General features: G+C 70.4%; 47 protein-coding genes (2 of these 47 running past the window's edge). 15 read left to right on the top strand and 32 right to left on the bottom strand.

The window, feature by feature from the left end; translation table 11 throughout:
• Nucleotides 1-82: the beginning of a tRNA uridine-5-carboxymethylaminomethyl(34) synthesis enzyme MnmG gene (gene mnmG, locus MMB17_RS06685; protein ID WP_241101516.1), read on the bottom strand. The gene continues 1,793 nt to the left of window position 1, outside the view; 82 of the gene's 1,875 nt are visible here — the first part of the coding sequence; it begins with the start codon at nt 80-82; the stop codon falls past the left edge of the window.
• A gap of 291 nt (nt 83-373) precedes the next feature.
• On the opposite strand from mnmG, the gene MMB17_RS06680 reads away from it, so the two are divergent.
• The 4 genes from MMB17_RS06680 to MMB17_RS06665 all read left to right on the top strand — a co-directional run bounded on the left by MMB17_RS06680 (nt 374) and on the right by MMB17_RS06665 (nt 5,538).
• Nucleotides 374-523: a hypothetical protein gene (locus MMB17_RS06680; protein ID WP_238309430.1), complete on the top strand. Its 150-nt coding sequence runs from the start codon at nt 374-376 to the stop codon at nt 521-523.
• A gap of 562 nt (nt 524-1,085) precedes the next feature.
• Nucleotides 1,086-1,724, top strand: a complete 639-nt coding sequence (locus tag MMB17_RS06675; protein WP_420847344.1) for an extensin-like domain-containing protein — start codon at nt 1,086-1,088, stop codon at nt 1,722-1,724.
• A 195-nt stretch (nt 1,725-1,919) separates the two neighbouring features.
• Complete coding sequence (locus tag MMB17_RS06670) at nt 1,920-2,984, top strand: L,D-transpeptidase family protein (protein ID WP_241101515.1); 1,065 nt, start codon at nt 1,920-1,922, stop codon at nt 2,982-2,984.
• A gap of 418 nt (nt 2,985-3,402) precedes the next feature.
• Nucleotides 3,403-5,538 (top strand): TonB-dependent receptor, encoded by a 2,136-nt coding sequence (locus MMB17_RS06665; RefSeq protein ID WP_241101514.1) that lies wholly within the window; start codon nt 3,403-3,405, stop codon nt 5,536-5,538.
• A gap of 29 nt (nt 5,539-5,567) precedes the next feature.
• Here the strand turns inward: MMB17_RS06665 and rocF are convergent, their stop codons facing one another.
• Together rocF and MMB17_RS06655 are read right to left on the bottom strand one after the other, a co-directional pair.
• Complete coding sequence (gene rocF / locus MMB17_RS06660) at nt 5,568-6,512, bottom strand: arginase (protein WP_241101513.1); 945 nt, start codon at nt 6,510-6,512, stop codon at nt 5,568-5,570.
• Between the two features lie 234 nt (nt 6,513-6,746).
• On the bottom strand, nt 6,747-7,802 hold the full coding sequence (locus MMB17_RS06655) for a glycosyltransferase family 61 protein (RefSeq protein ID WP_241101512.1): 1,056 nt from the start codon (nt 7,800-7,802) through the stop codon (nt 6,747-6,749).
• Nucleotides 7,803-8,274: 472 nt separating this feature from the next.
• Here MMB17_RS06655 and MMB17_RS06650 point away from each other — a divergent pair, with 472 nt between their 5' ends.
• The gene (locus tag MMB17_RS06650; protein ID WP_238309436.1) at nt 8,275-8,499 is read left to right on the top strand and encodes a hypothetical protein; all 225 of its coding nucleotides are present in this window, start codon (nt 8,275-8,277) and stop codon (nt 8,497-8,499) included.
• A gap of 39 nt (nt 8,500-8,538) precedes the next feature.
• On the opposite strand, the gene MMB17_RS06645 is transcribed toward MMB17_RS06650, so the two are convergent.
• A complete protein-coding gene (locus MMB17_RS06645; RefSeq protein ID WP_238309437.1) occupies nt 8,539-8,925 on the bottom strand; it encodes a YraN family protein in 387 nt (128 codons plus the stop codon).
• Complete coding sequence (rsmI, locus tag MMB17_RS06640) at nt 8,912-9,835, bottom strand: 16S rRNA (cytidine(1402)-2'-O)-methyltransferase (RefSeq protein ID WP_241101511.1); 924 nt, start codon at nt 9,833-9,835, stop codon at nt 8,912-8,914. The genes MMB17_RS06645 and rsmI overlap by 14 nt, the downstream gene beginning before the upstream one ends.
• Nucleotides 9,836-9,960: 125 nt before the next feature.
• Here rsmI and MMB17_RS06635 point away from each other — a divergent pair, with 125 nt between their 5' ends.
• A complete protein-coding gene (locus MMB17_RS06635; protein ID WP_241101510.1) occupies nt 9,961-11,172 on the top strand; it encodes a penicillin-binding protein activator in 1,212 nt (403 codons plus the stop codon).
• A 19-nt stretch (nt 11,173-11,191) separates the two neighbouring features.
• On the opposite strand, the gene MMB17_RS06630 is transcribed toward MMB17_RS06635, so the two are convergent.
• Nucleotides 11,192-13,330: a TonB-dependent receptor gene (locus MMB17_RS06630; protein ID WP_420847343.1), complete on the bottom strand. Its 2,139-nt coding sequence runs from the start codon at nt 13,328-13,330 to the stop codon at nt 11,192-11,194.
• 592 nt (nt 13,331-13,922) lie between these two features.
• Between MMB17_RS06630 and MMB17_RS06625 the strand changes: the two genes are divergently transcribed.
• Nucleotides 13,923-16,877 (top strand): Hint domain-containing protein, encoded by a 2,955-nt coding sequence (locus MMB17_RS06625; protein WP_241101509.1) that lies wholly within the window; start codon nt 13,923-13,925, stop codon nt 16,875-16,877.
• A gap of 338 nt (nt 16,878-17,215) precedes the next feature.
• A complete protein-coding gene (locus MMB17_RS06620; protein ID WP_238309441.1) occupies nt 17,216-17,929 on the top strand; it encodes a Crp/Fnr family transcriptional regulator in 714 nt (237 codons plus the stop codon).
• A 21-nt stretch (nt 17,930-17,950) separates the two neighbouring features.
• Here the strand turns inward: MMB17_RS06620 and MMB17_RS25370 are convergent, their stop codons facing one another.
• Nucleotides 17,951-18,142, bottom strand: coding sequence for a DUF6894 family protein (locus MMB17_RS25370; protein WP_420847370.1), 192 nt, complete (start codon nt 18,140-18,142; stop codon nt 17,951-17,953).
• The gene (locus MMB17_RS06615; RefSeq protein ID WP_241102138.1) at nt 18,142-18,840 is read right to left on the bottom strand and encodes a Crp/Fnr family transcriptional regulator; all 699 of its coding nucleotides are present in this window, start codon (nt 18,838-18,840) and stop codon (nt 18,142-18,144) included. The genes MMB17_RS25370 and MMB17_RS06615 overlap by 1 nt, the downstream gene beginning before the upstream one ends.
• Nucleotides 18,841-19,508: 668 nt before the next feature.
• On the opposite strand from MMB17_RS06615, the gene MMB17_RS06610 reads away from it, so the two are divergent.
• Complete coding sequence (locus tag MMB17_RS06610) at nt 19,509-20,279, top strand: Crp/Fnr family transcriptional regulator (RefSeq protein ID WP_241101508.1); 771 nt, start codon at nt 19,509-19,511, stop codon at nt 20,277-20,279.
• Nucleotides 20,280-20,331: 52 nt separating this feature from the next.
• On the opposite strand, the gene MMB17_RS06605 is transcribed toward MMB17_RS06610, so the two are convergent.
• The 10 genes from MMB17_RS06605 to MMB17_RS06560 form a co-directional block, all read right to left on the bottom strand.
• Nucleotides 20,332-20,655, bottom strand: a complete 324-nt coding sequence (locus MMB17_RS06605; RefSeq protein WP_238309443.1) for a hypothetical protein — start codon at nt 20,653-20,655, stop codon at nt 20,332-20,334.
• A gap of 17 nt (nt 20,656-20,672) precedes the next feature.
• Complete coding sequence (gene ptsN, locus MMB17_RS06600) at nt 20,673-21,140, bottom strand: PTS IIA-like nitrogen regulatory protein PtsN (protein ID WP_238309444.1); 468 nt, start codon at nt 21,138-21,140, stop codon at nt 20,673-20,675.
• A gap of 166 nt (nt 21,141-21,306) precedes the next feature.
• Nucleotides 21,307-21,906, bottom strand: a complete 600-nt coding sequence (hpf, locus tag MMB17_RS06595) for a ribosome hibernation-promoting factor, HPF/YfiA family (protein ID WP_238309445.1) — start codon at nt 21,904-21,906, stop codon at nt 21,307-21,309.
• Between the two features lie 109 nt (nt 21,907-22,015).
• On the bottom strand, nt 22,016-23,557 hold the full coding sequence (gene rpoN / locus MMB17_RS06590) for an RNA polymerase factor sigma-54 (RefSeq protein ID WP_241101507.1): 1,542 nt from the start codon (nt 23,555-23,557) through the stop codon (nt 22,016-22,018).
• Nucleotides 23,558-23,896: 339 nt separating this feature from the next.
• The gene (gene lptB, locus MMB17_RS06585; RefSeq protein ID WP_238309447.1) at nt 23,897-24,727 is read right to left on the bottom strand and encodes an LPS export ABC transporter ATP-binding protein; all 831 of its coding nucleotides are present in this window, start codon (nt 24,725-24,727) and stop codon (nt 23,897-23,899) included.
• A gap of 71 nt (nt 24,728-24,798) precedes the next feature.
• Nucleotides 24,799-25,593, bottom strand: a complete 795-nt coding sequence (locus tag MMB17_RS06580; RefSeq protein WP_241101506.1) for an LptA/OstA family protein — start codon at nt 25,591-25,593, stop codon at nt 24,799-24,801.
• The gene (locus MMB17_RS06575; protein WP_241102137.1) at nt 25,590-26,309 is read right to left on the bottom strand and encodes a lipopolysaccharide-assembly, LptC-related protein; all 720 of its coding nucleotides are present in this window, start codon (nt 26,307-26,309) and stop codon (nt 25,590-25,592) included. The genes MMB17_RS06580 and MMB17_RS06575 overlap by 4 nt, the downstream gene beginning before the upstream one ends.
• A 221-nt stretch (nt 26,310-26,530) precedes the next feature.
• Nucleotides 26,531-27,157 carry a ribonuclease D gene (locus MMB17_RS06570; protein WP_238309449.1) on the bottom strand — a complete coding sequence of 209 codons (627 nt, stop codon included), beginning with the start codon at nt 27,155-27,157 and terminating at the stop codon, nt 26,531-26,533.
• Nucleotides 27,158-27,275: 118 nt separating this feature from the next.
• Nucleotides 27,276-28,679: a hypothetical protein gene (locus MMB17_RS06565; RefSeq protein WP_241101505.1), complete on the bottom strand. Its 1,404-nt coding sequence runs from the start codon at nt 28,677-28,679 to the stop codon at nt 27,276-27,278.
• Nucleotides 28,680-28,699: 20 nt separating this feature from the next.
• Nucleotides 28,700-29,515, bottom strand: coding sequence for a hypothetical protein (locus MMB17_RS06560; RefSeq protein ID WP_241101504.1), 816 nt, complete (start codon nt 29,513-29,515; stop codon nt 28,700-28,702).
• A gap of 323 nt (nt 29,516-29,838) precedes the next feature.
• Here MMB17_RS06560 and MMB17_RS06555 point away from each other — a divergent pair, with 323 nt between their 5' ends.
• Nucleotides 29,839-30,762, top strand: a complete 924-nt coding sequence (locus MMB17_RS06555) for a lipid kinase (protein WP_241101503.1) — start codon at nt 29,839-29,841, stop codon at nt 30,760-30,762.
• A 20-nt stretch (nt 30,763-30,782) separates the two neighbouring features.
• Entirely contained in the window at nt 30,783-31,526 is a 744-nt protein-coding gene (locus MMB17_RS06550) for a TerC family protein (protein ID WP_241101502.1), read from the top strand.
• A gap of 41 nt (nt 31,527-31,567) precedes the next feature.
• On the opposite strand, the gene MMB17_RS06545 is transcribed toward MMB17_RS06550, so the two are convergent.
• The 5 genes from MMB17_RS06545 to ptsP form a co-directional block, all read right to left on the bottom strand.
• Nucleotides 31,568-33,796 (bottom strand): TonB-dependent siderophore receptor, encoded by a 2,229-nt coding sequence (locus MMB17_RS06545; RefSeq protein WP_241101501.1) that lies wholly within the window; start codon nt 33,794-33,796, stop codon nt 31,568-31,570.
• A 293-nt stretch (nt 33,797-34,089) separates the two neighbouring features.
• Nucleotides 34,090-35,589 carry a carbohydrate porin gene (locus MMB17_RS06540; RefSeq protein ID WP_241101500.1) on the bottom strand — a complete coding sequence of 500 codons (1,500 nt, stop codon included), beginning with the start codon at nt 35,587-35,589 and terminating at the stop codon, nt 34,090-34,092.
• Nucleotides 35,590-35,738: 149 nt separating this feature from the next.
• Nucleotides 35,739-37,457, bottom strand: coding sequence for a fructose-specific PTS transporter subunit EIIC (locus tag MMB17_RS06535; RefSeq protein ID WP_241101499.1), 1,719 nt, complete (start codon nt 37,455-37,457; stop codon nt 35,739-35,741).
• A gap of 87 nt (nt 37,458-37,544) precedes the next feature.
• Complete coding sequence (pfkB, locus tag MMB17_RS06530; protein WP_241101498.1) at nt 37,545-38,495, bottom strand: 1-phosphofructokinase; 951 nt, start codon at nt 38,493-38,495, stop codon at nt 37,545-37,547.
• Entirely contained in the window at nt 38,492-41,047 is a 2,556-nt protein-coding gene (ptsP, locus tag MMB17_RS06525; protein ID WP_241101497.1) for a phosphoenolpyruvate--protein phosphotransferase, read from the bottom strand. The genes pfkB and ptsP overlap by 4 nt, the downstream gene beginning before the upstream one ends.
• 165 nt (nt 41,048-41,212) lie before the next feature.
• On the opposite strand from ptsP, the gene MMB17_RS06520 reads away from it, so the two are divergent.
• Nucleotides 41,213-42,211 (top strand): LacI family DNA-binding transcriptional regulator, encoded by a 999-nt coding sequence (locus MMB17_RS06520; RefSeq protein ID WP_241101496.1) that lies wholly within the window; start codon nt 41,213-41,215, stop codon nt 42,209-42,211.
• 22 nt (nt 42,212-42,233) lie between these two features.
• Here MMB17_RS06520 and MMB17_RS06515 read toward each other — a convergent pair whose 3' ends face one another.
• The 5 genes from MMB17_RS06515 to ileS all read right to left on the bottom strand — a co-directional run bounded on the left by MMB17_RS06515 (nt 42,234) and on the right by ileS (nt 49,487).
• Entirely contained in the window at nt 42,234-43,517 is a 1,284-nt protein-coding gene (locus tag MMB17_RS06515) for a M16 family metallopeptidase (RefSeq protein WP_238309460.1), read from the bottom strand.
• Nucleotides 43,518-43,597: 80 nt separating this feature from the next.
• Complete coding sequence (locus tag MMB17_RS06510; RefSeq protein WP_238309461.1) at nt 43,598-44,992, bottom strand: M16 family metallopeptidase; 1,395 nt, start codon at nt 44,990-44,992, stop codon at nt 43,598-43,600.
• A 133-nt stretch (nt 44,993-45,125) separates the two neighbouring features.
• The gene (locus tag MMB17_RS06505; protein ID WP_241101495.1) at nt 45,126-45,791 is read right to left on the bottom strand and encodes a hypothetical protein; all 666 of its coding nucleotides are present in this window, start codon (nt 45,789-45,791) and stop codon (nt 45,126-45,128) included.
• Nucleotides 45,792-45,958: 167 nt separating this feature from the next.
• The gene (gene lspA, locus MMB17_RS06500) at nt 45,959-46,462 is read right to left on the bottom strand and encodes a signal peptidase II (RefSeq protein WP_238309463.1); all 504 of its coding nucleotides are present in this window, start codon (nt 46,460-46,462) and stop codon (nt 45,959-45,961) included.
• Nucleotides 46,463-46,505: 43 nt separating this feature from the next.
• Nucleotides 46,506-49,487 carry an isoleucine--tRNA ligase gene (gene ileS, locus MMB17_RS06495; protein ID WP_241101494.1) on the bottom strand — a complete coding sequence of 994 codons (2,982 nt, stop codon included), beginning with the start codon at nt 49,485-49,487 and terminating at the stop codon, nt 46,506-46,508.
• 442 nt (nt 49,488-49,929) lie between these two features.
• Here ileS and MMB17_RS06490 point away from each other — a divergent pair, with 442 nt between their 5' ends.
• Nucleotides 49,930-50,208 (top strand): hypothetical protein, encoded by a 279-nt coding sequence (locus MMB17_RS06490; RefSeq protein WP_238309465.1) that lies wholly within the window; start codon nt 49,930-49,932, stop codon nt 50,206-50,208.
• A gap of 26 nt (nt 50,209-50,234) precedes the next feature.
• Here MMB17_RS06490 and MMB17_RS06485 read toward each other — a convergent pair whose 3' ends face one another.
• Entirely contained in the window at nt 50,235-51,155 is a 921-nt protein-coding gene (locus MMB17_RS06485) for a DMT family transporter (protein ID WP_241101493.1), read from the bottom strand.
• Between the two features lie 219 nt (nt 51,156-51,374).
• Here MMB17_RS06485 and MMB17_RS06480 point away from each other — a divergent pair, with 219 nt between their 5' ends.
• The gene (locus MMB17_RS06480; RefSeq protein ID WP_241101492.1) at nt 51,375-51,647 is read left to right on the top strand and encodes a hypothetical protein; all 273 of its coding nucleotides are present in this window, start codon (nt 51,375-51,377) and stop codon (nt 51,645-51,647) included.
• Between the two features lie 67 nt (nt 51,648-51,714).
• On the opposite strand, the gene MMB17_RS06475 is transcribed toward MMB17_RS06480, so the two are convergent.
• The 3 genes from MMB17_RS06475 to MMB17_RS06465 all read right to left on the bottom strand — a co-directional run bounded on the left by MMB17_RS06475 (nt 51,715) and on the right by MMB17_RS06465 (nt 56,993).
• A complete protein-coding gene (locus tag MMB17_RS06475) occupies nt 51,715-54,420 on the bottom strand; it encodes an ATP-binding protein (protein ID WP_241101491.1) in 2,706 nt (901 codons plus the stop codon).
• 221 nt (nt 54,421-54,641) lie between these two features.
• Entirely contained in the window at nt 54,642-55,676 is a 1,035-nt protein-coding gene (locus MMB17_RS06470; RefSeq protein WP_241101490.1) for a response regulator, read from the bottom strand.
• Nucleotides 55,677-55,691: 15 nt separating this feature from the next.
• Complete coding sequence (locus MMB17_RS06465; RefSeq protein WP_241101489.1) at nt 55,692-56,993, bottom strand: Tad domain-containing protein; 1,302 nt, start codon at nt 56,991-56,993, stop codon at nt 55,692-55,694.
• Between the two features lie 399 nt (nt 56,994-57,392).
• Between MMB17_RS06465 and MMB17_RS06460 the strand changes: the two genes are divergently transcribed.
• A protein-coding gene (locus MMB17_RS06460) for an iron ABC transporter substrate-binding protein (RefSeq protein WP_241101488.1) crosses the window boundary here: on the top strand, nt 57,393-57,522 show its start. 881 nt of this gene lie beyond the right edge of the window; only the first 130 of its 1,011 coding nucleotides appear in the window; the start codon lies at nt 57,393-57,395; the stop codon falls past the right edge of the window.

Below are 57,522 nucleotides of genomic sequence, written 5' to 3'. Positions count from 1 at the left end.
GGGCGGAGGCCGCCGCGGCTTCGACGCCTGCGTGACCGCCGCCGACGACCACGACGTCGAAGCCGGAAATTTCTTCGTGCATGCCGGTGCATATCCAGGCGGACCGCCGAGGGTCAACGGACCTCGCCGCCATCACCGCCTTTCGAAGGCTCTAGGGATTAACGACTACGCCGAAATCGTGGCACCGGGATTGCTTAGGTAATCGCGAAGGAGCAGAATTGGTCTGCGTCGTCCGGCAGCCCTCGAATCACCGGCGCAACGGCGAATCGAAGTCATCCGGCGATACCACGCGGTCACCTGCCCTCGCATCGCGACAACGGCGTCGGGATGCTTCGGCCGGCAACGGCGATGTCTCGACGGGGAGACGGGTTCGATGGGCGCAATGGCAATCGGCTTGGGCGCGGCTCTGTGCGGCGGTGGCGCGCTGGCACATTTCTATGATCGCACGCAGCGGAAGGAAGGCGTGCTGGCGCTGGGGGGCTTCTGCTTCCTGCTGGCCGGCCTGTTCCTGACCCGGTACTGATCGGAGAGGACGTCACGGCACCCCGCCTCCTGCGAGGCGGCCCGTTTTCGCGCCACTCGCCGTGATCTGCGGCATTGTCGGTACTCATCCCCTCGGTACTGAGCAGGCTTTCGCGTGCGCGACCGCGACGTGATCCGGCCACACGGAAATCGGGGCGCGTGTCCTGGCCGCCCTTGCAGGTCTCTCCCCGTCTCCGACTAATCGCAACCGTCGATAGGCGGGTCTTGCGATGCTACGCGTTCCGGTGCGGGTTACCCGTGGGTCGAGCCCGTCTCGGGGGGATCCGGGCGGAGACGATCTCACCACGCCCGCGCGGCCTGCGACGGCCCGGCTCCGCAGCGCGGTCTCGGCGCGGGGAGGGCGCGGACGCCTCGGGCTCGCCGGCCTCGCGTTCCTGGGCTCGGTCCTCGCGGCGCCGGCGCAGGACAAGGCGCCGTCCTCCGAAGGGCAGGGGCCACCGCAGCCGCCCCCCCGGCCAGCCGAACTCGCCACGCCGAAGGCCACCGGCCCGGCGGAGACCCCACCGTTGCCGCCCGAGCGGCCAGCGGAGCTGACACCCCCGGTGCAACCCGCGGCACCACTCCCCACGGACGCGCCGGCACCACCGGCCCGGCCGCCCGAGCTCTCGGGGGAGGCCGCCCTCGCCCTGAAGGTCGCCGCGCCGGACGACACCGCCTGCCGGCGCCGGCTCGACCGGCTCGGCGTGCGCTACGAGGCGCTGCCGGCGATCACCGAGGGGCAATGCAGCGTGCCCCAGCCCCTGCGGGTGACGCGCCTCGGGGACGCGGTCGCCCTGGAGCCGGCGGCGATCCTGTCCTGCCGCGCGGCCGAGGCCCTGGCCCGCTGGGCGAGCGAGGTCACGGTCGCCGCCGAGACGCAGCTCTCCGAGCCCCCGACGACGCTCTCCCTCGGGGGCTCCTATCTCTGCCGCGGCCAGAACCACGACACCGACGCCAAGCTCAGCGAGCACGCCTTCGCCAACGCGGTCGACGTGATGGGCTTCGGCTTCGCCAAGCGCGCGCCGATCAAGGTCACCGGGCTGCCGGAGGGGACGCCGGAAGCCGCCTTCGTGACGAGCGTACGCGGCAAGGCCTGCGCCTTCTTCCGTACCGTGCTCGGCCCGGGCTCGGACGCCGCCCACGCCAACCACCTCCATCTCGACGAACGCGAGCGCAATGCCGGCCACCGGCTCTGCGAGTGAGGTTTTGAGAGGGCCCACCGGCTTGCGGGGGATCGCTCCGGTCGTGCCGGGTGTCCCTCGCCCCCAAGCCGTCCCCGAAAACACGAGCAAAGGCGAAATCCGGCGCGTTCCGGTGACGCAGCGCCGCCGCCTCCGGAACGGGGAGGCGTGGCCGCAGCTTGTCGATCCGGAGCGCGTGAGCGGAAGGGGCGGGCGATGGGGCGGATCCGGTTCGCGGCTTGGGCGGTCGTGGTGCTCGCGCCCGCCGCGGCCGGGGCGGAACCGGCCGCCCCACCGTTGACCCGCGAAGCCATCGAGACCGCGACCTTCGTCGCAGCGCCGGCCGGCAAGGCGCAGGATACGTCACGGCCGAAGAAGCCCGGCCGGAAGGCCGAGGCGGCAAAGCCCAGCCCCGATCCTCTCCTCATCAAGGTGCAGGTGCTGCTCGACCGCGCCGGCTTCTCGCCGGGTGCCATCGACGGGCGCGATGGCGACAACCTCCGGGGGGCCTTGCGGGCCTATGCCGCCGCCCAGGGGCTTCCCGCGCGCGAGACCCTCGACCAGGCGCTGTTCGACAGGCTCGCCCAGGGGGCGCAGCCCGTCACCGCCGAGATCACCCTCGGCGAGGCGGAGGTGAAGGGGCCGTTCCTCGCCTCCGTGCCGCGCCGGCTGGAGGAACAGGCCGAGATCGGCCCCCTGCGCTACACCAATCCCCGCGAGATGCTCGCCGAGCGCTACCACATGCAGCGCGACCTCCTCTCGGCGATGAACCCGGGCAAGCCCCTCGACAAGGCCGGGACGGTGCTCCTCGTCGCGGGCGTGACGCCGATGGGGCAGGGCAAGATCGAGCCCCGGCCGCAGGCGCCGAAGGTGACCCGGATCGAGGTCGACAAGGGCGCGCGGCGCGTGCGCGCCTTCGGGGAGGACGGCGCCCTCGTCTCCGACGTGCCGGCCTCGATCGGCAGCGCCGAGAAACCCGCACCGAGCGGCGACACCAAGGTGAAGGGCGTCGCCTTCGACCCCTGGTACACCTACAACCCGCGCTACCGTTTCGCCGGGGTGAAGGCCCGGCACCGCTTCTCGATCGAGCCGGGACCGAACAACCCGGTCGGCCTCGTCTGGATCGATCTCGCGATCCCCTCCTACGGTATTCACGGCACGCCGGAGCCGGAAAAGATCGGCAAGACGGAATCGCATGGCTGCATCCGGCTGACGAACTGGGATGCGCGTAGCCTCGCCGCCCATGTCGAACGGGGCACGAAGGTCAGCTTCCGGGATTGAGGCCGCGGGGCGGGGCGCATCCCGGCCCCGCCGTTCGTGACATTACCGCAACAGATCCCCCGCCATCGAGAGGCGCCCAGGATTAAACAACCTATGATTGCGCAAATCTTATTCGTGCGCATTCAACCGCTTACGGCCAAGGCTGGAATCCGTATTAGATCAATTCCAGACAAGATTAGAAATCTCTAAGAAACAATCCTTGAGAAGATCAATCCACTCGGAATAGTCGCGACATCGTTCAGCGAGCCGCAACAGCCGGCCGCGACATCCGGGATCCACGGCCGGCACCGCGCCTTCGGCGCGGCCGTCTTCCGTCAAGGCGGTGCAGGCTGCCGGATCCGTCGCGCCCCACGACCCGCCGGACGCAACACAAGAAGACGGTGGGCTTTCTCCAATGGGTCAGATCACTCCTCGCGCCATGGCGGCCGCCCTGCTGGCGACGCCTCTCCTCGCCGCCGGGGCCGAGGCGGCACCGCCCCCCGTCCTCGACGGGGCGACGACCACCACGCTCGACGAGCTGAGCGTCGTCGGCGGCGGCGCCGGCGTTCCGGGCCCGCGCGGCGGCGTCACGGTCGGCTATCTCACCAAGGCGACGCGCAGCGCCACCAAGACCGACACGCCGCTGATCGACACGCCCCAGGCGGTCACCATCATCCCGCAGCAGCAGATCCGCGACCAGAACTTCCAGAACCTGACCGACCAGCTGCGCTACGTGCCGGGCGTGCTGCCCTCGCAGGGCGAGGGCAACCGCGACCAGGTGGTCATCCGCGGGCAGAGCACGAATGCCGACTTCTTCGTCAACGGCATCCGCGACGACGTCCAGTATTACCGCGACCTCTACAACGTCGAGCGCGTCGAGGTGCTGAAGGGACCCGATTCCCTGATCTTCGGCCGCGGCGGTGGCGGCGGCGTCATCAACCGCGTGCTCAAGGAAGCCGACGGGCTGCGGGTGCGCGAGATCGTGGCCGGGGGCGGCCAGTTCGACGCCAAGCGCGTCGCCGTCGACGTGGGCGACCGCGTGAGCGACACCGCCTTCTTCCGCCTGAACGGCATGGCCGAGCAATCCGGCACCTACCGCCAGTTCGGCGACCTGACCCGCTACGGCGTCAACCCGACGATGACCTTCCTCATCGATCCGGCCACCACGCTGAAGGTCTCCTACGAGTACTTCCACGACGACCGGCTCACGGATCGGGGCATCCCCTCCCGGTTCGGCCGCGCCTACGATTACCGCCGCAACCGGGCGACCTTCTTCGGCAATCCGGACGTGAACCGGGCGCAGGTCGATGCCCACATCGCCACCGTCGCCCTCGATCACCGGTTCGACTCGGGCGTGGAGATGCACAGCCAGCTGCGCTTCGCCGATTACGAGAAGTTCTACCGGAACGTCTATCCGGGCGGCGCCGTCAACGCGGCCGGCACCGCGGTGCCGCTCGGGGCCTACCGCAACGACACCAACCGGACGAACTACTTCAGCCAGAACGACTTCGTCTACAAGACGGTGATCGCGGGCATGAAGCACACCCTGCTTGCCGGCTTCGAGCTCGGCTACCAGGAGGGGACCGCCTTCCGGCAGACGGGCTACTTCAACAACGTCGCGACCAGCCTCGTCGTGAACCCGCTCTCCCCGGTCAGCCGCGTCCCGGTGACCTTCCGCAACAACGGCACGTCGGACGCGAATGCGCGCTACGATCTCGGCCTCGCCGCGGTCTACGCGCAGGACCAGATCGAGGTGACCGACTGGCTGCAGGTCCTCGGCGGCCTGCGCTACGACCATTTCGACTTCGCCTCGCGCAACCAGAACACGGGCGAGCAGACAGCGCGGATCGACGACCTCGTCTCGCCCCGAGCCGGCATCGTCCTGAAGCCCCTGCCGAACCTCGCCTTCTACGGCAGCTACAGCGTCTCCTACCTGCCGAGCGCGGGCGACCAGATCGGCATCTTCTCCGCGGGCCTCGCCTTCGCCCGACCGGAAGGCTTCGAGAACAAGGAGGTCGGCGTGAAGTACGACGTCACGCCGGACTTCCAGCTCACCGCCGCCGCCTACGACCTCGACCGGACCAACCAGCGCCTGCCGGATCCGAACAATGCCGGCTTCTTCCTGCTGTCGGGGCGGACGAACGCCAAGGGCGTCGAGATCGGCGCCAACGGCTACGTCACGGATTGGTGGCAGGTGGCCGGCGGCTACAGCTTCACCGATGCCCGGATCGAGAGTGCCACCTCGGCCACCGTCGTCGCGGGCAACACGGTCGGCCTCGTGCCGTTCAACGCCGTGTCCCTGTGGAACAAGTTCGACGTGACGCGCGAATTCGCGATCGGCGTCGGCTATCTCTACCAGAGCCACACCTTCGCGAGCTCCGACAACGCGGTCAGGCTGCCGAGCTACTCGCGCTTCGACCTGGGGCTGTTCTATAAGATCAACGACTGGGCGCGGGCGCAGATCAACATCGAGAACATCTTCGACCGCAACTACATCTACACCGCGACGAACAACAACCAGATCACGCCCGGCGCCCCGCGCACGATCCGGGCCCAGGTGATCGTCCGGTTCTGAAGAGCCGGGTCCCGGACCCGCGGGACCCGTCAGCGATCCTCCGGGGCGACCTCGATCGAGGCCGCCCCGGCCGGCCGGTCGATGATGCAGCGGCCGAACAGGCTCGCCACGAGTTCCACCAGCACCTTGGCGCTGCGTCCCCGCTCGTCGAGGAAGGGGTTGAGCTCGACCACGTCGAGGGAACCGACCAGCCCGGAATCGTGCAGCATCTCCATGATGAGATGCGCCTCGCGGCAGGTCGCCCCGCCCGGCACGGTGGTGCCGACGCCCGGTGCGATGGCGGGGTCGAGGAAATCCACGTCGAAGCTGACATGCAGGTGCCCCCCGGCCGCAGCGACCCGGTCGAGGATGCGGCGCAGCGGGGCGACCACCCCGAACTCGTCGATCATGCGCATGTCGGTCACGTCGACGCGGCGGGCCCGCACCAGCGCCCGCTCACCGGGATCGATCGAGCGCAAGCCGAAGAGATGGATGTGGGACGGGTCGAGCATGGGCCGCTCGCCGTCCGCGAACATCTCCTCGAAGCCGGGCTCCCCGCAGAGCGCGGCGAGCGGCATGCCGTGGGCGTTGCCCGAGGGCGAGGTCTCGGGCGTGTTGAAATCCGCATGCGCGTCGAGCCAGAGCACGAAGACCGGCCGCGCCCCGCCGATATGGCGCAGCACCCCGTCGAGGGAGCCGAGCGAGAGGCTGTGATCGCCGCCCGCCACCAGCGGCAGGGCGTCCCGGTCGAGCGCATCGCCGACCGCCGCGGCGATCGCCCGCGTCCAGGCCCGCACGGCGGGGAGCCCGCGCAGGTCGGGGGGGCCTTCGGGAGCGACGTCCCCGCGATCGGTGACGGCGAAACCCAGCTCCGTCAGGGTGCGCCCCAGGCCGGCGGTGCGCAGGGCCGCCGGCCCCATCAGGGCGCCCGGCTCGCTGGTCCCGATCTCGATCGGGGCCCCGATGATCTCGACGCGTCCTTCCGTCCCGCTCATGCCGACACTCTCCCCGTCGATTGCCCCGTCGATGCCCCGCCGCTCGGCGGGCATCCGGCCCGGCCGATGCGTGCCGCGGCGGGGGTGCCGGCGCCCGCCCCCCCTGCCTATCGGAGGCATGTTACGCGGCGATCTCGCGGCCGCCCCCCGTGCACAACGCAGCGGCGGCCCGGTGGGTCTCGGGGCGGGGCCGGATGCCATGGCGCCGGTCTCCCCCGCCTTCGCGGGCAGGCGTCAGGCCTTCCCGTCGAGCGCCCGGGCGATGATGGCGTCGATGTCGCCCTCGGAGAGGGTGATCTTCCGATCCCAGGAATTGTGCGTCAGGGAGTTGTCGACCTCCTGACAGCGGACATCCGTCAGGTTGAGGTGCCGGTGCGTGGCGATGAAGAAGAAGAACGTGTCCGGCATCGATTGCGGATAGAGAATCACGACATTCGCGTTCGAGCCGGAGAAGGCGATGTTGGTCATGCCCGCACCGGCGATGCCGACGATGCTCTCCGCCCCTTTGAACTGCGCGATCTGCTCGGCGAAATCGAGCTTTTCCGGCTCGATCACCGAAAAACCCTGCGCAAGCAGCCGCTTCTCGAAGGCGTCCGCATTCACGATGCTTCGGCTGAGACCCTCTCCCCGCTTGATGTAGAGCCTGCGGGAGGGTGTCGGCCGCGCCGGCTCGGACAGCTTGTCGATGGCGTTGAACACGAGGGGGGACATGTAGATGCCGTGCATCGTCAGCCCCTGGACGCAGTACAAGGTCTCGAAGAACGTCGGAACGTGCCCGTAGATCTCGATGTTCGGCTCCGGCATCGCGCAGAGGTCGAGGCTCTGCCGGACGACCCTCTTCATCCCCTCGGGGTATCCGCCCGAGACGAGGAACTTCAGCCGCGACGAGTCGACGACCCTGTTGACGATATTGGCGACCGGCAGCATCTCCATCAGCCAGTGCCCGTAATTCTGCCATCCCGGCTTGACGCACAGCACGCAGGGATCGGTTTTGACCTGGAAATGGTTGTCCGAGATCGCCTGCAGAACCTCGGACTGGGCGCGCGCGATGTGGTCGTTCGCCTGCTGCGTGATGAATTGCGGGTCGTGACGGCCCGACCGGTCGAAGACGATCCCCTCGCCCGCCACGAAGACGTTGCGGAGCTTGAAGATCCGGATCGGGTGCGTTTCGAAGAGCTTCCTGCTCCAGGAATATTCCATGGCCGACTGCGCCGATGGGTCGAGCAGGTGCCGGTTGACGACATGCGGATACTGGACGGGGAATTCGGGAGACTCGATCTGGGCAATCAAATCGACTTTGCTGTCAGTGGATCGAGGCACTTGCACGACACGTCTTCAAGAGCAGGGAACCCGCAGGAAGGGCGCTCTCCGGCTCCACGAAGCCCCGAGGTCGCGATCCGGCCGGCGCGGCTCCGGTTCTAAAGCCGTGCCCGATCGCGTTGCAATCGGGCACGGCTCCAGGCCCTGGTTTCGACGGGCTCCCTGTCGCCGAACCGACATCCCCTCCGGCGGAGCGCACTCCGGAACGGGATGGCAGCCGGAACCACGCCGCGCCTGGCCTACGGCCAAGCTGCCTTGATGCCGACAATCGTCTCCCCGAGCGTGGCGACGCCGCCCATCCGGAAGGACGGCGGCATTCAGAGCGCTCGTCGCCGAAGCGGATGCGGCTCCGGCGGAAAGAAGCGCGGCACATCAGGACTTGGGGCGCTCCCGGTCGCGTGGCGATCGGGCCCGTCTCCGAGCACAGGGGCTGAAGCCGAACATGCCGAAGACGGATCCGCGATCGGCGCGCGACGCCGATCATCTCGACCAGGCCCATGCACAGGGGCGCCTGCAGCATTCGATCGCCGCGACGCTGCTGGTGATCGCCGCCGCCCGGGCCGAGCGCGATGCGCCGCCCGTCCATGCGGCGCGCCAGCGACTGGCCGCGATCTACGGCGCCACCCGCCTGAAGCGCCGCCTGGAGCGGGACGCCCCCGCCTCCTGAGCCATTCCGGCCCCGCGCGAGGGCGCGGCGGGGAGCGCCTCAGAAGCCCTGGAGCGGGAACGCGTCCGGCAGGTGGCGCGGCCAGTGCCCCCGCGCCAGCAGGACCGCATCCGCCCGCAGCGTGGCCTGTGGCGGAGGCGGGTGCCGGCTCAGCCAGGCCCGCACCGCGCGGGAGAACCGGGCCTGCTTGCGCCCGTCGATGGCGACATGCGCCTCCGCCAGACGGCCGCGGGCCTTCACCTCCACGAAGACGATCACCCGGCCCCGCCGCATGACGAGATCGATCTCGCCGCCCGCCGCGGAGAAGCGCCGGGCCAGCGGCCGGTAGCCCTTCAGCATGAGGAGCGCGAGGGCCAGGACCTCGCTGGACAGGCCGCGCCGATAGGCCGCCTGCCGGGCGCGCAGGCGCGTCTCAGCCGGCGTCATCGGTCTCGCGCGTCAGGGCCAGGGCGCGGGCATAGACCTGCCGCTTGGGCTGGCCGGTCTCGTCGGCGACCAGCGCCGCCGCATCCTTGATCGAGTGGCGGGCGAGGGCCGCCTTCAGGCGCGCATCGAGATCGGGATCCGCCTCGGCGGAGCGCGCCTCCTCGACCGCCGCGCCGATCACCACCACGACCTCGCCCTTGGGCGGCCCTTCCTCGGCGAAGGTCGCGGCGAGCTGCCCGAGGCTGCCGCGCCGGATCGTCTCGTAGAGTTTGGTCAGCTCCCGGGCGACGGCGGCGGGGCGGTTCTCGCCGAGAACCGCGGCGGCATCGGCCAGCATGTCCGGCAGGCGATTGGGGGATTCGAACAGGACGATGGTGCCGGGAATGCCGCCGAGCGCCTCCAGGCGGTTGCGCCGGGCGCCGGATTTCTGCGGCAGGAAGCCCTCGAAGAAGAAGCGGTCGGTGGGCAGGCCGGCGGCGACGATGGCGGTCATCACCGCGGAGGGGCCGGGAATGGGCGTGACCGGGATACCGGCCTCGATCGCCGCCTGGACGAGCTTGAAACCGGGATCCGAGACCAGCGGCGTGCCCGCATCCGAGACCAGAGCCAGGGCCTCCCCGGCCTTCAGGCGCAGCACCATCCGCTCGCGGATCGCGGCGTTGGAATGCTCGTGATAGGCCACCAGCGGCGTGGTGATGCCGTAATGCATCAGTAGGGTCCGGGTGACCCGCGTGTCCTCCGCGAGCACGGCATCGGCCGCGGCGAGGGTGGCGAGCGCCCGGAAGGTCACGTCCTTCAGGTTGCCGATCGGCGTCGCCACGACATAGAGGCCCGGCGCCAGCGGCTGGGCCTCGGCGGCGAGCCCGAAGGCGGTGAAGCTGGACGGCGGCTTGTCGATTCGCTGTGTCATCGCAACGACAATGCCACGGCAACCGACCCTTGCGGACCGCAATCCGGGCCCCCCTCACATTTACTTTTCGCAGGCGCACACCCAACCTGGGCCCGCTTCGGGAAGGCTCGGGGGAGGGCTTGGCGATGGCGTTGCGGCGGCTCCGGGCGGCGAGCAGCGTCGCCCTGCTCCTGACGGGCCTGCTCCCGGCGGGCCTCGGCGGCTGCATGAGCGACGGCTCGCCGGCGCCGCGCCGGCAGGCCGTGGCGCCTCCGGCGGCGGAGGCCGTCCCCGCGGCGGTCGCCGCGGGCCGGATCGGCACGGGCTCGGTCAAGGTCGCGCTGATCGCGCCCCTCACCGGCCCGGGCTCCGCCATCGGCACGGCCCTGCGCAATGCGGCCGAGCTCGCCTACGAGGATTTCCAGAAGCCCGACCTGCAGATCCTGGTGAAGGACGACCGCGGTGCGCCGGAGGGCGCCCGCGAGGCGGCGCAGGCCGCCCTGGGGGAGGGGGCCGAGATCCTGCTCGGGCCGCTCTTCGCGGCCAATGTCCAGGCGGCGGCCGGCGCGGCGCGGGGAGCGGGCAAGCCGATCGTGGCCTTCTCCACGGATTCGAGCGTCGCCGCCAAGGGCGTCTACCTGATCAGCTTCCTGCCCCAGTCCGAGGTCGACCGCGTCGTCGACGAGGCGACAGCGGGCGGGCGCCGCTCCTTCGTGGCACTCATCCCCGATTCGACCTACGGCAACGCGGTCGAGGCGCAGTTCCGGGAGGCGGTGGCCCGGCGCGGCGCCCGCCTCGTCGCCCTGGAGCGCTACCCGGCCGCCGATCCCGGCCCGGCCATCGCCCGGCTCCGGCCGATGATCGCGGGGCCGGGGGCGCAGGCCGACGCCCTGTTCCTGCCGGACACGCCGACGGGCCTGTCCGCGGTCGGGCCGGCCCTGACCAAGGCCGGCTTCTCGCCCGCCCGGGTCCGCCCGATCGGCACTGCCCTGTGGAACGACCCGCGGGTCACCGCCCTGCCGGCCTTCCAGGGCGGCTGGTTCGCCGCTCCCGACGGGGCCGGCTTCGCGAGCTTCGCCCAGCGCTACCAGGCCCGCTTCGGCAGCGTGCCGCCGCGGGTCGCCTCCCTCGGCTACGACGCCGTCTCTCTGGCCGCGGCCCTGACCCGGCAATACGGCTCGCAGCGCTTCGCCGACACCACGCTGACGATTCCGGCGGGCTTCGCCGGCCTCGACGGCACCTTCCGCTTCCGCCCGGAGGGCACCAGCGACCGGGCGCTCGCCGTCTACGAGATCCGCAACGGCGCGGCGGTGGTGGTGAGCCCCGCCCCGAAGGCGCTCGGGCCCTCGGGGATCTGACGCCGCCCCGCCACGACCGTCACAGATCGACCGACATCGACAGCAGATAGGTGCGCGGCGCCCCCTGGAAGAAGGTGCCGAAGGAGGCGACGCCGGTCCAGTAATTCACCCCGGTCGCGTTCAGCACGTCGGCGCGGAAGGTCGCCCGGCGCCCCCCGATCAGGGTCGCGTAGCGCAGGCCGAGATCGAGGCGCGTCCAATCCGGCAGCGCCTGGGTGTTCGCGGCGTCGACGAACTGCCGCCCCGTGTGGAGGACGGCCCCGTTGAGGGTGAGGCCGGGCAGCCAGGGCAGATCCCACTCGAGGCCGAGATTGAGCTGCACGCCCGGCACCCCGATCGGCGTGTGGCCGATATTGGCGGCCACCGCCGTCCGGGTGAGGACGCCGTCGAGGAGCGTGACGCCGCCGAGGGCCCGCAGGCCGGGCGTGACCTCGCCGTAGAGAGTGAACTCGAGGCCGCCGACGCGCTGCTCGCCGGTCTGCGCGAAGCGCCGCGCCGGGCTGAGCTCGCCGATCGGCCGGGTGATCTGGAAGGCGCCGAAGCTCGCCCCCAGCGTCCCGAAATCCAGCTTCACGCCCGCCTCGACCTGATGCGCGACATAGGGGGCGAGCACCTCCCCGGAATTGGTCGCCGCGAGGGGAGCCACGTCGCCGCGGCTCAGGCCCTCGATGTAGTTGCCGTAGAACGAGACGTGGTCCCAGGGGCGCACCACCAGGCCGACGAGGGGACTCGTCGCGCCCTTGTCGTAGGACGAGGCCAGCGTGCCGACATTCGAGACGTAGTTATGGGCCTCGATGCGCTGCTGGCGCAGGCCCAGGGTCAGGAGGATGCGCTCGTCGAAGACCGACAGGGTGTCGGCGACCGCGATCGCGCTCAACGTGCTGTCGGACAGGCGCGGGCGCGATTCGACCACCGTCGGGGCGATGAGGGGGACGAGGACCGGCGCGTAGAGATTCGACAGGTAGCTGCCCCGTCCGGCCGACAGGCGCCGGGCGATGTCCTCGTTATAGACCGAGGCCTGCACCGCGACGGCGTGGCGGACGAAGCCGGTGTCGAACCGGGCGCGCAGGCCGCCGTCATACGTGAAGCGGTCGATGCTCATGCCGTAATATTGCGGGGTCGTGGTCGTGTCCCCGCGCGCGTTGAGGATGGTCGGGGCCGAGGCGAAGTAGCGCTCGACACCGGTCTGGGAGCCGCCGGCATCGGCGAAGAGCGTGACCTGATCGGTGAGATCGTATTCGGTGCGCAGCAGACCGCCGCGATCGTCGACATGCGCGTATTCCCACGGCTGCGTCAGGTTCAGGCGGCCGTCGGGGGCCTTGGGGACGGGCACGCCGGCCTTGAGGAGGAAGGGGCGCAGCGGCGCGGTGAAGCGATCGGTCTGGGCGAGCATGTAGAGCCAGGCCCGGAACCGCTCGCCCTGGTAGTCGAGGGCGAGCGCCCCGACGCCCGTGGTCTCGGATTGCCGGTCGAACGGGGTGGCGCCGCCCCGCGGGCTGCCGACGAAGCGGACGCCCCATTCCCGATTCGGGCCGTAGCGCCGCGCGATGTCCAGCTGGCCGCCGCCGCGCGCGACCGAGCCGTAATCGAGGGTGAGACGGGTCAGGTCCTCGCCCGCGCGCTTGGGGACGATGTTGATGACGCCGCCGACGCCGCCATTGGGCGAGACCCCCGAGAGCGCGGCGGAGGGCCCCTTCAGCACCTCGATACGCTCGGCATAGTCCGTGAAGATGCGGAAACTCGGCGCGATGCCGTAGAGGCCGTCGAAGGCGATCTCGCCGCTGGTCCCCTCGTTGATGGGGAAACCGCGGATGTAGAATGAGTCGAACGGCGCCCCCGTCGTCTGCGTGGCGCGTACGGAGGGGTCGAGGATCAGGGCCTCGGAGGCGGTGCGCGCCTGCCGGTCGCGGATGAACCTGTCCGTGTAGCTCGTGACGCTGAAGGGAGACGTTTTCGTCTCGGTGTTGCCGAGCAGGCCGAGACGCCCACCCTCCGCGACTTGGCCGCCGGCATAGGCCGGCATGACGCCGCGCGGCCCGGCCTTGCCGGCCACCGCGATCTCGTCGAGTTGCACCGGCGCATCCTGAGCGGCCGCGGCACCGGCCATGACGACCAGCGAGGTGCCGGCAAAAACCCTCAAACCGGAGACGGACAACATGGATACGGAGCCCCCGCTCGTGTCGGAACCGGGTCCGCCTTAGCCAATTCGAAGATCTTATCTCAAGAAAAAACCGACAAATATCGAAACATTATTGCAGTTACAAATTATAATTCTTCAAATTCTTATGTATTTGTCGGATTTATCGGAATTTACTATCGGATATTTCTATATTTGAGGATGCACAACCTACAGTTCATGCAAGACATCGGCGACCCGTGACACCCGGGCTGCTCGCCGTGCCTCCGACGCGTGTCGCGGTTCTCGTGGGATCGCCCGGCCCCAGCGGAGAAGACGGCCGGGCGACAGGCCGTTTGCCCGGGGGGCGTGCGGCAAAGGAAGCGGAGCGCCGCCGATCACCGCCGTCCCACCCGATGGGCCGGGCTCGACACCGTGGCCGACGCGCCACAGGGCAGGCGAAAAAGCCCTTCGCATCCCCGTTACACGAGATGGTTAACGCGAGACGATCTGCGCGCTTCGAGCGGCTGCTCCCGATCCCCGCGAGCCGGGACCCGGCGCCGCGTCCGGTACCGCCGCAGCTCCGGCGCGCCCGCGGCGCGGCGGCAGGCCGCTTCGAAGGATCCCGAGATCTATGGCGCAGACGATCCCCTCCGGCTCGCAATCGAGCACCTACTCGATCACGACGCCCGACACCTACACCCTGAATGCCGGCGAGACCCGCACCCAGACCTCGGGCACCGGCATCCAGGCCAATGTCTCGTCCGGCACCACCACGATCGACATCGAGGGCACGCTCAACGACACCGCTTCCGGCGCGCGCGCCATCCGGGCCAACATCGTGTCGGGCCGGCTGGTCGTCGGCACGAACGGCCGCGTCCAGTCCCTCAACGGCGATGCCGTGCAGGCGCAATCCGCCACCGGCCGGTTCGACGTCACCAATGGTGGCCAGATCATCTCCGCGAGCTCGATGGGAACGCCCACGGTCGGCGGCTCCAATCCGGGCACGGGCTTCGCCCTGAACTTCAACGCCGTCACCGGCGCCGCGAACGCCCCGGCCACGGATTTCACGAGCGGCGGCGTCATCACCAACGGCGCGGCCGGCAACACCGCCGCCCTGATCCGCAGCGACAGCGGCGACGCGATCCGCCTCGGCTCGCACCAGACGCTCGTCAATTACGGCACCATCAACGGCAACGGCCCGGTCAACGACTCGTCGACGAACAACAGCTTCAACCAGACGGGCAACACCTCGACGGCGCAGACCTACGACGTCTCCCGCGGCGTGCGCATCAACCAGAACGGGGCGACCAGCGACCGGATCGACAATTACGGCACCATCACCGGCTCCCAGCACGGCGTCGATGTCGGCCAGACCAACGTCACCGGCCTCGTCGTCAACAACGTCGCCGGGGGCCAGATCATCGGGCGCAACGGCTCGGGCGTCGGCTCGGACACCACGGGTGCGGCGGCCAACACGGTCACGGTGACGAATTCGGGCCTGATCCGCGGCGCCTACGCGCCGGCCTATGACCGAGCGGGCTACCGGACCGTGGACGGGGACGGAGACGGCGTCGACGTCGATGGGGGCGCCACCATCACCAACAATGCCGGCGGCATGATCGAGGGCACGGGCGCGGGCGGCTACGACAGCAACGGCCGCCTCAACAACAGCGAAGGCATCTCGATCGGCGGCGGCGTCATCACCAACGACGGCACGATCCGCGGCGCGGCCTACGGCATCGTCGTCAACAACGACTCGAACACCGACGGCAGCCGCAGCGGCGTGGCGGCGACCTCGATCGTCAACGGCGCGAGCGGCCAGATCTCCGGCGAGAACGGCTACGCGATCCGCCTGGAGAACAAGACCGGCAACGCGGCCATCGACAACGACACGATCGTCAATGCCGGCACGATCACCGGCAACGGCACGATCCCGACCGGCACGGTCCTGCGCCAGGACGGAAACGCGGATCCGGGCACCGTCGGCACCCTGGACGGCACCAGCTACACCACCGCGGATGCGGGCTCGGCACGCTTCATCCGGGGCGACGGTTCGGCGATCCAGACCGGCGAGGGCAGCGACACCCTCAGCAACTACGGCACGATCACCGGCAATACGGGCCGCGCGATCAACCTGGAAGGCGGCGACGACACCCTGAACCTCTATACGGGCTCCTCCGTCAGCGGACGGATCGACGGGGGTGCGGGCACCGACACGCTCAACCTGCGCCTCGACGACCGCCCAGCCACGGCCGCGAGCGGGTCCGGCTCCCTGGGCGCCAATTCGGGCGCGACCACCGGCACCCTCGCCAACGTGGTGAATGTCGAGAAGCTCGCGGTCCAGGGCGGCTCCTGGACGATCGAGGACATGCAGGCCTACGGCGCCGGCATCGCCATCGACGCCCATGCGGGGCTCACGGTGGGTGCGGGGGGCAGCCTCGCCGGGACGGTCGCGAATGCCGGGACGCTGACCTTCGCCCATCGCGGCGACCTCGCCGTGGCGGACACGATCTCGGGGCAGGGCAGTCTGGTGCAGGCGGGAAGCGGGATGCTGACGCTCAGCGGCGCCAACAGCTACAGCGGCGGCACCACGATCCAGTCCGGCAACCTCACCCTCGCCGCGGCCGGCGCGGCCGGCACCGGCGCGATCGCCTTCCCCACGCTGACGGGCGAGGCGACCGCCCGGTTGACGCTGACGGCGGCCGCGCAGCCGAACGCCGTCACCTTCGCCAACACCATCGCCAATTTCGGCACCGGCTCCGAGCTCGACCTCGCCGGGCTCACGGATGCGCGCGTCAGCTTCAACGCCAGCAGCAGCCTGCTGACGGTGGCGGGCACGAGCGGCGGCAACGCGGTCACCCAGAGCTACCGCTTCTCGGGCGCGGCCTCGACCGCCTTCACCGCGCGCAGCGACGGCAATGGCGGCACCCTGATCACGGTCTGCTTCACCACCGGCACCCGGATCCAGACCCGGCGCGGCGCGGTGCCGGTGGAAACGCTGCAAGTCGGCGACCAAGCGGTGACCGCCTCGGGGGGCCTGCGGCCGATCATCTGGATCGGCCACCGGGATCTCGACGGCGCGGGCGGGCCCCTGCACCACGATCAGCAGCCGATCCGCATCCGCAAGGGCGCCTTCGGCCGGGATGCGGAGGGCCGGCCCCTGCCGACGCGGGCGCTGCTCCTCTCGCCCGGCCATCCGGTCCTCGTCGGGGCGGATGCGGACAACGAGGGCGGCGTGCTGGTGCCGGTCATGTGCCTGATCAACGGCACCAGCATCGCCCGCCTGGCCGCGCCCCGCGTCACCTACTGGCACGTGGAGCTCGACGCCCACGACATCCTGCTCGCGGAAGGGCTGCCGGCGGAGAGCTATCTCGACGGCGGCAACCGCCTCTTCTTCACGGAAGGCAGCGACCACGCCCTGCACAATCCGGACTTCGTGCCCCCGGGCTGGAACGGCCGCTGCCGGCCGGTCGCCGTGGACGGCCCCCTGGTCGAGGCCGAGCGGGCACGCCTCGGCGCGGTCTTCGCGGCGGAGCTCACCGGGCATTGCGCGTGGGGCGCCCCGGAGAGCTGGCGCGGCGCATAGCCCGGCCTCGTCCCCCGAGTCTCGGCCCGTCCGTCCCCGCCCCGGCAACGGCCGTGACGGACGGCGGCGGGCATTCCCCCTCCACGCCGCGCGTGACGCAAGACCCTTGGGGAAGCCCCCGCGAAGCAGCACGCCACAACCGTTTCGTCACACACCGTACAAAACAAAGGTTGTATGGCTTATTGTCCGGTTGTCGACACTATCTTATGTTGATCCAGACAGAGCAAATACTGTCTGCTTTCGGACCGTTCTCCGATATCGATCACAATCTAATCGCCTTTGTCGACCAATCGTTTATTCGGCACGCGCAAACGTTTGCCCAGCTGCCGATCTGTGTCTTGCCTGCTTCTTCGTCCTGCCAGAACCGCCTGCTCGCCCTTCTCTCAAAGGACGACCTCGCGCTTCTCGAACCACATCTTGAGCCGTTCAACGCGCCGTTGGGGACTGTGCTCGTCGAGCCGGACCAGCCGATCCTCCATGCGCACTTCCCCGAGACCGGCCTGTGCTCCGTGATCGCGGCCTCGCGGGAGGGCAGCCGGATCGAGATCGGCCTGTTCGGGCGGGACGGCTTCGGCAGCGCGGCCCTCGCGCTGGGCAGCGACCGCATCCCGCACCAGATCTTCATGCAGGTCGGGGGCGGCGGTCAGCGGATCCGGACCGACCTCCTCAAACGGGCGATCGAGGCCAGCCCGACCCTGCGCGCGCTGCTGCTGCGCTACGCGCAGACCTTCCTGGTCCAGATCGCCCAGACGGCCCTGGCCAATGCCAGCGCGCCGGTCGAGGAGCGCCTGGCACGCTGGCTCGTGATGTATCACGACCGCCAGGACGGCGAGGTCCTCTCGATCACCCACGAACTCTTGTCGATGATGCTGGGCGTGCGCCGGCCGACCGTCACGGTGGCCCTGCAGATGCTGGAGGGCGCGGGCCTGATCCAGGCCAAGCGCGGGCGCATCATCGTGCTCAACCGGGCCCGGCTGATCAAGGCCGCCGGCGAGGCCTACGGGCCGGCGGAGAGCGAGTACGAGCGCCTGATCGGGTCCCTGCGGGGCTGAGGGGACCGGCGGCCGCTCGGATCACAGCAGCGTGTCGCAGGGAACCTCCGCGAGGGCCGTGCCGGCCTCGTCGGTGATCACGAACACGTCGTGCCGCCATTTGCGCGGCGCCCCGTAGACATGGGGCAGGCGCAGCATCTCGCGCAGGATCGCGAGGGCAAGTCCGCGCGCCGCGTCGAGATCGGGGAGCTCGTCGCCTTCCTCGTCGCGGATCAGGACGCCGCGGCGACGTGTGTTGAGGAAGTAGCGCGGCAGGGTTCCGCCTCCCCGAGCAACCGCTCGTATTCCGCCTCGGCCGTCCCATAGGTGTCGCGGGCGAGGTCCTTCAGCTGATCGCGGTCGAGCACGATGACGCGCCCGCGCCTGGCCTGAATCATCCGGCGCCCTTCCAGAACATGCATCGCGGTCGTGACGCCGGGACGGCGCACGCCGAGCATGAGCGCCATGAAATCGTGCGTCAGGGGCAGCTCGTTTCTGCGCAGGCGATCCTGCGTCATGAGGATCCAGCGGGCGAGGCGGATCTCGATGGTGCAGTCAGCGTTGGCGTAGACGGTCTCTCCGACCTGTACGATCAGGCTCTGGACATAACGCCCCAGGACCCCCCGCAGTGCCGGGCTGGCCTCGAGGGCCGCCTGCAGGTCGGAGGCCCCGATGCGCAGCATCGACCCCTCCGCCTGCACCATCGCGTTGTGCGGCGTGCGCCCGGTGCCGAGCACGAGCGGCGTGCCGACGAAGCCTTCATAGCCCACGAGACCGATCTCGACGCGGCCTTCCACCGTGTCGCAGATCAGCGAGACGAGCCCGTCCTCCGGAAAATAGCCATGGGTGATCGGCTCGCGTGCCATGACGAGCGTCTGCCGCATGCTCATGGACACTCGTTCGAGACTCGGCGCGAGGCGCTCGAACTCCATCGGCGTCAAGGCCGCGAGCAGCCGGTTGCGGACAATGTCGTGGTGAAGCTGGGACACGGCTCCACTCCCTCTTCGAGAGTTTCCCGCACAGGTTGTGAAGCGGCGCGACGCCCCGGCTCGCCCGACCGAGCCGTCCAGCCCGGGCCGGCCTCTCCCCTATCGAGGCAAACCTCTTGCCAGGCATCGCGAATTTCGGACGCGGCGCCTGTGCGACGTCGGGACCGCTCCCCTTACCTAAGGACGATCAGGCGAAAAACGACCTGCGTACGATCTCATACCGAGGGGGCGAGAAAACAAAGTACGGTTTCAGACCCATGATACAACCTATATTTAAGATGATAAAACCCTGGGTTAAAGATATTTCCTGCGGGATCCGGGGCTCATCGCCACGGGCTCCTCGGCGCGTCCGAGATTTCTCTGGAGAAATCGGACCCGGCCGGTTGTTTTTCTGATCACGCTCGATCGCAGGATCGGGTTGGATCTTTTCGATGCTTGGGCAACGATCGGATCTCATCGCGCCGGGCCGTCAAGCCGGGAGAGCGGGACAACCGGGCGGAGACGGCATCGAGGGAGGCCTCTGTCGTGAGTCATGCACCCACGTCGTCCCACGGAAACCCGACGGCCGCCCCGCGGACCATGCGCTCTGCGGAACGGCTGGGGACCGAGCATTGACCGGCCTCCAGGCTCCCCTCGCCCGCCCCCGCAACGGAACAGTCCCCTCGCCCGACAGCGCGGGAGAAATCCTCGTCGCCCGGCTCGCCGGCTTCGTCCCCCTTTCCCCCGACGACCGGACGGCCCTGTCCCAGCTCGCGCGGCGGGAGACCTACGTGCCGGCCCATATGGATCTCGTCCACGAGGGCGAGGCGACGGACAGCGCCTTCCTCGTGCTGGAGGGGATCGCCTGCCGCTATGTCGAGAATGCCGCCGGCGCGCGCCAGATCCTGGCCCTGCTGCTGCCGGGCGACCTCTGCGACACCGATCTGGGCCACCTGACGCAGTGGGATCACGGCATCGCGGCCCTGTCGCCCTGCCAGGTGACCCGCGTACCGCGGACCAAGCTCGAGGGGCTGATCGCAACCCATCCCGCCGTCACGCAGGCCTTCCGGCTGGCCAAGCTCGAAGCGGAAGCGCGAAGCCGCAACTGGCTGGCCGCCCTCGGCATCTGCCGGGCCACGGAGCGGCTGACGCGGGTGCTGTGCGAGATCCTCGACCGGCTGCACGCCGTGGGTCTCTCCGGCCCGAGCGATTGCCCGCTGCCGCTGACGCAGATGGATCTCGCCGAGTGCATCGGCACGAGCAGCGTCCACGTCAACCGCACGCTGCAGGAGCTGCGCCGCTCAGGCACGATGGAGTTGAAGGGCGGCCGCCTGCGCATCCTCGACCGGGCCGGCCTGGAGGCCCTGAACGGCCACAGGCGCCCCCCGCTCCCGAACGTCTGATCGGCCCTCCGATGCTCAGACCCGCGCAGGCGGCCGGAGGAGGGCGCTTCCTTCAGAGCCCCTTGCAGCGCATCCGGATCAGGCCGGCGAATTCCTGCTCCGAGCCCTGGACCTGACCGAGGCGGTCGCGCCGCTCGGGGCCCGACAGGCAACGGCCATAGACGCCGGCGATCCGCCGCATCGTGTCGATGTGCCGGCGCCAGACCCGGCAGCGGGAGGCCTCATCCTCGCCCGCCGTCTCCAGCTGCTCGATCGCCTGGCGCTGCATCGAGTTCGCCACCAGCACGTCCCGGGCGCAGACGGCGTCCTGGGCCCGGGCCGGAGAGAGGACCGGGCCGGCTGCGAGCAGAGCGATGACCGGAAGCAGGGCGCGCACGCGCAAGGGAGCGTCCCTCACGCCGCCTGGGACGCGGCGTTGTGGGTGAGGAGCGCGAACAGGGCGCTCTCGTCCCGCGCATTGCGGATCCGTTGCAGCATGCCCGGCTCGCGCAGCACCCGGGCCACCTGGGCCAGGGCCTTGAGATGGTCGGCCCCCGCGCTCTCGGGCGCGAGCAGGAGGAAGGCGACATCCACCGGCTGGGCGTCGAGGGCCTCGAAATCCACGGGCCGGTCGAGGCGCGCCACCATCCCGAACATCCGGTTGAGCTTGGCGAGCTTGCCGTGCGGGATCGCGACGCCGTCGCCGATCCCCGTCGAGCCCAGCCGCTCGCGCTGGAGCAGCGTCTCGAACACCTCGCGCTCGTCGAGCTCGGGCAGCCGCTGGGCGGCCTGGGCGCTCAGATCCTGAAGCACCTGCTTCTTGGTCCGCGCCCGCAGGTTCGGGATCACGGCATCCGGCTGAAGGAATTCCAAGATCGGCATGGAGGACGCTTCGCCCCTCGTCGGCACCCCAGGCGGATGCCGTACACTACAACCGGGTGGTCGCCCCGGCCTATCCGTCAAAAGCGCGTCTCCGACCGCTCTCCGACAGGCCATCGAGCCCGCAAGAGTCCTGCCAGCCGAGGCCGAGCCCGCCTCCGGGCCGGGCTCAGGCCCGCTCGGGAGGGTCGACCCAACCGATCGCGCCGTCGCTGCGCCGATATACGACGTTCACGCGGCCGGTGCCAGCGTGGACGAAGACGACGACCGGAGCACCGGTCAGGTCGAGGGCGGTGACCGCCTCGCTGACCGATTGCCGGCGCAGGGTCCGGGTCGACTCGGCCACGACCGGCGGATGCTCGGCCTCGCCGTCGGCGCCGGACTCGTCCTCCCCCTCCTCGTCGATCGGGGCGAAGACGGCGTAGGCCGCTTCTACGTCGGCCCCGTTGTGGCTCTGCGCGTTGTGGTCCTTGAGGCGGTGCTTGTAGCGCCTCAGGCGCTTCTCCAGGCGGTCGGCGGTCTGCTCGAAGCTCGCATGGGGGTCGTGCGCGGCCGCCGAGGCCTCCAGCGTCAGGCCGGAGGCGAGGTGTACCACGCAATCCGTGCGGTAGGCGGTGCCGTCCCTGCGCAGGGTCACATGCCCCGTGCAGGAGCCGCTCATGTGGCTGTCGAGATATTTGCCGAGGGTTGCGGACATCCGGTCCTGCACCCGCCCTCGCAATGCTTCGCCGAGATCCAGGCCATGCCCCGTGACCCGCAAACCAGCCATCGACGTCTCCGATCTTTTCCGGGACGCCCAGAACTAGGAAGGGGGCCGATCCAAGTCAACGCGATGACGGCATCCGAAATGCCGGTTCGAAGCCAACAGGGCCAAAGTGTTAGCGGGCGGACTGAGCGACCCTCTCCCGCCGCCGCTCGATCGAGGAGGGGATGCGCAGGGATTCGCGGTACTTGGCGACGGTGCGCCGGGCGATGTCGATACCCTCGTCGCGCAGGCGCTGCACCAGCGCATCGTCGGAGAGCACGTCGGAGGCCTCCGCATCGACGAGCTGCTTGATGCGGTGGCGCACGGCCTCCGAGGAATGGGCCGCCCCGCCGGCCGCGCCGGGAATGGCCGCGGTGAAGAAGTATTTCATCTCCAGGGTGCCGCGGCTGGTGCCGATCGACTTGTTGGAGGTCACGCGGGAAACCGTCGACTCGTGCATGCCGATCGCCTCGGCCACGGTCTTCAGGTTGAGCGGGCGCAGATGGGTGACGCCGTGCAGGAAGAAGCCGTCCTGCTGGCGCACGATCTCGGTCGCCACCTTCAGGATGGTGCGCGCCCGCTGCTCGAGGGAGCGGGTGAGCCAGTTCGCAGTCTGCAGGCACTCGGACAGGAAGGCCTTGTCGCCCTCGGCCACCGCGCCCTTGGAGACGCGGGCATAGTAGCTCTGGTTGACCAGCACCCGGGGCAGCGCCTCCGAGTTCAGCTCCACCAGCCAGGACCCGTCCGGGGCGGCGCGCACGAACACGTCCGGCACCAGCACTTCGACGGGATGGGTTCCGAAGGCCCGGCCGGGCTTGGGATCGAGCCGGCGAATCTCGGCGAGCATCTCCACCAGATCCTCGTCGTCCACTCCGCAGAGCCGACGCAGGGCGGCGAGATCGCGCTTGGCGACGAGATCGAGGCGCGAGACGAGGGCCTCCATGGCGGGATCGAAGCGGTTCTGCTCCCGCAGCTGGATGGCGAGGCATTCGGCGAGGTCGCGGGCGGCGACCCCCGGCGGGTCGAAAGTCTGGACGAGTTTCAGCACCCGGGCGACGTCGTCGAGCTTCGCCCCGAGGCGCTCGGCCACGCCCTCGACCGTCTCGCGCAGGTAGCCGGCCTCGTCGACGGAATCGATCAGGAAGCTGCCGATCAGCCGGTCGCCGGGATGAGCGGTGGCGAGGTCGAGCTGCGCGGCGAGGTGATCGCGCAACGACGTCTCCGCCGTCAGCGTCGCCTCGAAATCGGGAAGCTCGCCGTCGAAGCTGCCGCCGGTATTGCCGTAGGGCGCGGGCGTCAGGGACAGCATGTCGCCGGCCCCGCTCTCCCGCGGCATCGGGTTCTCGTCGGCGAAGACGTTGTCGAGGCGGGTGTCGAGGCGGCTCTCGATCTCCGTGCGGTCGGGGGCCATGTCGTTGGCGAGCCAGGACTCGGCCTCGCCCCCATCCCCGTCGCCGTCGAAGCCGCGATCGGCCTCGCCGGCGGCCTCGGGCGCCTCGCGTTCGCCGCCCTCTCCCTCGATCCGCTCGAGCAGGGGATTGCGCTCCAGCTCGGCATCGACGTAGGCGACGAGATCGAGCTGGGAGAGCTGCAGGAGCTTGATGGCCTGCAGGAGCTGCGGCGTCATCACCAGGGCCTGGCCCTGGCGCATTTCCAGCCGTTGCAGCAGACTCATCGCGAAGCCCGATTCCCAATCGACAAGGTGAGAGCGGACCCGGCCGCAGCTCGGGCCCCGTTAGCGGCACGTTTCTTGCTTTTTTGACCTGTTTAAGACTTAGCCCCAACCGCGGCACAGGTCAAAGCGCCTTTGGGGCCGCCGCCCCGAATCCCGTGCATCGCGACCGTGCCGACACAGGTGACCGTTGCGGAGCGGGACTGTCCGATTCGCGCTCTAAGAAAACCTTGCGCGCTTCTCCGACGCGTGCAGCGGCCGCCTGCGTGGTTCAGGGGAGGTTACCGCGGCCTTACGGCTCGGCACACGCAGACCCATTCGAGGCCCCGGCGCGACGCGTGCTCAGAGCCGGAAATCCTCGCCGAGATAGAGCCGGCGGGCATCCTCGTTGGCGACGATCTCGTCGGGGGTGCCCTCGGTGAGGATGCGGCCGGAATGGGCGATATAGGCGCGGTCGATCAGGCCCAGCGTCTCGCGCACGTTGTGGTCGGTGATGAGTACGCCGATGTTGCGGCGCTTCAGATGCTTCACGAGATCCTGGATGTCGCCCACCGCGATGGGGTCGATGCCGGCGAAGGGCTCGTCGAGCAGGATGAAGGTCGGCGAGGAGGCGAGCGCCCGGGCGATCTCGCAGCGCCGGCGCTCGCCGCCGGACAGGGCGATCGAGGGCGACTTGCGCAGGCGCGCGATGTCGAACTCCTCCAGCAGGGAATCGAGCTTGCGCTCCCGCAGCTTGCGGTCGGGCTCGGCCACCTCGAGCACCGCGCGGATATTGTCCTCGACGGACAGGCCCCGGAAGATCGAGGCCTCCTGCGGCAGGTAGCCGATGCCGAGGCGCGCGCGCTGGTACATCGGCAGCCGGGTGATCTCCATGCCGTCCAGGCTGATCGTGCCGCGGTCGGCGGTGACGAGGCCGGTGATCATGTAGAAGATCGTGGTCTTGCCCGCCCCGTTCGGGCCGAGCAGGCCCACGGCCTCGCCGGTCCGCACCGTCAGGCCCGCCTCGTGCACCACGGTGCGCGCCCCGTAGCTCTTGCGCAGGCCGCGCACGGCCAGGATGCCGGGGCCGCCCTCGAAGGCCTCGGCGGCGGCTTCCGCGCTTCGGGCGGCCGCCTTGCGGCCGAGGAGGCGGCGCAGGAAGGAGGGCGCGCGGGAGCGGGCGGCCACCGCCATGGCTGCACCGGCCGCCGGGGCCGACCCCGTCCGCCAGAACGGAGCGGCCCAGCCTGTCGCGATCGCCTCAGTCAATTCGCCTGCGCCCGCGTCTTGCCGCCGGGGTTCCGGCCCGCGGCCTCGGTGGGCTTCGCGCCCTCGGCGGACTTTGCCACTTCGGCGGACTTGGCCCCCTCCGCCGGCTTCGGGGCGGCCTTGGCCGTGCCCGGCGGGGGCGGGCAGCCCTTGGCGCCGCCCTTGGCATCGTCCTTCTGCCCCGGCACGAACATCGCCGAGACGCGCCCGCCGGCCACCGGGTCCATGTTCGCGCGGCCGGTATTCATGTCGTAGACGAGGCGCGAGCCGCGGGTGACGTTCTGGCACTGGCTCAGCACGACGTTGCCGGTGAGCACGATGCGCCTGGCGGTCTGGTCGAACACGGCGTTGTCGCCGGTGGCGACCTGGTCCTTCTGCACCACGGTGACCGGCCCGGCGCATTCGACCTTGCGGATGCCGTTCTCGGCCATGGCGGCGGCGCTTTCGCCGGAGGAGGCGCTCTCCCCGGCGGCGGCATCCTTGTCCTTCGCGGCGTCCTTCGACGCGTCCTTACCGCCCTCTTTGCCGCGCTTGTAGAACACGGTCATGGCCGAGCAGCGGATGGTGCTGTCGCCCTGCACGGCGACGACGTTGCCGGCGAAGATCGCCTTGCTCTCCCGGTCGAATACGTCGAGCCGGTCGGCGTCGATCTTGATCGGCTCCTTGCCGCCGGCGCCGAAGGCGCCGAGCCCGGATTTCTTGGCATCCGACTGGGCCTGCACCGCCGCAGGCGCGGCAGCGAGCGACAGCACGAGCCCGGCGAGGAGCAGGCGGAGGGGCAGGCGCGTCACGGCTGGGCCTCCGCCATGGCGGCGGGTTTGCGGTCGGCCTTGTCGGTGCCGTGGAAGACCGCGTGCACGTTGCCGACGAAGGAGATCACCTTGCCGTTGTCGACCACGTCGAGGGTGTCGGCGTCGATGCGCCCGCTCGGCACCGTGACGGCCACGGGCTCGGACGATTTCACCGTGCCGGCCTTGAAGTCGACGGCGGCGGAATTCAGCCGGATCTCCTCGCCCTTGTCCGTCCAGAGCCGGATGTCGTGGTCGAGGGTGAGCGATTCGCGGGCCGAATCGAACAGGCCGTTCTTCGCCTCGAGATAGGCCAGGCCGCCCTTGTCGTCGGTGGCGAGATGGCCCTTCATGGCCTGCAGCTCGATGAGAGCGGGCTTGCGCACGTCCTGCAACGCAGCGGTGGCGGTGACCTCGTAGCCGCGATCGCCCTTGCGGAAGCCCGACAGACGCGGATTCTCCATGGTCACCTTGGTGCCGGTGACGCTGACCGGCCCGAGGGTGACGTCGGGCAGCGAGGGGGCCAGGGCGCGATAGGCCACCACGGCGCCGAGCCCGAGCACGGCGATTCCGGCGGCGACCGGGATCACGAAGCGCAGGGCGCGCACACGCATGCTGTGGCGGCGCGCCTGCCTATGGGCGCGACGGCGGCGTGCGTTCTCGTTCGCGGCGAGCGCGATGAGGTCGCTATCCATGTCGAGAGGATCGGCCGCCTGCATTCGGACCCCGATGGTGCCTGCGCGCGTCACCGTTGCCGTGTCCCGACAGGTCGGGGGCGGCACCGCGCCTCGAGGCGGATGCGTGCGTGCGGTGGCGAAGTTATGACCTTGCGGCAAAGAATTGATCAACGGCCCGCATGTGCGCGTCCACACGCGCAATGCACCGTCATCTTGGAGGCGATCCCCGAAAACCGGATTTCCACGCGGTCAAGCACACCGCCTCAGGCATGCGCGAAGATGTCGCTCTCCGACCAGCCGGCGAGGTCGAGCTTGGCCCGGGTCGGCAGGAAGTCGAAACAGGACCGGGCGAGCTCGGTGCGGCCCTCCCGGGCGAGCATGGTGTCGAGCCGGTCGCGGGCGGCGTGGAGATGCAGCACGTCGGAGGCTGCGTAGTCGAGCTGGGCCTGGCTCAGGGTGTCCGCGCCCCAATCCGAGGATTGCTGCTGCTTGGAGAGATCGACGCCGACCATCTCGCGCACCACGTCCTTCAGGCCGTGCCGGTCGGTATAGGTGCGGGCGAGCTTCGAGGCGATCTTGGTGCAGTAGACCGGCCCCGGCATCACCCCGAGGGCGTGGAACAGCACCGCGAGGTCGAAGCGGGCGAAATGGAAGATCTTCTGCACGCCCGGATCGGCCAGCACGCCCTTGAGCACCTCCGGCACGGGGCCGCCGGGCACGATCTGCACCACGTCGGCGCTGTTGTCGCCCTTGGAGATCTGCACCACGCACAGACGGTCGCGCAGGGGATTGAGCCCGAGCGTCTCGGTATCGACCGCGATCGCGCTTCCGGGCTCGAAGCTCGCGGGGAGATCGCCGCGGTGGAAGCGGATGGTCGGCGCTGCGGACATCGTGTCGGGTCTGCGATCGTTCCGGGGAGACGATTCGGCGCCTAGCATCCGGAAGCCCGGAGGGAAAGGCGTCCGACGGCAAGGCCGACGCGCGGACAGCGCCCCGCGCCCTCGTCCCCTAGCGTTTCCAGACGCCGAGGCGCTCGCTGCGGGCGTGGTCCTCCGCCGCGATCAGCTCCGGCGTGGCCTCCGAGGAGGCACGGCCGCCGCCATTGAACAGCACCACCTCGGAAAGGTCGCGGCTCTCCACCGTACAGGTATGGGCGCTGCTGCCCGGGGCGGGCAGGCAGGTAACCTCGCGGCCCGCCAGATATTTGGTCAGCTCCTCGGCCTGGCCGCCGCGGACCCACTCGACGCCGAACAGGTGGACGACCTTGCCCGCCACCCGCAGGGTCGCGGTGTCGATCACCTCCGCCGGGCCGCGCAGCTCGTTGGGGTTGCGGGACGGGGCGGGCGGCTCCTCGCCCTCGGGCGGCTGCTCCTCGGTATCCGCCGGGGGAGCCTTGGCCTGAGCAGGGGGCTGGGCCTGGGAAGGGGCCTGGGAAGGAGGCGGAGCAGGCGCCTTGGCCGGCCGCGGCGCCTCCGTCGAGGCCTGCGGCTTCGGTGCCGTCGCCTCCTCCTCGTCCCCCCCCGAGACCAGCACCGCCGCGACCACCGCCAGGGCCGTGAGGCCGGCGAAACCCGCGAGCAGCGTGCGGCTCCGGCGCGCGCCGTCGCCCTGGTCGCGCCAGCCGAATCCCTGCGCGCGATCGAGCAACCGGTGGCGCCCCTCGCGCAGCCGGTCGCCGGCATCGGCGCCCAGGCGGCGCAGGCGTGTCAGGCCGGCCGCTCCGAGGCCGGGCCGATCGCCCCGCGGCGGGGGCGAAAACGGAGACGGCCCTTCGAGACCCTGCGCCGCCGCATCGGGGGCGACCGGCGGGGCCCCTTCGGTGGGGGAGGGAACGGAATACGGCGGGGAGGGGGGGAGGCGGCGGTCGCGCCGCGCGCGCCAGCCCTCGAAGGCCCCGCTCGCCGCGCTGGCCATCGCCCGGCCCCGTTCCGCAGAGCGGTTCGCGAAGGAGCGCGCCAGGGCGGATTGGGTCTCGACGAACCGGGCGCTCGCGGCCTTCACCTCGGCGAGGGGGTCCCGGGGCGGCTCGACCGGCTCGGGCGCGGGCTCCGGGATCGGCGCGAACAGCGCCGGATGGCGTGCCCGCAGCTCCGCAACGAGATCCTCGAGGGTGAAGGGGACGGGCTCGGCCGGCACCGCAGGCGCCGGCCCGGCCTTCTTCCGGCTCTTCTTTTCCTGAAACGGGTCCGCCGCCGGCACGGGGCGCATCCGCGGCGCGCCGTGCCGGTCGACGACCCGGTAGCCCGGCGCCTCCTCGGTCGGCTCCGTCGCGGCCTCGACCATCAGGGCCAGGGTCTGGCGGGCGAGGGGATGAGCGCGCTGGCGATCGAGCTCGGCCAGGATCAGGCCGCGCAGGCGCGCCTCCTCGTCCGCCGTGGGCAGGAAGACTGTGGAGGCGCCAGCACTCGTCATCGCCGCGTCCGGATCCGTTCTCAGGCGCCGCGTCCCGGGGCGAGTCCGCTCAGGGTCGGGCCGTAGCGGCGCAGCACGCGGCTCGACTCGCCGACGATCAGCGGCCGGCCCTCGGCGAAGCTGACGGTGAGCGTGAGCTCGGCCACGCCGCTGGAGCGGGCGCCCCGGGCAGGGTTCGATGCGGTGAATTCGACCGGCACGCGCACGATGCAGGTGGCGGAGGCTGCGTGGCATGCGGTGCGCATGGCGCGCTCCTGCGGCTCGTAGCGCCGCTCGGGCCAGCGTCGGCCGAAGCGGCGCTTCTCGGCCATGATCGCCGCGAGGGTCATGGTGCGGCCGTGGAAGCGGACCTGCGGCGCGTAGAAGCGCGGGGCGGCGCCGACGAAGGTGTCGTTGCCGGAGGAGACCGTGCGCAGGTAATCCGTCGCGACCTGCTGCGTGGTGACCGCCCAATCCGCGAAGCGCGGATCGGAGGCCGGCGCCTCCGCGGGCACGGGCACGGGGACGACCAGCGGGGCCGCCATGCGCCGATGCGCCTCGCCCCGGTCGCGCCGGGAGAAGCGCAGCCGGCCCCGGTGCCCTTCGGGCGGGGCCGTCTCGGCCGCGCGCCGGGCCGGGGTGGTGTGGGCGGCGGGTCTCTCGGTGCGCGCCGCGGGGCTGCGCGTCCCCTCGGTCTTCTCCGCCGCGGCCTTCGGCGCCTCCGCGGGCGCTGCCTTCCCGGGCGCCGGCTTGGCCGGGGGATCGACCCAGCCTCCGGCCTGCTGCGCCACGGCCGGCAGGGCGCCCCCGAGGACGGCGAGGAGGACGAGATGGGAGTACCCGGCTAGGCGGCGCATGACGTCATCCGATCGCAGCGATAAGGGAACGCGAGACAAACGCCCCCGGGCGCCCGCACGGTTCCACCCCGCCCGGGAACCCGCGCGGCGTGGCCCGGGCATGCCACGGGAGCGCGAGCCTCGGCAAGTTGAGGCAGCAGGCCCCCGTGCCCCATGTGAATCACGGCAAAACCGCGCCGTTTGCCCTTGCCCTCGGCTCCGAAGAGCCCACCTTGAGCGTGCCCCGGGTCCGGGCCCCTCTGGCGGTCGAGGCGTCGGCCGTGATGTCGGATCCCCGTTGGAGCCAGCGCGGACGCGGCGCGACCCCTGATGCGAGCGGCCCTTTGACCGCCTCTTCGCTGCCCGAGCGGCGCGCCCTCCTGATCGTCAACCCGAAGGCGCGCAACGGCGCCGCGCCCTTGGACGAGATCCGCGCCGCGCTCCGCGCGGGCGGCATCACCCCGATCGAGCCCGAGCCCGACGATTGCGTGGCGCTGATCGAGCGCCATGCCCGCGCCTGCGACCTCGTCGTCCTCGGCGGCGGCGACGGCACCATGAACCATGCCGCGCCGGCCCTCGTCGCGAGCGGCCTGCCCCTCGGCATCCTGCCCCTCGGCACCGCCAACGATCTCGCCCGCTCGCTCCAGATCCCCCTCGACCCGGTCGCGGCTGCGCGGACGATCGTCACGAACGATCCGAAGCCCGTCGATCTCGGCTGGGTCAACGGGCATTACTACTTCAACGTGGCGAGCATCGGCTTCTCGGCGGATCTCGCCGGCGAGCTGACCGCGGATGCCAAGAAGAAATGGGGCACGGTCGGTTACGCCATCGCCGCCTTCCGCCTGCTGCGCCGCGCCCGCCCCTTCACGGTGACGATCGAGCATGACGGCCAGACCGAGAAGGTGGTGACCATCCAGGCCTCGGTCGGCAACGGGCGCCATTACGGCGGCGGGATGACGGTGTCGGAGAGCGCGACCGTCGACGACGGCAAGCTGGATTTCTACAGCCTGGAGGTCGCCCATTGGTGGCGGCTGCTCGCCCTGCTGCCGGCCCTGCGCCGGGGCACCCAGGGCGAGGCGGCGGATGTGCGCGCCTTCCGCACCACGGAGATCCGGCTCACCACCCGCAAGCCGCGGCCGGTGAACACCGACGGGGAGCTGACCACGCAGACGCCGGCCCATTTCAAGGTGGTGCCGAAGGCGGTGCGCATCTTCGCGCCGGAGCACGGCACGCGTCCGCCCGAGAGCCGCTTCCCGCTTCCCTTCTGACCCGAGAGACGAGCCTGCCCGTGGACAGCCTCCTTCAGCTCGCCGCCGACCCCGCCGCCTGGGCGGCGCTCGCCACCCTGATGGTGATGGAGGTGGTGCTCGGCATCGACAACCTGATCTTCATCTCGATCCTGACCAACAAGCTGCCGCAGGCCCAGCAGGCCACGGCGCGGCGCACCGGCATCGGCCTCGCCCTGATCCTGCGCCTCGCCCTGCTCGGCACGGTGGCCTGGATCGTCCATCTGACCGAGCCGGTCTTCGCGATCCTCGGCAAGAGCTTCTCCTGGCGCGACGTGATCCTGATCGCCGGCGGCCTGTTCCTGCTCTGGAAGGCGACCAAGGAGATCCATCACAGCGTCGACCCGGACGGGGGCGAGAGCGGGGAGAAGGGCGCCCCGCTCGGCTTCGCCGCGGCGATCGGCCAGATCCTGGTTCTGGACCTCGTCTTCTCGATCGACTCGATCATCACGGCGGTGGGCATGACCGAGCACGTGCCGATCATGGTGATCGCCGTGGTGGCCGCCGTGACCGTGATGCTCGTCGCCGCCGATCCGCTCTCGCGCTTCATCGCGGCCAACCCCACGGTGGTGATGCTGGCGCTGGGCTTCCTCATCATGATCGGCATGACGCTGATCGCCGAGGGCTTCGGCGCCCACGTGCCCAAGGGCTACGTCTACACCGCCATGGCCTTCTCGGCGGGCGTGGAAGCCCTCAACATGCTGGCCCGCCACCGCAGGAAGAAGGGCGCGGCGGGGGGCGCCTGAATGGGGGCGGGGCGCTTCCGGAAGGAGGCGCCCGGCGGTGCTTACCAGCGGAAAATCAGGCTGCCGATCACCGTCGCGGGAGCGCCGCGATAGCAATAGCCCGTCTGACAGTTCGTGTAGTTTCGGTCGAGGATGTTGTAGCCGTTGATCTGCGCGCGCCAGCCCTTGTAGCTCGGGTCGATGGCCGCGAAGTCATAGGAGACGAGGGCGTCGAACAGGGTCACGGTCGGATTGCGGACCGTGTTGAAGTCGTCCGCGAAGCTGTTCGTCGTGAACCGCGTGCCGCCACCGATGGTCAGGCCGGCGAGGGGCGAGGAGGGCGGGAACAGGTAGGTAGCGAAGGCCGTGAAGGTGTCGCCCGGAATGCCGGAAAGCTGGTTTCCGTCGACCGAGTAATAGCCGCCGCGATTGGGATCGTAGGCCGTCTGATTGACGAATTGAAAGTTGAGATGTGTGTAGGACAGCGTCAGGTTGGTGCCGGGCGCGAAATTCGCGATCATCTCCATCTCGAAGCCGCGGGAACTGACCTCGCCGGTCGCCACGGTATTGACGACGTTGGTCGGATCCGTACGCAGCAGGCTGGATTGCCGGATGTCGAAGCCGGCGACCGCGGCCGTGATGTTCGTGCCCGGGATCTGGTACTTCACGCCGGCCTCGATCTGGTCGCCGGTCGCAGGCTTAAAGGGTTGGTTCGTGACGATGTTGACGCCGGGCTGCGGCGTGAAGGTCGTCGCATAGCTTGCATAAGGCACCAGCCCGGGCGCCAGTACGTAGCCGAGGCCGACGCGCCCGGTGAAGGCGCTGTCGTTCTGGCTGCCCGTGCGCGCGCCCGTGGCATCGAGGCTGTCCTGGTTGACCCAGTCGTGGCGGCCCGTCAGCGTCAGGATGAAGCGATCGAACTTCATCTGGTCCTGCAGGTAGACACCAATTTGGTCCTGTACCTGCCGGGAGGTATCGCCGAGCAGGGGCGAGGCGATGAACTGCCGCCCGTAGTTCAGATTGACGAGATCAAGATCCGGAGCGAGACCGAATCCGGACCGCGTACCGAAGCTGTAGTGGGTGTAGTCGAGCCCTGCGACGGCGACATGCTGGATCGGGCCCGTGTTGAAATGGCCCTCGATCTGATTGTCGAGGGTCGTCTGCCGCAGCGCCTCCCGCAGCCGGCCAACGGAGCGGGTTCCGATCGTGCGGGCATCGTTGATCGAATCGATCGAGGTATACTTGAAATCGACGAATGTGCCGTAGTGCCGGAAGTTCTGCCGGAAGATCAGGTCCGGCGTGAATTTGTGCTCGAAGGCATAGCCGATCCGGTACTGCTCCTGCTTCACGTCGTTGAAGGCTGCATCGCCACTGTAGAACCGGCTCACCCGGAAGCCGGGATCGTTGTAAAAGAAGGCCGTGCCCGGCACCGTCGAGGTCTGGTACTCGCTGAGGAAGGTGAAGGTCGTGTCGGCCGAGGGCTTCCAGGTGAAGGCCGGCGCGATGTTCACGCGGTCGTCCTTGGCACCGGGCAGGAACGTGTCCGACTGGCGGACGACGCCGGTGAGACGGTAGGCGAGCGTGCCGTCGCTACCTTGGACCGGGCCGCCGAAATCGAAATTGCCCTGATAGCGGTCGTAGTTGCCCGCCTGCAGGATCATCTCGCCGAATTGGGTAAAGACCGGCCGCTTCGTCGTCACGTCGAGGATGCCGCCCGGTGAACCCAGGCCGTAGAGACCAGCCGCAGGCCCACGCAGGATGGTCACGGATTCGAGGCCGTAGGGCTCGATCCGCGGCAAAGTCAGGTTCGCCCCCACCTGGCGCAGACCGTCACGGAAGATGCCGTTGTAGGTGACGTCGAAGCCGCGGATCGAGATCGAATCGAAGCGCGGGTCGTAGCCGGCGATGTTGACGGCCGCGCCGGGCGTGTAGGCGAGCGCCTCGCTGAGCGTCTGTACGTTCCGGTCGTTCAACTGCTCGCGGGTCACGACGGAGACCGATTGCGGCACTTCGATCAGCGGCGTGTTGGTCTTGGTCGCGGTCGGGCTGATGCGGGCGGTGTAGCCGACGATCCCGCTCGGGCCGCCGCCGCCGCCACTCGTCGCGGAACCGTCGACCGGGGCCGCCACGTTGCCGGAGCCCTGCGCCGTCCCCTGCGTCCGGCTGCCCTCCACGGAGATCGTCTCCAGCGTCGTCGCCTGCTGGGCGAGGGCGGGGCTGGTCAGGGCCGTGCCGAGGAGGAGGAGCGTCGCGAGAGGGCGAGGGGCGGCGGGACGGATGCACGACGGCATGCGGAACTCTTGCTTCAGATTAAGGGGCTGCCGGACGATGTCCGGGCAGCGCCCCCTCCGCAAGAAAAATGACGATATAATTCAAATACTTAGACTAATTACAAACTGACATTGCGGCGGATTTAGCCTTGCCCGCTCAGGATGTTACGCCCCTCTTTAGAGTCGGACCAGTCAAGCGCGCCCGTGCGAAGATGATCGTCGTTGTGTTCCGGCAACAGGCGGCCGACGCTAAAGGAGGGAGGGGAGGCCCATGCCCCCTCCCTCCATTCTTCTGGCGCGCGCCGCCCGGCCCCTCACAGGCTGCCCGGCCCCTTGGCGAGCCCCGCGAGGGTGAACAGATCCACCGAGAGCTTGGCGCCGACCACCAGCGTGTCGGGGATGTTCTTCGGATAGAACGGGAAGCGGGTCTGGTCGGGGTTGATGATGTATTGCAGGTTTGGCGTCAGCCGGATCGCGGGCGTGACCTGGATGCCGTAGTTCACTTCCATCATGATCTGCTGGGTCGGGATCGAGCGGGTGAGGCCGATCGCGGCCTGGGCCGCCTCGATGTTGGAGAGCGCCAGCGGGCTGAATTTCTGCGTGTTGATGACGAAGCCGACCGTGTCGTAGGGCCGGCCGGCGAAGGTGCCGGTCTGCAGGGCGCCGATCTCCAGGAAGTAATCCTCGTTCAGCCGGCCGGAGGTGCCGGCCATGGCGACGCCGAACAGGGTCAGGCCCTGCACGCCGTTAGGATCGGGCCGCCAGACCATCTGGTCGAAGCGGGCATAGATCCCGGAGCGGCCGAAGCGCGTGGCCAGCGGCAGGCCGGTCAGCACGGCGCGGTTGCCGGTGATGTCGCGGACGGGATCCGCATAATCCGAGGCATCGACCCAGCCGCCGATGCCGTAATTGCGCGGCAGCGCGTCGTTGACGAAGGTCGTCGAGTAGCCGAGCTCGAAGGGCACGATGGCGCCGGTCGCCCCCTTGGTCGAGAAATCGAGGCCGTTATCCCCCGGCTGCTGGTGGAGCGGGTTCACCTCGTAGGCCCCGACATGGAAGAACACCTTGTCGGTGAGCCAGGCCTTGGCATGCGCGCCCCAGCTCGAGACCGGCCAGAAGGTGAAGTTCGAGGTCTTGAAGACGAAGGTCGGGTTGCCGCAGGCGGAATTCGTCTGGAAATTGCAGTAGATCGGCGAATTCAGGAAGGCGATATTGGCCACCAGCCGGCCGAACTCGATGTCGAGGCGGTTATCGAACAGCTTCTGCTGGTAGGAGAACAGCGTCAGCCGGGTGGTCTGGCCGCCGCCATAGATCTCCTGCACCGAGGTGTTGTTGCCGATGGAATCGTCCGCGAGGCTGCGGCCGTGGCGGTTCGTGACCGCGATGTGGAACGAGCCGCCCTCGATCCCGGCGAGCCGGTTCAGGTCGCCGTCGATGCCGAAGAAGACCTGGCCCGCCCAGGCAGAGCCCTGGCGGAGGCCGCCGATTGGGTTGATCGCCCCCTGGCCGGTATAGTTCAGGAGGAAGGAAAGCCCGTTGCCGAGGTCGAGGGTGCCCGGCGGCACGGCCGGCGGCGTCGCGGTCTGGCCGAGGGCGTCGGCAGCGCCCGCCGCCGTGCTGGCCCCTGCGAAACCCTGGCCATCCCGCGGGCGGCGCGTCCCCCGGACGCCGGCCCGGCGGAGCGCCGGCCGCTGCACCGTGGCGGGAACGCCGATGCCCGTCCCCGCCGCCGGCGTCTCCTGCGCCTCGGCCACGGATCCCAGCCCCGCCGCGCCGAGGCCGAGCGCGGCCACGACCAACCAATGCCCCTTCATGGATCGTCCCCCTTCGTCCCGCATGGACCGGTCTCGCGCCGGTCTGCCACGCGTCAGTTCGAAAATATTGCTACCTTTGATTGCATTTCGGCCGTATTCCGGGCCGATGATAGTCCGGAAGACTGGTCGGAGCCCGTCTCGCGCAGTCCTCAGGCCGCCTTCTTCTTGAGGAGGCCGACGAGGAGCGCCGTGACCAGGGTGCCGACGACCAGGGCGATCAGGGCGCCCGTGACGTTGGTGACCGCATTCGGGATCGGCAGCACGAACAGGCCGCCATGGGGCACCTTCAGCTCGACGCCGAGGCTCAGGGCGAGGGCACCGGCAATGCCGGAGCCGGCGACCATGGAAGGGATCACCCGCAGGGGATCGGCGGCGGCGAAGGGGATCGCGCCCTCCGTGATGAAGGCCGCGCCGAGCACCGCCGCGGCGCCGCCGGCCTCGCGCTCGGGCGCCGTGAAGCGGCCCGGGAACAGGCGGGTGGCCAGTGCGATGCCGAGGGGCGGCGTCATGCCGCCGAGCATCACCGCCGCCATGGGCGCGTCGACGCCGGAGGAGAGGAGGGCGGCTGCCGAGGCATAGGCCGCCTTGTTGATCGGGCCCCCCATGTCGACGGCCATCATCCCGCCGAGGATCAGGCCGAGCACCAGGGCGCTCGCCCCCTGCATCCCCTTGAGCCAGCCGGTGAGGGCGGCGAGCACGGCCGCCACCGGCACGCCGACCACGTAGACCATCAGCAGGCCGGTGATCGTGGTGGCGAGCAGGGGCAGGATCAGAACCGGCTTCAGCCCCTCCAGGTTCTTGTGCAGGCGGATGTGCCGATTGAGGAAGGCGGTCGTGTAGCCGGCGATGAAGCCGGCGGCGATGCCGCCGAGGAAGCCCGCCTGCAGGTTGGCGGCGAGCATGCCGCCGATCATCCCCGGCGCGATGCCGGGCCGGTCGGCGATGGAATAGGCGATGTAGCCGGCCAGCGCCGGGACGATCAGGGCGAAGGCGGCCTTGGCGCCGATCTGGCCGAGGGCGTAGCCCAGGGTCCCGGCATGCTCCGGCTTCATCGCGTCGATGCCGCCGAAGGCGAAGGCCAGCGCGATGAGCAGGCCGCCCGCCACCACGAAGGGCAGCATGAAGGACACGCCGGTCATCAGGTGCTTGTAGGCGCCGGCCTGCTTCTCCGCCGCCGCCGGCCGGGCGACGCCCTCCGCGGCCGCCTCGGCCCCACCCGCCGGCTGGAGCTGACCCTCGGCAAGGGCCGTGGCGATCAGGCCCTTGCCGTCGCGGATCGCGGCCTTGGTGTTGGTGGCATAGACGCGCTTGCCGGCGAAACGGGCCCGGTCGACGCCCTTGTCGGCGGCGATGATGACGATGTCGGCCGTCGCGATCTCGGGGGCGGTGAGGGGATCGCGGGCACCCACCGAGCCCTGCGTCTCGACCCGCACGTCATGGCCGAGCGCCTTGGCCGCGGCCTGGATGCCCTCGGCGGCCATGAAGGTGTGGGCGATGCCGGTGGGACAGGAGGTGACCGCGACGATTTTTTTCGCGGCGGCCACGGCCTGGGCAGGCGCCTCGCCGGCCCCGCCCGTCACCCGGTCGATCACCGCGTTCACGTCGGTGAGCACGTCCTCGATGGCGACCTTGGCCCGGCGCAGGGCCCCGAAGCGGCTCTCGCCGAGGTCGCCGGAACCGACGAGGAGCACCGCCTCCGCCGAGCGGATCGCGGAGTCGGATAGGGGATTGCCGCTGGTACCGGCGCCCCGCAACTCCAGGGCGATCGGCTGGTTGCGCCGGCTGGCCGCCTTGCGCAGGGCCTCGACAGCGAGCACGGCATGGGTGGAGAGATCGCCTCCCCCCACGACCGCCAGCAATTGTGCCATGGTCTCCTCCCGATCCTGAATGCGCGCGTCGTTTGGTTGAGCGGGCGGTGAACCCTCCCCGCAGAGGGAGAGGGTTCCTCGCGGGGCCTAGCCCTGCCACTCCACCCGGATGTCCCGCGCGAGCGCTTCCACCGCGTCGCGCCCCGGCAGGTTCGCACCGGTGCGGCTGAGCTTGCCCGCGGCGAAGGCCAGGGCGCGCCGGGCGAGGTCGGGCAAGGCGAGGCCGTCATGCAGGCCGGCGACCAGGCCGGCGACCAGGGCGTCGCCCGCCCCGACGGTGCTCGACACCCGGGTCGGCGGCGGCAGCGCCCGGAGCGCACCCTCGGCGGCGACGAACAGCGCCCCCTCCGCCCCGAGGGAGACCACCACCAGGGGGATGCCCCTTCCCTGAAGCCTCTGGGCCGCCTCCAGGAGCTGAGACGGGTCGGCCAGGGACCGGCCGGCCCATTCCTCGAGCTCGTGCCGGTTCGGCTTGATCGCGTAGGGCAGGGCCTCCGGCCCGGCGGCAAGCGCCGCGGCCAAAGCCGGCCCCGAGGCGTCGAGGACGACGCGGGCGCCCCGCGCCTTCAGCTCGCGCCCGAGCCGGGCATAGACGCCCGGCGGGAGCGCCCGCGGCAGGCTGCCGGCGAGCACGACGAGGCGGTCCGCCTCGGCGAGGTCGCCGAGCACGGCGCGCACCGTCTCGAAGGTGCTCGCCCCGACATCGAGCCCGGGCAGGTTCACGTCCGTGGTCTCGCCGGTGGCGGCGTCGAGGATCTTCAGGTTGGTCCGGGTCTCTCCCGGGATCCAGACGAAGCGGTCGTCGATGCCCTTGGCGGCGAGAAGCTGCTCGAAGGGGGCGGCGTTGCCCTGGCCGAGCACGCCGGTGGCGACGACGGGCAGGCCCCAATCGGCCAGGCAGCAGGCGACGTTCACGCCCTTGCCGCCGGCATCGGCCCAGACCGCGCGGGCGCGGTGCACGCCGCCGGGCTTCAGGGCGTCGAGGGTGACGGTCTGATCGATCGCCGGGTTGAGAGTGACGGTGACGACGGCACTCATGCTCCGGCTCCCTGGCTGGCGGTGTCGAGGGCGCGGACGGCGGCGGCGTCCTCCTGCGCGCAGGCGCGGGCGGCCAGCGCCCTCAGTTCCGCCATTGCGGAGGCGCGCAGCCGCGCCTTCACGCCGGGCAGGTCCCGGGGCGTCATCGAGAGCTCGTCGACGCCGAGCCCCGCGAGCAGGCAGGCGCCGAACGGGTCGCCAGCGATGCCGCCGCAGACGCCGACGAAGCGGCCGTGCCGGGCGGCGCCCTCGCAGGTCGCGCGGATGAGCCGCAGCACCGCCGGATGCAGGCTGTCGGCCTCCGCGGCGAGTTCGGTGTTCTGGCGGTCGATGGCGAGGGCGTATTGCGTCAGGTCGTTGGTGCCGATCGAGAAGAAGTCGCAGTGGCGGGCGAGCGCATCGGCCTGGATCGCGGCGGCCGGCACCTCGATCATGATGCCGAGCGGCACCTCCGGCGCTCCGATCTCCCGGCGGATGCCCTCGCAGACGGCCCGCAGCCGCACCACCTCGGGCACCGAGGTGATCATCGGCATCATGAGGGAGAGGGGCGCGTCCTTGCCCCCGGGTGCACCGGCGGGGACGTTGTCCCGGGCGGCGCGGTAGAGGGCGCGCAGCTGCGGCTCCATCAGGTCGGGCCGGCGCAGGAGCAGGCGGGCGCCGCGCACGCCGAGGAAGGGGTTCTCCTCCCGGGGCAGATGCAGGTGGGCGACCTGCTTGTCGCCGCCGATATCGAGGGTGCGCACGATCAGGGGGCGACCGCCGAGGGACTTCAGCATGGCCGAATAGGTCTCGTACTGGTCGTCCTCGGAAGGAGTGTCGCCGCGCTCCAGGAACAGGAACTCGGTGCGCATCAGCCCGACGCCCTCGGCCCCCTGATCGAGGGCGAGCGGCACCTGCTCGGGATTGTTGACGTTGGCGCCGATGGCGACGCGGTGGCCGTCGCCGGTGATGGCGGGCAGCGCCCGCTCGCGGGCCTCGGCCTCGGCCTGCTCGCGCTGCTTCGCGCTCCAGGCGCGGGCGGAGGCGAGGTCGCCCTCGCTCGGATCGAGGTAGAGCCGGCCGGTGGTGCCGTCGAGAATCGCGGTGGCGTGGTTCGGCAGCGCAAGCAGGCCCGAGCCGCCGGCGACGAGGGCCGGGATGCCGAGGGTGCGCGCCAGGATCGCGGTGTGCGAGGTCGGGCCGCCCTGGGCGGTGGCGAGGCCGATCACCCGGGCCGGGTCGAGCCCGGCGGTGTCGGAGGGGGCGAGGTCCGGGGCAACCAGGATGCAGGGCACGTCGGGCAGGTCGTGGCCGCTCTTGAGCGAGGGGTCGATCTGGGCGAGCACCCGGCGGCCGACATCGCGCAGGTCCGCCGCGCGGGCGGCGAGCACCGGATTGCCGAGGGCGGAGAGCTGACCGGCCATCCGCTCCACCGCCTGGTTCCAGGCATAGGCGACGCCGTGGCCCTCGACCATGAGCTGGCAGGCCAGGGTGATCAGGTCGGTATCGGCGATGAGCTCCCCTTGCGCCTTGAAGATGCCGGCATCGGCCTTGCCGAGGCGGCGCTCGGTGTCGTCGGCCAGCGCCCGGAGCTGGCCGGCCGTGGTCTCGAGGGCCGCGTGCAGGCGGTCGCCGCCGCGGGTCAGCGGCTCGGGCTCGTCCGGCACCACCAGCTCGGCGGTGGCGAGCACGTGGATCGGGCCGATGCTGAGGCCGGGGCTGGCGCCGAGGCCCGCGATCACCTGCGGCCGTTCGGCGGGGTTCCAGCCGGCCACGGGGCTGGCGGCCTTCTCCGCCGCCTCGGCCGCGGCCCGGGCGGCCGCCTTCTCCCCGGCGGAGAGGCCCGTCACCACGGAGCAGATCCGGGCGAGCGCCCCGGCCTCGTCGTCGCCCTCGGCGGAGATCGTCACCTCGTCGCCGCAGCGCAGGCCGAGCTGAAGCAGGGCGATCAGGTTCTTCGCGTCGGCCGCCTCGGAGCCGTGGCGGACCTGGATGCGGGCGCCGCAGGCGCGCGCCGCCTCGACCCATTGCGAGGCCGGGCGCGCATGCAGGCCGGTCGGGTAATCCACCACCCACTCGAACCGCTGCCGCAAATCCGCAGCGGGTCCGGAGGCGCCGGGCGCCGCGGCATCCTCGGTGAGGGCCGCGGCGATATCCTCCTTGTGGGTCGTGCTGCGCAGGGCCGAGAGGCGCGCCTCGTCCTGGATCAGGCGGGTGAGGCGGCGCAGCACGGTGATGTGCGTGTCGGACTGGGCGGCGATGGCCACGACGAGATGGGCCGTCTGGCCGTCATGCCATTCGATGCCGCCGGGAATCTGGAGCACGGCGAGACCGCTCTCGCGGACCTGATGCCGGTCATCGACCATGCCATGGGGGATGACGACGCCATGGCCGAGATAGGTGTTCGCCACCGCCTCGCGCCGCAGCATGCTCGCCTCGTAGGCGGGGTCGATACAGCCCGCCGCCACGAGAAGCTGCGCCGCCTCGCGGATCGCGGCCTCCTTGCCAGCGGGGGCCGCGCCGAGCCTGACGAGCAGCCGGGGAGACAGGTGCGAAGGGGTCGGTGCGAGCATGGCGTGCTCCTCCCTGGATCTTATTGTGGCGACTGAAAACGTTTTCATTGCCTATGTCAATCGCTGCCGGCGAAATAGTGCAAAAGAGAACACTCGGACGGCTTGCCTTAAGGCGCGATGCGGTGGCAGAACACCTGTCATGCAAGTGAAAACGTTTCCCAGCGCATGACCGTCGGCATCCGCGACGTGGCCCGTGCGGCGGGCGTCTCCACGGCGACGGTCTCCCGCGCCCTCGGCAACGGCCCGGTGAGCGAGAGCCTGCGCCAGCAGGTCGAGGAGGCGGTGCGGGCGACCGGCTACCGGCCGAATCTCTCGGCCCGCCGCCTGCGCTCGCAATCGACCCGGACCGTCGGCCTGATCGTCGCCGATATCCGCAACCCGTTCTTCACCGCGGTCAGCCGGGCCGTGGAGGACGCGGCCTATGCCGCCGGGATGCGGGTGATCCTCTGCAACACCGACGAGGATCCCGAGCGGGAGCGGATGTATCTGCGGCTGATGGAGGAGGAGCGGGTGAGCGGGGTGATCTTCGCCCCCACCCGGGCGACCGCCGATTCGATGAAGCAGGCGCTCGACGTCCCGGTCGTGTTCATCGACCGCACCGGGCCGCCGGGGGCCCATGACAGCGTGGTGCTCGACAATGCCGCGGCGAGCGCCGCCCTCGTCGACCACCTCGCCGAGGAGGGCTACCGGCAGATCGCCGGCCTGTTCGGTGCCACGAGTTCGACCGCCCAGGAGCGGCGGATGGGCTACGAGGCGGCCATGGCCCGGCACGGCCTGCGGCCCGAATCACGCATCGTGGCCCCCAATGCGGTCGCGGCGGAAGCGGCGATACGCGACTGGCTCGCGCCCGAAGCGGCGGAGGCACCGCGCCCCGACGCGCTGCTCCTCTCGAACGGCCTGATCCTGATGGGCGCCTTGCGGGCGGTGCGGGGGCTCGGCCTCGCCGTGCCCGGCGACGTGGCGCTCGCGGGCTTCGACAACGAGCCCTGGACCGATCTGATCGAGCCCGGGCTCACCGTGATTGAGCAGCCGGTCGCCGAGATCGGCAGCCAGGCGATGGCCCTGCTGTTCGACCGGCTGAAATCCCCGACCCAGTCGGTGCGCAAGGTCGTGCTGAGCGGGCGCCCGGTGATCCGGGGCTCCTCCCGCCGCAGGGAGGGCTGAGCCCTCCCCGCCGCGACGCGTCTCAGAGCCCGGTCGGGCGGCCGGCGGCGACCACGAGCATCTTGCCGTCGCCGAGGGTGCGCGCCCCGGCCCGGCGGATATCGGCCTGGGTCACGTTGGCGACCATGTCGTTGCGCCGGGCGATGTAGTCCATGCCGAGGCCCTCGAAGGCGATCTGCACGAGCTGGTTGGCGATCTTGGTCGAGGTGTCGAAGCCGAGGGCGTAGGAGCCGGTCAGGTAGTCCTTGGCCTTCTGCAGCTCGTCGTCGGAGGGGCCTTCCGTGATGAGGCGATGGATCTCATCGCCGATCACGTCGAGGGCCTCGACCACGCGCTCGTTCTTGGTGGCGGTGTAGCCCCAGGTCATCGCCACGGCCCGGTGGCTGGTGAGCGAGGTGCCGACCGAATAGGCGAGGCCGCGCTTCTCGCGCACCTCCTGGAACAGGCGCGAGGTGAAGGCGCCGCCGCCGAGGATGTGGTTGAGCACGTAGGCCGGGATGAAGTCGGGATCGCGCCAGGCCACGCCGGAGAGACCGAAGCGGATCACCGATTGCGGCACGTCGAGATCGACCACGATGCGCCGGCCGCGCTCGTGGATATGGGTCGGCGGCACCGGGTCCAGCGGCTGGGCCTCGGGCAGATGGCCGAAGGCGCGCTCGATCATCGCGGCGATCTGGTCGGTCTCGAAGGCGCCCACCGCCGCAACCTTGAGGCCGCCCCGGCCGACGAGCCGGCGATGCATCGCCACGAGATCGTCGCGGGTGATGGCCGACACGCTCTCGATCGTGCCGGCGGAGGGGCGCCCGTAGGGATGGCTCGGGAAGGCCTCGCGGAAATAGCGGCGGGAGGCGAGCACGCCGGGATCGTTCTGCTGATAGCGCAGGCTCGCGATCATCTGCGCGCGCACGCGTTCGATCGCCGTCGGCTCGAAGCGCGGCTCGGCCAGGGCCAGGGCCAGCAGGCGGATCGCCTCATCGGCATGGCTGAGCAGGGTCTTCAGCGAGCCGCCGAGGGAATCGGGACCGGTGTGGAAGCTCAACTCGATCGCCCGCGCCGCCAGCGCCTCCTGGAAGGCGTCGGAGGAGAGGTCGCCCGCGCCCTCGTCGAGGAGCCGGGAGAGCATCTGCACGGTGCCGCTCTTGCCCTCGGGATCCTGCGCGGCACCGCCCTCGAAGGTGAAGGCGATCGCGATCATCGGCACAACGGGCGAGGGCACCTGCCAGGCCTCGATGCCGGGGGCAGCCGGCACCGGCAGCGCCTGCGTCGGCGAGGGCGCGGTGCGGGCGCCAGTCTCGGCCAAGTTCATCGGGGTCCTCGTCGATTCTTCCGAAATGCCGGAGGCCGCCCTCGGCGGGCGGCGCGGCGGGTCGTGTTCAGCCGGAACGGTCAGGCGGCGGAGGCGATCACCGGCGCGTCGAATTCCTGCGCCTTGGTGAGGTAGCCCGTCACGGAGCGGGCCGGGGTCAGATAACGCGCGGCGACCTCGGCGATCCGCGCCTTCGTCACCGCCTCGATTTCCTGCGGCCAGCGGCGCACCTCCTCGACGGTCTCGCCGATGGCGAGCGCCGAGCCGTAGATGCGGGCGAGCGAGGACTGGCTGTCGGAGGAATAGACCGTCTCGGCGACGAGCCGAATCTTGGCCCGCTCGATCGCCACCGGGTCGAGGGCCTCGCCGAAGCCGCGCAGGGCGCGGTCGACCGCCTCCTCGAGGGCTTCGAGGGTCACGCCCTCCGCCGGCACCGCGTAGACCGCGAAGCGCGTGTCGTCGATGGCCGCGCCCATGTACCAGGCGCCGGCATTCACGGCGACGCCGGTCTCGAGGACGAGCTTGCGGTAGAGATAGGAGGTGGCGCCCCCGCCGATCACCTCGGCGAGCACTTCGAGGGCGTGGGACTCACCGTCCCGCGCAGTCATGCAGGAGGGGGTCAGGTAAAGGCGCTGGAAGGTGGGCTGCTCGACCTTGGGGTCGGCCACGGCGATGCGGCGCATGGCGCGCGGCTCCGGCTCCCGCGGGCGCAGGCGCTGCGGCCGGGTCCCCTGCGGGGCGACCTTGCCGTAGGTGTCTTCCGCGAGACGGCGCACCTCGTCCGGGGTCACGTCGCCCGCCACGACGAGGATCGCGTTCTCCGGGGTGTAGAAGCGCTTGTAGTAGTCGATGGCGTGGTGCCGGTTCAGCCCCTCGATCTCGTGCATCCAGCCGATGATCGGGATGCCGTAAGGGTGGTGCACGAACAGCGAGGCGGCCATGGCCTCCGAGAGCTGCGCGCTCGGGTCGGTCTCCACCCGCATGCGGCGCTCCTCCAGCACCACGTCGCGCTCAGGCGCCACCACGTCGTCCGCGAGCACGAGGCCGTTCATCCGGTCTGCTTCGAAAGACATCATCGTGGCGAGATGGTCGCGGGCCACGCGCTGGAAATAGGCGGTGTAATCGTAGCTCGTGAAGGCGTTCTCCTGGCCGCCCAGGCCGGAGACGGCCTTGGAGAAGGCGCCGACCGGATGGGTCTCGGTGCCCTTGAACATCAGATGCTCGAGGAAGTGGGCGATGCCGGACTGGCCGATCGGATCATCCGCCGAGCCATTGCGGTACCAGATCATGTGGGTCGCCACCGGCGCCCGGTGATCGGGCACCACCACCACGTCGAGCCCGTTGTCGAGCACGAAGGCGGAGACCTCGGGTCCGCCGGCCTCGGAGCGCCCGAACGGCGCAGCGTCGAGGCGGCCGGCATTGCCGTGACCGCGCACCGGCCCGAACGGGGCGATGGCCTTGCGAGAGAGGTACATCCTGAAAAATTCCTTCGCGCGGCCGCCTCGGCAGCCGTCCAAAACCTGCAGCCTGATCCGCCATTGTCGCGGGGTTTGCCCTCAAGGGCAAATCCTGTACCGGCTTCGGGATCCCCGAAAGCCGGTTCGCCGGTCAGCGTCCGCTCTGCGAACGCATATAGGCGCGCGGGTCGGCCTCCGCATTGTCGCTGATCGGACCGCCGACGGGCCCGCCCTGCGGCGCAACGACCTTCACCGGGGCCTTGCGGTAGCCGTTGGGGGGATCGGTCAGCATGTCGCGGGACGGCTCGACGACGGAGGGCTCCGTCCGCTCCTCGCCGGTGAACAGCTTGAGCGGGTCGAGCCAGGTCGATTCACGGGTGTCGCCGTCACCGGGGCGACCCGCCGGGCCGTTGAGGGCGCCGGCCCCGGCCTTGCGCCCGGCATCCATCTCGTAGACCGACAGGGTCTCGTTGTTGTCGTTCATGCGCCCCTGGGCGCCGCGCACGACGGGCTTCTTGGCCTCCACCGCGGCGCGCTCGCGCCGGGAGATCTCGGGATCCTTCGGCCATTGCGGCGAGGTCTCCCGGACCTGGGGCGGGGGCAGGGCGGTGCCGTTGAGCTTGGGCGGCATGGCGAGCGGGGCGCGCTCGCGATAGGTGATGGCCGGGCGCTCGGGCTCGATCAGGCCGAGATTGCTCAGCGTGTCGCGCATGAACTCGCCCTCGGCCGCCCGGGCGAGGCCCGGAAGGGCGGTGGCTCCGAAGGCGACGAGCAGAGTCCCCAACGCCGCGGAACCGAGTTTGCGCTTCCCGCCCATGCTGCCCCACTTGATTGTTCGATGACCGGGGCTTGCCGGACCCTGTTTTCGTCCGAGTCGTCGGCATCGCCGCAGGCTCCGACCTGAGCCCGGTTTCGGGCAAAGGTATGGCGCCGGAACCGGCGGGCGCAACGGCTTCGGGCAGCCCCGGCGGCGCTGCCCACAGATCAGGCTTCGCGCTGCGGATCCGCCTGCGGCTCGGCACGCCGGCGCTCCGTGGCGGCATCGAGGACGAGGCCGACCACCCCGGCCACGATGGCCGCGTCGGCCACGTTGAACACGTACCAGGACCAGTCGCCGACATGCAGGTGCACGAAGTCGAACACCGCCCCGTAGGCGATGCGGTCGACGGCGTTGCCCAGCGCCCCGCCGACGATCAGCCCGAGGGCGAGGGCGAGCAGCCGCGAGCTCGCGCGCAGCATCCAGACGCTCAGGCCGATGGCGGCGGCGAGGGAGAGGCCGACGAGCAGCCAGCGGCCGAGATCGCCCCGCTGCTGGAACAGCCCGTAGGAGATGCCGTGGTTCCAGACCACGAGGAAATCGGCATAGGCGTTGATCCGCCAGGGCTGCGTCAGCACGAGATCCGTGCCGAGATACAGCCCGAGCTTCGAGGCCTGGTCGAGGACCAGGGTGACGAGCGCCGCGCCGAGGCCGAGGGTGGGGGCTCTCATGCCGGCCCCCTCCCGCGCCCGCTCGGTCCGTTCTCCCGGACGATCACGCGGCGCTCGCGTCGGGATGCGCCGCATCCCATTCGCGCAGCGCCTGGGCGTCCCGGGGCGTCACGTCCGGATAGGCGGGGTCGGCCCCCACCTCCGGCGAGACCCGCCAGGAGCGGGCGCATTTGCGGCCCTGGGCGAGACCCGGCACCACGGCGACGCCCTTCACCTCGTCGAGCCGGAAGGCCTCGGTCGGTCCCTCGCCGGGCTGCACGTCGATGCCGGAGGTGATGCAGACCTCCGCGAAATCGACGCCGTCGAGGGCAGCGCGCAGATCCGCCTCCGCCACGAACACGGTCGGGGCCGCCTCCAGGCTCGCCCCGATCCGCTTGGCCGCCCGCTCGATCTCCAGCGCACCGGTCACGACCCGGCGCACCCGGCGGATCTTCTGCCAGCGCTCCGCCAGGGCCGGGTCGCGCCAGTTCTCCGGGGTCTCCGGCAGGGTCTGCAGATGCACCGAGCCGTCCTCGGACGGGTAGCGGTCGAGCCAGGCCTCCTCCGCCGTGAAGGCGAGGATGGGAGCGAGCCAGATCGTGACGCGCCGGAAGGTCTCGTCGATGACCTGCAGGGCGGCCCGCCGCGTCACCGAGGAGATCGGGTCGCAGTAGAGCGCGTCCTTGCGCACGTCGAAGTAGAAGGCCGAGAGGTCGCCGGTCATGAAGCCGTTGAGCAGGGCCACGACCCGCTTGGTGTCGTAGCTCCGGTAAGCCTCGCGGATCTCGCGGTCGAGCTCCGCGAGCCGATGCAGAATCAGCCGCTCCAGCTCCGGCATCTCGGCCAGGGCCACGTCGTCGCCGGGGACGCGGTGAGCGAGGGAGCCGAGCATCCAGCGCAGGGAGTTGCGCAGCTTCCGGTAGGTCTCGGCGAAGGTCTTCACGATCTCCGGCCCGATGCGCAGGTCGTCCGCGTAATCGGAGGCGGCCACCCAGAGGCGCAGGATGTCGGCGCCGGATTCCTTGATGACGCTCTGGGGCGCGACCACGTTGCCGCGCGACTTCGACATCTTCTCGCCCTTGCCGTCGAGGACGAAGCCGTGGGTGAGCACGATGTCGTAGGGCGCCCGGCCACGGGTTCCGGCGGATTCGAGCAGCGAGGACTGGAACCAGCCGCGATGCTGGTCGGAGCCCTCCAGATACATCACCCGGTCCCGCCCGCCGTCGCGGATGCGCGTCACGCCCGCGAGCCCGGGGAAGGAGTCGGGGTCGTCCAGCACGAAGGCGTGGGTCGAGCCGGAATCGAACCACACGTCAAGGACGTCGGTCACCTTCTCGTAATCGGCGGGATCATGCTCCGGCGCGAGGAAGCGTGCGGCCGCCTCGTCCGAGAACCAGGCATCGGCGCCCTCCTGCGCGAAGGCCTGGGCGATACGGGCATTCACCCGCTCGTCGCGCAGCACCTCGCTCGTGCCCTTCCGGACGAAGACCGTGATCGGCACGCCCCAGGCGCGCTGGCGCGAGACCACCCAGTCCGGCCGGTTGCCGACCATGCCGTTGATGCGGTTCTTGCCCTGGGGCGGCACCCATTCGGTGTCCTCGATCCCCTGGAGCGCGACCTCGCGCAGGGTGCGTTTGCCGAGCGCGTCGACCGGCTTGTCGAGGGCGATGAACCATTGCGGCGTGTTGCGGAAGATCACCGGCTTCTTCGAGCGCCAGGAATGCGGGTAGCTGTGGCGCAGCACCCCACGGGCGATCAGCGCGCCGGCCTCGGTGAGGGCGGCGATCAGCGCCTTGTTGGCGTCGCCCTTCTCGCCCTTCTGGGTCAGCACGAGTTTTCCCGTGAAACCGGGGGCCTCCTGCGTGTAGGCGCCGTCCGCATCCACCGTGTAGGGGATACGGGTCTCGATGCCGGCCTGGGCCAGGACCCGGCCATTGGCCATCCAGAGCTCGAAATCCTCGCGGCCATGGCCCGGCGCCGTGTGCACGAAGCCCGTGCCGGCATCGTCGGTGACGTGGTCGCCGTCGAGCAGCGGCACGACGAAGTCGTAGCCGGGGACATGCCCGGAGAGCGGGTGGTGCAGGCGCGTGCCGGCCAGCAGATCCGGCGCCACGTCGGCGACGCGCTCGAAGGCCTCGACGCGGGCGGCCTTGAAAACCTGCTCGGCCAGGGCATCGGCGAGGAGGTAGGTCTCGCCGGGCTTCGCCCAATTCTCCTCCGGCGCCGCCGTGACCCGGTAGAGCCCGTAGGCGATGCGCTTCGAATAGGCGACGGCGCGGTTGCCCGGGATCGTCCAGGGCGTGGTGGTCCAGATCACGACCCGGGCCTCGCCGAGGGCGGCCGGCGCGCCCTCCCGCAGGCGGAAGGCGCAGAAGATCGTGTCGCTGACGTGATCCTCGTACTCGACCTCGGCCTCGGCCAGCGCGGTCTTCTCCACCACCGACCACATCACCGGCTTCGAGCCGCGATAGAGCTGGCCGGACACGGCGAACTTCATCAGCTCGGCGGCAATGGCGGCCTCGGCCGGATAGGCCATGGTGGAATAGGGATGCCCCCAGTCGCCGGTGACGCCGAGGCGCTGGAACTCCTCGCGCTGCACGTCGAGCCACTGCGCGGCGAAGGCGCGGCATTCCTTGCGGAATTCCAGCACCGGCACCTCGTCCTTGTTCTTGCCCTTGGCGCGGTACTGCTCCTCGATCTTCCACTCGATCGGCAGGCCGTGGCAGTCCCAGCCGGGCACGTAGTTGGCGTCGTGCCCGAGCGCGCCCTGGGAGCGGACGATCACGTCCTTGAGGATCTTGTTGAGGGCGTGCCCGATATGGATGTTGCCGTTGGCGTAGGGCGGGCCGTCATGCAGCACGAATTTCGGGCGGCCGGCGGCGTCCCGGCGGATTCGCCCGTAGAGGTCGTTGCGCGCCCAGCGCTCCAGAAGCAGCGGCTCCCGAGTCGGCAGCCCGGCCCGCATCGGGAACTCGGTCTTGGGCAGGAACAGCGTCTTCGAATAGTCGCGGCCCGTCGGGGCGGCGGAAGAGGCGGAGTCGGTCATCGGCGTGAAGTCTCGAAGGCTCGGCGGGCGAGTCGAATGCGAAGCGGGCGAAAGGCGGTATCCCGGCGTTCCGCACGCGCCGCAGCGCGGCGGCGCTCAGGCGGAGGCCGGGCCGGTAATTCGAATTCGGCGGGCGAGGGCGCCGTCGGGCGCGCGGGCGGCGAGCATCCCGCGCTTCTAGCAGCGGCGGAAACCGCGCGCCAGCAGAACAGTCGGCCGCTGCGAACGAGGCTTTCCGGCAACAGGCCCGGCGCCGAATTCACGACGTAGAATTTCACCCGCCCGGGCGATGCCACCAAAAGGAAGCTCGGCCGTTGTCTGTCCGATGCGCGTCGCACCCGACTTGGACGAGCCTTCGGATCGGGGCGGAGACTTCGATCGGGCCGAGACTTGGACGAGCCCTCCGACGACGCAGAACGGAAAGAAGAAGAGGCGTATCGTCATGAGGAAATTGCTCGCTGTCACTCTCCTGTCCCTCTCCGCCATCGCGTTCTCCGGCGTCGCCGAGGCGCAGGGCATCCCGGAGGGCATGCGGCGCGGCGCGAATGAGGGAAACCGCGTCGGCGGCCCGGTCGGCGGCGTGCTCGGCGGTGCCGTGGGCGGCGCGGTCGGCGGAGCGGCCGGTGTGCTCGGGGTCGATCCCGGCCGCCGCGGCTACCGCACCAGCCTGCCGAGCCGCCGCGGCTATCACCGCCACCGCCGTCACCGGCACCACCACTGAGGACGAGGCGCGGTCCGCGCGCCCGGTCAGCCCCGTCGGCGTGACCAGCGCGCGGCGTCCTCGGCCAGGAGCACGAGGCCGGAGGCGACGATGATCGCCGCCCCGGCCAGCGTCCAGCCGCTCGGCCGGTCGCCGAACACGAGGAAGCCGAGGGCCACCGACCAGAGCAGTTGCGTGTAGAGGAAGGGCGCGAGCACGTTGGCCGGCGCCCGGGCATGGGCAAGCACGATCAGCCAATGCCCGGCGGTGCCGAACAGCCCCACCGCGAACAGCATGGTCCAGGCAAGAACGGAGGTCGGCGCGCTCCAGATCCAGGGCAGGAGCGGGCTCATCAGGGTGAGGCCGGCGAGCCCCGTATAGAACACCGTCGTCGCGCTCGAGTCGTAGGCCGCGAGCTTGCGGGTCACGATGACGTAGGCGGCGTAGAAGCCGACATTGCCGAAGCAGTACAGCATGGCCGGCTGGAAGCTGTCGGCACCGGGCCTCACGATCACGAGGACGCCGAGGAAGCCCACCGCGATCGCCGCGAGCCGCATGCGCGAGGACCATTCGCCCAGGATCGGCCCGGCCAGCAGGGCAACGACCAGGGGCGCGGTGAACTGGATCGTCACCGTCTCGGCGAGCTGGAGATGCTGCAGGGCCAGGAAGTTGCAGCCCGTGGAGCCGAACAGCAGCAGCGAGCGCAGGATCTGCAGGGGCAGGCGCCGGGTGCGGGCGACGCCGGGCCGCGTCACCGGGTTGAGGAAGGCAGTCACCAGGGCGACATTGACCGCGTAGCGCATGAAGGTGGTCAGCAGCGGGTCGGTGCCGGTGCGGGCGAGCGTCTTGCCGGCGGCGTCGAGGCTCGCGAACATGATCGGCGCCAGGCACATCAGCCCGATCCCGATCAGCCGCTGGCGCCGCTCGGCGCGCTGCGGCGCCAACCCGGTCTCCTGATTCTCGCTCAAAACGTCCGGTCTCCCCGCGCGGCGCCGGGCTCGGGCCGCACCCGGTGCCGGGACGCACGCAAAAGGGGCGGCAGCGCGGCCGGTCTCGGGAAATGCGTGCGCGGCGACACCGCGGCCCGGCGCGGGACGGCGTCTAAGGCAGGTCCATCGGCCCGCGCGAGAGCGGCCGGCAGGACGGCGCCAGAAGGCTTCCCGCCCTGAAACCAGGGAGATGCCGCCATGATCAGGAAGACCGTCACCGCAGGGCTTGCCGCCCTTACCCTCGTCGCCGCCCTCGGCGCATCCGTGAATTCCGCCCAGGCCGGCTGGCGCGGCGCCGCCGTCACCGCCGGAATCCTCGGCCTCGCCCTCGGGGCCGCGGCCGCCGCCTCGGCCCGCCCGGCTTATCCCGAGCCGGTCTACGATTACGGCTATGGCTGCGGCTATGTCTACGAGCCGGTCTACGACGTCTATGGCGAGCAGGTCGGCTGGCGCCGCGTGCCCACCTGCTGAGGACGCCGCCTCCTGCCGAGCGCGATGCTCCCGGCCGGAACCGCGGCCCGTCGCCCGTGCCCATCCCTCACGCGGCGCGGAGCTCCGGGCCGTATGCGCTCTCCCGAAGCGCCGCGATGCTCTCGGCCATCAAGGCTCGAAGGGCGGCGACCGGCGGGCCATCCGGGATCGGCGCCCCGCTCCGGGCCGCCTGCTCGATGGCTTCGAGGGCGTGGGCGAGGCGGGCGAAGCCGATGTTGCAGCTCATCGATTTGAGGGCGTGGGCGGCCCGCGCCGCCGCCTCCGGGCAACCCGCTTCCAGGGCAACCGAGAGGTTCTCCAAAGCCTCGGCCGCCTGGTCGCGATAGATCGCGAGCAGACGCTGGATCAGCGGGGCCTCGCCGGGCGCCGTCATCGCCGAGAGACCATGCAGGGTGGCGAGATCGAGGAGGGGCGCCGCTTCGGGCGCGCCCGCCTGGGCCGCCACCGGGTCTTCGCGCCGGAGGGTCTCGGCCTGCCGGAGGATCCCGGCGAGCCGGGCCAGGGTGAAGGGCTTGGTGAGCACCCCGTCCATCCCCGCCGCCCGCCAGGCCTCGGCGGCCTCGCCGATCACATGCGCGGTCAGGGCGAAGATCGGGACCGGCGGGCGGCCCTCGGCGGCTTCGCGGGCACGGATGCGCCGGCTCGCCTCGAAGCCGTCGCAGTTCGGCATGTCCCCGTCCATCAGGATCGCGTCGAAGCGCTCCCGGCGCGCCTGCTCCACCGCTTCGAGGCCATCGACAACCAGGGTGACGTCGTGGACCGCGAGTCGGCGCAGGGCCTCGAGAGCCACCTCCCGGTTGACCAGACCGTCATCCGCCACCAGCACGCGGAATCCGGCGAAGGAGGGCAGCGCCTCCGCTTCGGCGCCCGGGCGGGCGGCCTCGTCGAGGGAGGCTCCGGCGGACAGGGCCGCCAGCACCGGGCGCCACTCGCTCTGGGCCAGGGGCCAGCGGATCACCGCATCCGCCCAGCCGCGGTGCAAGGCCTCGGCGCCGACGGCATCGCCCATCGGGCAGAGGGCGATGACGCGCTCCGCCCCTTCGGGCCGCGCCGAGAGGCGGGCGAGATAGGCCGCCGAGACGATCCACGGACCGGATCCCGCCATGGCGTCGGGCCGAATCGTGAAATCCGCCGCCTCCAGGCCGACGCGAACCGCCGCCTCCGTCGCCGCACCGAGCCCGGCAAGGCGGATGGCGGGGGTCACTCCCGCGGCGCGCGGGAGAGGCGCCTCCTCCGGCTCCGCGCCCCGCATCGGGATCTCGGCCCAGAAGGTCGAACCCTGCCCCTCCCGACTCTCGACCCCGACCGCCCCACCCATGGCCGCGACGAGCTGCCGGGCGATGGAGAGTCCGAGGCCGGTGCCGCCGAAGCGGCGGGTGGTGGCGCTGTCGGCCTGGGAGAAGGCTTCGAAGATGGCTCCGAGCTTGTCGGCGGGAATGCCGATGCCGGTATCGTTGACGGCGAAGCGGATCCGGCCGGCTTCGGAACGGCAGGAGACCCGCAGGACGACCTGTCCGCTCTCGGTGAACTTGAGCGCGTTGCTCACGAAATTGCCGATCACCTGGTTGAGCCGGGCCGGGTCGCCGAGGATCCGGCGGGGCAGGCCGGGCTCGATCACCGCGGCGAGGTCGAGCGCTTTGCCGTGGGCGCGCTCGCCGAACAGGGTGACCACGGTGTCCGCCACGTCGCGCGGATCGAACGACACCTCCTCCAGGCTCACCTTGCCGGCCTCGACCTTCGCGAAGTCGAGGATGTCGTTGAGGATCGCGAGCAGGCTGTGGCCCGATTGGGCGATGACCTCCGCGTAGCGCTTCTGGCGGCTCGGCAGCTCGGAGGTGACGAGCAGCTCCGCCATCACCAGCAGGCCGTTCATCGGCGTGCGGATCTCGTGGCTCATCGTCGCCAGGAAGGTCGACTTGGCGCGGTTGGCGGCTTCCGCGTGATCCTTGGCGACGCTGAGCTCCGCGGTGCGCGCGGCGACCTGCGCCTCCAGGGTCCGGCGATGCTCCGCGAGCATCCGGTCGCGCTGATTCACGGCGGCGAGAAGGTCGTTGAAGGTCTCGGCGAGAAGGCCGACCTCGTCCTGCGTGGTGACCTCGGCACGGATCGCGTAGTCGCCAGTGCGGTGCACCGTCTCCATGGTGGCGGTGAGCGCGCGCAACGGCCCGGTCAGGCTCGCCTGAAGCCGATAGGCGATCATGAGGCCGATCGTGAGCGCGAGCAGGGCCGCACAGCCCGACGTGATCGCCGCGGAGCGGATTCGTTCCGCGAGATCGGCGGTGTTCGCCATCAGCACCACCGATCCCACGGTGATCCCGCCGGCCGTTACCGGCACGCGGACACGGACGGTGCGGGTCGAGAGCAGGCGCAGGGGGCCGATTTCCGTCTCCGCATCGAGGTCGAGATCACCGTCGAGCCGTGCGCCGAGCCCCTGATCGGCAAGGACGGAGCCGTCGGCGAGGAGGATCGCCGCGTATTCGATGCCACGCTGGCCGCCGATCGCCCGCAGCATTGCGGTCGCGGACGCGGCATCGGCCGTCTGGGCGGCAGCCGCGCCGGCGCTCGCATAGATCCGGGCGATGTTGACGAGCTCGTTGCGCTTGTCGGAGGCGTAGCGGTCCACGTCGCGCCACACGGTGAAGCCGAGGGCCGCCGCGAGGGCGATCAGGACCGCCCCGGCGACGACGGAGCCGATGCGCCAGCTCAACGAGGATGGCCGCCCGAGCGGACGCCGCTTCCGGCTCGCGGCCATGATCCGCCTCATCGCCTCCGCCCTGTGCCCCACTCGGCAGCCTTCCTTCACGGCTGCCCCGTCGCCAGGATGCCCCGAGGGCGTGAAGATTCCCTTGAATGCTTTTCGTGCGAGGCACTTGCTCCTAGGCGTCCACAGGGGCGCATGGCTTTCATGAGCCGGCTATGAAACGGCGTGACTCCCGACGCGCCCCTGTGTTTCCCGCGTTCCCTCCGCTCCGCCTAAAAAGCATCTTTCGCGAAGCAGGCGATGTCCTGCCACCGGGTCAGGAAGGCGTCCACGCAGGCCGGGTCGAAATGACGGCCGGCATTGGCGACGAGATGAGCCCGCGCCGCATCGAGGCTCCAGGCCGTCTTGTAGGGGCGGGCCGAGGTGAGCGCGTCGAACACGTCGGCGACGGCGACGATACGGCCGCCCAGGGGAATGGCCCCGCCGGACAGTCCCAGCGGATAGCCCGTCCCGTCCCAGCGTTCGTGATGGCTCCGGGCGATTTCGGCGGCGATCTTCAGAACCTCGGAGTTGCTGGAGCCGAGGATGGCGTAGCCGCGCTCGGTATGGAGCTGCATCTCGGCCCGTTCGGCCTCCGTCAGGGGACCGTTCTTCAGGAGGATGGCGTCGGGCACGCCGATCTTGCCGACATCGTGCATGGTCGAGGCGAGCGACAGCATCCGGCACGCCTCGGGATTGAAGCCCAGGGCCTCCGCGATGAAGGTGACGTAGGTGGCGACCCGCTCGATATGGTCGCCGGTATCGCTGTCCCGGCATTCCGCCGCGCGCATCAGCGCGGCCACGATCTCGCGCTCCCGCGCCTCGATGGTCTCCACGGCCGCGGCGACCTCCCGGGAGAGCCAGGCGGAGCGGTCCTGCTCGGCCCGCAGGAGCTTGCGCAGCTTCAGGAGGTTGTGCACCCGCGTGCGGACCTCGACCGGATCGCAAGGCTTGTTGAGGAACTCCGTCGCCCCCGCTTCCAACGCCTCGTGGCGCAGGCAGCGGGCCGTCATCGAGGTCACCATGACGATCGGGACGGCCTCATAGCCCGGGGAGGCCCGCACGGCCTTGATCAGCTCGACCCCGTTCATGCCGGGCATCTCGTAATCGACCACGATCACGCCGACCCGCTCGCTTTGCCCGTGCAGCGCGGCGAGCGCCTTGAGCGGATCGGTGAAGGCCCGGGCTTCGCCCTCCGAGACGCCCTTCAGCGCCTCGGACATGATCAGATTGTTCATGCGGTCGTCGTCGACCAGGATGATCATCATCGCAGACGCTCCGGCTCAGCGGGTCATCAAGACACGCCCGCTGATCGGGCCGACGCCCTCGGGCACGGGCACGTTCGATCGGTCGTAATCGGCGTTGAGGTACAGGTTCGGCCCGTCGTAGAGATTGATCTGGTCCGCCACGATCACGGTGTAGGCGGACTGGTCCGCCACGGGCCGGCTCGCATCGATCACGAGGCGGCCGCGGGGCAGGTAGATGGTGCCGAGCAGGGTCCGGGCATTGTCGCTGATGATGCGGTAGAGGCGAAGGGGCTTCTGGATGCCGCCGGGCGGCGGCGGCGGGGGCGGCGTGACGAGCGGATTCGTCGGCGGCGGGACGGGATCGGCGACCTGTCGCTCCTCGAACAGCAGCAATCCCGCCATCGGACCGTTCGTCGGTGCGGCCAGACTGATGGCGGTGTGCCGGTCGAAGAGGAGGCCGCCCCGGTTGCCGGTGAAGTAGAAGCCGACGCCCGTCCCGGACAGGGTGGCGTGTGCGTCGACGATGAGCGGGCCGTCCTTCATCACGTAGACGCCCGGCTTGAGCGTGACGACGGCCTTGTTCGTGATCCACAGGCCGCCGCAATAGGTACCCGGCTCCAGTTCGCGGCTCTTCCGGATGATGTTGGGCCTCCCGTCACCGCTGCCGGGCGGATCCGGGAAGCGGACGCAGTCGCCGACCGGCGGGGGCGCCCGGTTCGCAAGGGGATCCGGAATGACGGGGCAATCCGTCACCGGGGTGGGATTGAAGTTGGCTCTCTCGCCGCTGTAGCCGCCCGCCGAACAGATCACCTGGGCGTAAGCCGTGGCGCGGCTCTTCCCGAGCAAGCCCTTCGCATGCGTCGAGTTCGAGTAGAGCGAGCAATCCTTGGCCGTGACCAGGGAGTCGTGTTCCAGGGAGATCGCGCCCATGAGCATCTGGTCGAGGGCGAGCATGCAGAGCCGCATCCGGCCGACCACGGACGCCGTCGCCTGAACCGACACCTCCATCGTGGAGCGCCCGAGGAACGGCCCGAACAGGAGCTGCACCGTTTCCGAGACGCTGACCGCGAGCTGCCGCCGGTCGGCGCTCACCGAAGGCTTGATCGTGAGCGCATGCTTTGCGGGCGTCCCGGCGTTGTCGCGCACCATCTGCTCGGTGAGGACGAGGACGAGCTGGGGATCGGGCGTCGCCATCTTCAGGGTGTTCGCGCCGCTCAGCACGGCCGTGTCGGCGGCGACCTGAAGCGCGTTCCGGCGCAGAAGGACATGCGCGTAGTCGATCGCGGCGCCTCCGATCGCCAGGAGCGCCGGCAACGCCACCGCGAAGGAGATCGCCACGTTTCCGGAGCATGGCCTGAGCCGGGCAAAGGCATTCGCTCGCATTGAAGCCGTCCGCTTCCAGAGCAGGCATAACAACTTCAAATTGAGCATAGAATTTCTATATTCTACACAGGTTGCACAACTATAGTGCCGGAAATAACTGTCGCGAATCTTAAACCGACTCGAAAAACCGACTGTGCACTCGAAGACAATTCGCCATGCGCTCTTCGGAGGCGCCGAACACGGCGTTGGCCGCCGAGGCTGGGCGGAGCGTCCCGCCGGTGGCATGCTGGATCCATGTACCCTCGGCCCCCGTGCGCTCGCCGCCTTCCCCGGACCGTCCCGCTCCCCGTCGCCGGGAACGGGGAGGGCCTTCCATCGGGACGCCGCCGGGGAAGGTCCGTCCTTCGGGCGCTGATGGCGCTTCCGATGCTGGCGCTCGCCTTCGCGGCACAGGCGCGTCCCTTCCTCGACGCAGCCGGCCGCACGGTCGAGGTTCCGGAGACGGTCGGACGCGTGCTCGCCGCCGGTCCGCCGGCCGGCGTGC

Origin of the sequence: Methylobacterium organophilum (genome assembly GCF_022533465.1) — a bacterium.
GTDB classification, from domain to species: domain Bacteria; phylum Pseudomonadota; class Alphaproteobacteria; order Rhizobiales; family Beijerinckiaceae; genus Methylobacterium; species Methylobacterium organophilum.
This window is presented reverse-complemented; position numbering and strand designations above follow the sequence as displayed.

Excerpts from the sequence above, each read along its gene's own strand:
- MMB17_RS06505 (WP_241101495.1), bottom strand. The coding sequence starts at position 45,791 with ATGGGCGGGAAGCGCAAACTCGGTTCCGCGGCGTTGGGGACTCTGCTC.
- MMB17_RS06645 (WP_238309437.1), bottom strand. The coding sequence starts at position 8,925 with ATGACGCCGGCTGAGACGCGCCTGCGCGCCCGGCAGGCGGCCTATCGG.
- MMB17_RS06560 (WP_241101504.1), bottom strand. The coding sequence starts at position 29,515 with ATGCGCCGCCTAGCCGGGTACTCCCATCTCGTCCTCCTCGCCGTCCTC.
- ileS (WP_241101494.1), bottom strand. The coding sequence starts at position 49,487 with ATGACCGACTCCGCCTCTTCCGCCGCCCCGACGGGCCGCGACTATTCG.
- ptsP (WP_241101497.1), bottom strand. The coding sequence starts at position 41,047 with ATGCTCGCACCGACCCCTTCGCACCTGTCTCCCCGGCTGCTCGTCAGG.
- MMB17_RS06635 (WP_241101510.1), top strand. The coding sequence starts at position 9,961 with ATGGCGTTGCGGCGGCTCCGGGCGGCGAGCAGCGTCGCCCTGCTCCTG.
- MMB17_RS06625 (WP_241101509.1), top strand. The coding sequence starts at position 13,923 with ATGGCGCAGACGATCCCCTCCGGCTCGCAATCGAGCACCTACTCGATC.
- lspA (WP_238309463.1), bottom strand. The coding sequence starts at position 46,462 with ATGAGAGCCCCCACCCTCGGCCTCGGCGCGGCGCTCGTCACCCTGGTC.
- MMB17_RS06650 (WP_238309436.1), top strand. The coding sequence starts at position 8,275 with ATGCCGAAGACGGATCCGCGATCGGCGCGCGACGCCGATCATCTCGAC.
- MMB17_RS06490 (WP_238309465.1), top strand. The coding sequence starts at position 49,930 with ATGAGGAAATTGCTCGCTGTCACTCTCCTGTCCCTCTCCGCCATCGCG.
- MMB17_RS06510 (WP_238309461.1), bottom strand. The coding sequence starts at position 44,992 with ATGTACCTCTCTCGCAAGGCCATCGCCCCGTTCGGGCCGGTGCGCGGT.
- MMB17_RS06680 (WP_238309430.1), top strand. The coding sequence starts at position 374 with ATGGGCGCAATGGCAATCGGCTTGGGCGCGGCTCTGTGCGGCGGTGGC.
- MMB17_RS06630 (WP_420847343.1), bottom strand. The coding sequence starts at position 13,330 with ATGTTGTCCGTCTCCGGTTTGAGGGTTTTTGCCGGCACCTCGCTGGTC.
- MMB17_RS06665 (WP_241101514.1), top strand. The coding sequence starts at position 3,403 with ATGGCGGCCGCCCTGCTGGCGACGCCTCTCCTCGCCGCCGGGGCCGAG.
- MMB17_RS06615 (WP_241102138.1), bottom strand. The coding sequence starts at position 18,840 with ATGGAGTTCGAGCGCCTCGCGCCGAGTCTCGAACGAGTGTCCATGAGC.
- MMB17_RS06515 (WP_238309460.1), bottom strand. The coding sequence starts at position 43,517 with ATGAACTTGGCCGAGACTGGCGCCCGCACCGCGCCCTCGCCGACGCAG.
- MMB17_RS06545 (WP_241101501.1), bottom strand. The coding sequence starts at position 33,796 with ATGCCGTCGTGCATCCGTCCCGCCGCCCCTCGCCCTCTCGCGACGCTC.
- MMB17_RS06535 (WP_241101499.1), bottom strand. The coding sequence starts at position 37,457 with ATGGCACAATTGCTGGCGGTCGTGGGGGGAGGCGATCTCTCCACCCAT.
- MMB17_RS06520 (WP_241101496.1), top strand. The coding sequence starts at position 41,213 with ATGACCGTCGGCATCCGCGACGTGGCCCGTGCGGCGGGCGTCTCCACG.
- MMB17_RS06570 (WP_238309449.1), bottom strand. The coding sequence starts at position 27,157 with ATGTCCGCAGCGCCGACCATCCGCTTCCACCGCGGCGATCTCCCCGCG.
- MMB17_RS06670 (WP_241101515.1), top strand. The coding sequence starts at position 1,920 with ATGGGGCGGATCCGGTTCGCGGCTTGGGCGGTCGTGGTGCTCGCGCCC.
- MMB17_RS06540 (WP_241101500.1), bottom strand. The coding sequence starts at position 35,589 with ATGAAGGGGCATTGGTTGGTCGTGGCCGCGCTCGGCCTCGGCGCGGCG.
- rocF (WP_241101513.1), bottom strand. The coding sequence starts at position 6,512 with ATGAGCGGGACGGAAGGACGCGTCGAGATCATCGGGGCCCCGATCGAG.
- pfkB (WP_241101498.1), bottom strand. The coding sequence starts at position 38,495 with ATGAGTGCCGTCGTCACCGTCACTCTCAACCCGGCGATCGATCAGACC.
- MMB17_RS06565 (WP_241101505.1), bottom strand. The coding sequence starts at position 28,679 with ATGACGAGTGCTGGCGCCTCCACAGTCTTCCTGCCCACGGCGGACGAG.
- MMB17_RS06575 (WP_241102137.1), bottom strand. The coding sequence starts at position 26,309 with ATGCAGGCGGCCGATCCTCTCGACATGGATAGCGACCTCATCGCGCTC.
- ptsN (WP_238309444.1), bottom strand. The coding sequence starts at position 21,140 with ATGCCGATCTTGGAATTCCTTCAGCCGGATGCCGTGATCCCGAACCTG.
- lptB (WP_238309447.1), bottom strand. The coding sequence starts at position 24,727 with ATGGCGGTGGCCGCCCGCTCCCGCGCGCCCTCCTTCCTGCGCCGCCTC.
- MMB17_RS06475 (WP_241101491.1), bottom strand. The coding sequence starts at position 54,420 with ATGGCCGCGAGCCGGAAGCGGCGTCCGCTCGGGCGGCCATCCTCGTTG.
- rsmI (WP_241101511.1), bottom strand. The coding sequence starts at position 9,835 with ATGACACAGCGAATCGACAAGCCGCCGTCCAGCTTCACCGCCTTCGGG.
- MMB17_RS06480 (WP_241101492.1), top strand. The coding sequence starts at position 51,375 with ATGATCAGGAAGACCGTCACCGCAGGGCTTGCCGCCCTTACCCTCGTC.
- MMB17_RS06470 (WP_241101490.1), bottom strand. The coding sequence starts at position 55,676 with ATGATGATCATCCTGGTCGACGACGACCGCATGAACAATCTGATCATG.
- hpf (WP_238309445.1), bottom strand. The coding sequence starts at position 21,906 with ATGGCTGGTTTGCGGGTCACGGGGCATGGCCTGGATCTCGGCGAAGCA.
- rpoN (WP_241101507.1), bottom strand. The coding sequence starts at position 23,557 with ATGAGTCTGCTGCAACGGCTGGAAATGCGCCAGGGCCAGGCCCTGGTG.